This window comes from Actinomadura macra NBRC 14102 (genome assembly GCF_001552215.1).
GTDB lineage: Bacteria > Actinomycetota > Actinomycetes > Streptosporangiales > Streptosporangiaceae > Spirillospora > Spirillospora macra.
Genome location: NZ_BCQT01000021.1, coordinates 1 through 56,751 on the forward strand (window position 1 = coordinate 1; position 56,751 = coordinate 56,751).

The 56,751-nt window shown below is 70.5% G+C and carries 55 protein-coding genes (1 of these 55 only partly in view); 27 read left to right on the forward strand and 28 right to left on the reverse strand.

Annotated elements, in window-relative coordinates; all coding sequences use genetic code 11:
- A partial coding sequence (locus tag AMA02S_RS32715) for a hypothetical protein (protein WP_157430977.1) occupies nt 1-234 on the reverse strand: 234 nt, incomplete at its 3' end.
- Nucleotides 235-377: 143 nt separating this feature from the next.
- On the opposite strand from AMA02S_RS32715, the gene AMA02S_RS32720 reads away from it, so the two are divergent.
- Together AMA02S_RS32720 and AMA02S_RS32725 are read left to right on the forward strand one after the other, a co-directional pair.
- Nucleotides 378-602 carry a hypothetical protein gene (locus tag AMA02S_RS32720; protein WP_157430978.1) on the forward strand — a complete coding sequence of 75 codons (225 nt, stop codon included), beginning with the start codon at nt 378-380 and terminating at the stop codon, nt 600-602.
- On the forward strand, nt 599-943 hold the full coding sequence (locus tag AMA02S_RS32725; protein ID WP_067466377.1) for a hypothetical protein: 345 nt from the start codon (nt 599-601) through the stop codon (nt 941-943). The genes AMA02S_RS32720 and AMA02S_RS32725 overlap by 4 nt, the downstream gene beginning before the upstream one ends.
- Nucleotides 944-951: 8 nt before the next feature.
- Here AMA02S_RS32725 and AMA02S_RS32730 read toward each other — a convergent pair whose 3' ends face one another.
- From AMA02S_RS32730 to AMA02S_RS32775, 10 genes are all read right to left on the reverse strand, one after another.
- Nucleotides 952-2,577, reverse strand: coding sequence for an ABC1 kinase family protein (locus AMA02S_RS32730; protein WP_067466381.1), 1,626 nt, complete (start codon nt 2,575-2,577; stop codon nt 952-954).
- Nucleotides 2,578-2,805: 228 nt separating this feature from the next.
- Complete coding sequence (locus tag AMA02S_RS32735) at nt 2,806-3,672, reverse strand: Sco1979 family transcriptional regulator (protein WP_245667930.1); 867 nt, start codon at nt 3,670-3,672, stop codon at nt 2,806-2,808.
- Between the two features lie 138 nt (nt 3,673-3,810).
- Nucleotides 3,811-4,869, reverse strand: coding sequence for an ImmA/IrrE family metallo-endopeptidase (locus AMA02S_RS32740; RefSeq protein WP_067466528.1), 1,059 nt, complete (start codon nt 4,867-4,869; stop codon nt 3,811-3,813).
- A gap of 14 nt (nt 4,870-4,883) precedes the next feature.
- A complete protein-coding gene (locus AMA02S_RS32745) occupies nt 4,884-5,525 on the reverse strand; it encodes a hypothetical protein (protein ID WP_245667931.1) in 642 nt (213 codons plus the stop codon).
- Nucleotides 5,526-5,581: 56 nt separating this feature from the next.
- Nucleotides 5,582-6,385: a glutamate ABC transporter substrate-binding protein gene (locus AMA02S_RS32750; RefSeq protein ID WP_067466387.1), complete on the reverse strand. Its 804-nt coding sequence runs from the start codon at nt 6,383-6,385 to the stop codon at nt 5,582-5,584.
- Between the two features lie 93 nt (nt 6,386-6,478).
- A complete protein-coding gene (locus AMA02S_RS32755) occupies nt 6,479-6,778 on the reverse strand; it encodes a hypothetical protein (protein WP_157430980.1) in 300 nt (99 codons plus the stop codon).
- 140 nt (nt 6,779-6,918) lie between these two features.
- Nucleotides 6,919-7,323, reverse strand: coding sequence for a hypothetical protein (locus tag AMA02S_RS32760; RefSeq protein WP_067466393.1), 405 nt, complete (start codon nt 7,321-7,323; stop codon nt 6,919-6,921).
- A gap of 86 nt (nt 7,324-7,409) precedes the next feature.
- Nucleotides 7,410-8,006 carry a helix-turn-helix transcriptional regulator gene (locus tag AMA02S_RS32765; protein WP_067466395.1) on the reverse strand — a complete coding sequence of 199 codons (597 nt, stop codon included), beginning with the start codon at nt 8,004-8,006 and terminating at the stop codon, nt 7,410-7,412.
- A 57-nt stretch (nt 8,007-8,063) separates the two neighbouring features.
- Entirely contained in the window at nt 8,064-8,981 is a 918-nt protein-coding gene (locus tag AMA02S_RS42365; RefSeq protein ID WP_067466398.1) for a hypothetical protein, read from the reverse strand.
- Nucleotides 8,978-9,559, reverse strand: coding sequence for an RNA polymerase sigma factor (locus AMA02S_RS32775; protein ID WP_067466401.1), 582 nt, complete (start codon nt 9,557-9,559; stop codon nt 8,978-8,980). Before AMA02S_RS32775 ends, AMA02S_RS42365 begins: the two co-directional genes overlap by 4 nt.
- 585 nt (nt 9,560-10,144) lie before the next feature.
- On the opposite strand from AMA02S_RS32775, the gene AMA02S_RS43295 reads away from it, so the two are divergent.
- The 12 genes from AMA02S_RS43295 (at nt 10,145) to AMA02S_RS32835 (ending at nt 22,724) form a co-directional block, all read left to right on the forward strand.
- Nucleotides 10,145-10,336 carry a gallidermin family lantibiotic gene (locus tag AMA02S_RS43295; RefSeq protein ID WP_067466404.1) on the forward strand — a complete coding sequence of 64 codons (192 nt, stop codon included), beginning with the start codon at nt 10,145-10,147 and terminating at the stop codon, nt 10,334-10,336.
- Nucleotides 10,337-10,435: 99 nt separating this feature from the next.
- Nucleotides 10,436-13,780, forward strand: coding sequence for a lantibiotic dehydratase (locus AMA02S_RS32785; RefSeq protein ID WP_157430981.1), 3,345 nt, complete (start codon nt 10,436-10,438; stop codon nt 13,778-13,780).
- A 68-nt stretch (nt 13,781-13,848) separates the two neighbouring features.
- Nucleotides 13,849-15,252, forward strand: a complete 1,404-nt coding sequence (locus AMA02S_RS32790; protein WP_067466410.1) for a lanthionine synthetase C family protein — start codon at nt 13,849-13,851, stop codon at nt 15,250-15,252.
- Nucleotides 15,249-15,848, forward strand: coding sequence for a flavoprotein (locus AMA02S_RS32795; protein WP_067466413.1), 600 nt, complete (start codon nt 15,249-15,251; stop codon nt 15,846-15,848). The genes AMA02S_RS32790 and AMA02S_RS32795 overlap by 4 nt, the downstream gene beginning before the upstream one ends.
- Complete coding sequence (locus AMA02S_RS32800) at nt 15,845-16,771, forward strand: ABC transporter ATP-binding protein (RefSeq protein WP_067466416.1); 927 nt, start codon at nt 15,845-15,847, stop codon at nt 16,769-16,771. The genes AMA02S_RS32795 and AMA02S_RS32800 overlap by 4 nt, the downstream gene beginning before the upstream one ends.
- Nucleotides 16,768-17,559 (forward strand): ABC transporter permease, encoded by a 792-nt coding sequence (locus AMA02S_RS32805; protein WP_157430982.1) that lies wholly within the window; start codon nt 16,768-16,770, stop codon nt 17,557-17,559. The genes AMA02S_RS32800 and AMA02S_RS32805 overlap by 4 nt, the downstream gene beginning before the upstream one ends.
- The gene (locus AMA02S_RS32810; RefSeq protein ID WP_157430983.1) at nt 17,556-18,251 is read left to right on the forward strand and encodes a hypothetical protein; all 696 of its coding nucleotides are present in this window, start codon (nt 17,556-17,558) and stop codon (nt 18,249-18,251) included. Before AMA02S_RS32805 ends, AMA02S_RS32810 begins: the two co-directional genes overlap by 4 nt.
- Nucleotides 18,248-19,078, forward strand: a complete 831-nt coding sequence (locus AMA02S_RS32815; protein WP_067466425.1) for a hypothetical protein — start codon at nt 18,248-18,250, stop codon at nt 19,076-19,078. Before AMA02S_RS32810 ends, AMA02S_RS32815 begins: the two co-directional genes overlap by 4 nt.
- A 2-nt stretch (nt 19,079-19,080) precedes the next feature.
- Complete coding sequence (locus tag AMA02S_RS32820; protein ID WP_067466428.1) at nt 19,081-19,971, forward strand: ATP-binding cassette domain-containing protein; 891 nt, start codon at nt 19,081-19,083, stop codon at nt 19,969-19,971.
- The gene (locus tag AMA02S_RS32825; protein ID WP_067466431.1) at nt 19,968-20,990 is read left to right on the forward strand and encodes a DUF6895 family protein; all 1,023 of its coding nucleotides are present in this window, start codon (nt 19,968-19,970) and stop codon (nt 20,988-20,990) included. The genes AMA02S_RS32820 and AMA02S_RS32825 overlap by 4 nt, the downstream gene beginning before the upstream one ends.
- On the forward strand, nt 20,980-21,690 hold the full coding sequence (locus AMA02S_RS43080; protein ID WP_067466434.1) for a hypothetical protein: 711 nt from the start codon (nt 20,980-20,982) through the stop codon (nt 21,688-21,690). Before AMA02S_RS32825 ends, AMA02S_RS43080 begins: the two co-directional genes overlap by 11 nt.
- A 2-nt stretch (nt 21,691-21,692) precedes the next feature.
- Nucleotides 21,693-22,724, forward strand: coding sequence for a methyltransferase (locus tag AMA02S_RS32835; RefSeq protein ID WP_067466437.1), 1,032 nt, complete (start codon nt 21,693-21,695; stop codon nt 22,722-22,724).
- A 30-nt stretch (nt 22,725-22,754) separates the two neighbouring features.
- Here the strand turns inward: AMA02S_RS32835 and AMA02S_RS32840 are convergent, their stop codons facing one another.
- From AMA02S_RS32840 to AMA02S_RS42375, 5 genes are all read right to left on the reverse strand, one after another.
- Nucleotides 22,755-23,030: a peptidoglycan-binding domain-containing protein gene (locus AMA02S_RS32840; RefSeq protein ID WP_084265857.1), complete on the reverse strand. Its 276-nt coding sequence runs from the start codon at nt 23,028-23,030 to the stop codon at nt 22,755-22,757.
- A 159-nt stretch (nt 23,031-23,189) separates the two neighbouring features.
- Nucleotides 23,190-24,278 (reverse strand): hypothetical protein, encoded by a 1,089-nt coding sequence (locus AMA02S_RS32845; RefSeq protein WP_067466443.1) that lies wholly within the window; start codon nt 24,276-24,278, stop codon nt 23,190-23,192.
- Between the two features lie 314 nt (nt 24,279-24,592).
- Entirely contained in the window at nt 24,593-24,949 is a 357-nt protein-coding gene (locus AMA02S_RS32850) for a PRC-barrel domain-containing protein (protein WP_067466445.1), read from the reverse strand.
- A 65-nt stretch (nt 24,950-25,014) separates the two neighbouring features.
- Entirely contained in the window at nt 25,015-25,638 is a 624-nt protein-coding gene (locus tag AMA02S_RS32855; protein WP_157430984.1) for a hypothetical protein, read from the reverse strand.
- A 456-nt stretch (nt 25,639-26,094) separates the two neighbouring features.
- The gene (locus AMA02S_RS42375) at nt 26,095-26,424 is read right to left on the reverse strand and encodes a hypothetical protein (RefSeq protein WP_157430985.1); all 330 of its coding nucleotides are present in this window, start codon (nt 26,422-26,424) and stop codon (nt 26,095-26,097) included.
- Between the two features lie 255 nt (nt 26,425-26,679).
- Here AMA02S_RS42375 and AMA02S_RS32860 point away from each other — a divergent pair, with 255 nt between their 5' ends.
- Both AMA02S_RS32860 and AMA02S_RS32865 read left to right on the forward strand, forming a co-directional pair.
- On the forward strand, nt 26,680-28,398 hold the full coding sequence (locus tag AMA02S_RS32860; RefSeq protein WP_067466451.1) for a SpoIIE family protein phosphatase: 1,719 nt from the start codon (nt 26,680-26,682) through the stop codon (nt 28,396-28,398).
- A 195-nt stretch (nt 28,399-28,593) separates the two neighbouring features.
- On the forward strand, nt 28,594-29,691 hold the full coding sequence (locus AMA02S_RS32865; protein WP_084265859.1) for a fatty acid desaturase family protein: 1,098 nt from the start codon (nt 28,594-28,596) through the stop codon (nt 29,689-29,691).
- Between the two features lie 203 nt (nt 29,692-29,894).
- On the opposite strand, the gene AMA02S_RS45170 is transcribed toward AMA02S_RS32865, so the two are convergent.
- Complete coding sequence (locus AMA02S_RS45170; protein ID WP_218005200.1) at nt 29,895-30,221, reverse strand: UBP-type zinc finger domain-containing protein; 327 nt, start codon at nt 30,219-30,221, stop codon at nt 29,895-29,897.
- Between the two features lie 308 nt (nt 30,222-30,529).
- Between AMA02S_RS45170 and AMA02S_RS32870 the strand changes: the two genes are divergently transcribed.
- Nucleotides 30,530-31,474: a LysR substrate-binding domain-containing protein gene (locus tag AMA02S_RS32870; protein ID WP_067466457.1), complete on the forward strand. Its 945-nt coding sequence runs from the start codon at nt 30,530-30,532 to the stop codon at nt 31,472-31,474.
- Between the two features lie 14 nt (nt 31,475-31,488).
- Here the strand turns inward: AMA02S_RS32870 and AMA02S_RS32875 are convergent, their stop codons facing one another.
- The 3 genes from AMA02S_RS32875 to AMA02S_RS32885 form a co-directional block, all read right to left on the reverse strand.
- On the reverse strand, nt 31,489-32,727 hold the full coding sequence (locus AMA02S_RS32875; protein ID WP_067466459.1) for an MFS transporter: 1,239 nt from the start codon (nt 32,725-32,727) through the stop codon (nt 31,489-31,491).
- A 4-nt stretch (nt 32,728-32,731) separates the two neighbouring features.
- Complete coding sequence (locus AMA02S_RS32880) at nt 32,732-33,826, reverse strand: cysteine synthase family protein (RefSeq protein WP_067466462.1); 1,095 nt, start codon at nt 33,824-33,826, stop codon at nt 32,732-32,734.
- A gap of 103 nt (nt 33,827-33,929) precedes the next feature.
- Nucleotides 33,930-34,379, reverse strand: coding sequence for a hypothetical protein (locus AMA02S_RS32885; RefSeq protein WP_157430986.1), 450 nt, complete (start codon nt 34,377-34,379; stop codon nt 33,930-33,932).
- A gap of 337 nt (nt 34,380-34,716) precedes the next feature.
- Between AMA02S_RS32885 and AMA02S_RS32890 the strand changes: the two genes are divergently transcribed.
- From AMA02S_RS32890 to AMA02S_RS32900, 3 genes are all read left to right on the forward strand, one after another.
- Nucleotides 34,717-35,691 (forward strand): LysR family transcriptional regulator, encoded by a 975-nt coding sequence (locus tag AMA02S_RS32890; RefSeq protein WP_084265860.1) that lies wholly within the window; start codon nt 34,717-34,719, stop codon nt 35,689-35,691.
- Between the two features lie 215 nt (nt 35,692-35,906).
- Nucleotides 35,907-36,641: a hypothetical protein gene (locus AMA02S_RS32895; protein ID WP_067466471.1), complete on the forward strand. Its 735-nt coding sequence runs from the start codon at nt 35,907-35,909 to the stop codon at nt 36,639-36,641.
- Nucleotides 36,638-41,623, forward strand: a complete 4,986-nt coding sequence (locus tag AMA02S_RS32900; protein ID WP_157430987.1) for a type IV secretory system conjugative DNA transfer family protein — start codon at nt 36,638-36,640, stop codon at nt 41,621-41,623. Before AMA02S_RS32895 ends, AMA02S_RS32900 begins: the two co-directional genes overlap by 4 nt.
- On the opposite strand, the gene AMA02S_RS32905 is transcribed toward AMA02S_RS32900, so the two are convergent.
- A complete protein-coding gene (locus AMA02S_RS32905; protein ID WP_067466478.1) occupies nt 41,620-41,946 on the reverse strand; it encodes a trypco2 family protein in 327 nt (108 codons plus the stop codon). The two genes, AMA02S_RS32900 and AMA02S_RS32905, sit on opposite strands and share 4 nt — an antisense overlap.
- 613 nt (nt 41,947-42,559) lie before the next feature.
- Between AMA02S_RS32905 and AMA02S_RS32915 the strand changes: the two genes are divergently transcribed.
- Nucleotides 42,560-42,922 (forward strand): helix-turn-helix domain-containing protein, encoded by a 363-nt coding sequence (locus AMA02S_RS32915; RefSeq protein WP_067466484.1) that lies wholly within the window; start codon nt 42,560-42,562, stop codon nt 42,920-42,922.
- Nucleotides 42,923-42,930: 8 nt separating this feature from the next.
- Here the strand turns inward: AMA02S_RS32915 and AMA02S_RS32920 are convergent, their stop codons facing one another.
- The 6 genes from AMA02S_RS32920 to AMA02S_RS32945 form a co-directional block, all read right to left on the reverse strand.
- The gene (locus AMA02S_RS32920) at nt 42,931-43,533 is read right to left on the reverse strand and encodes a ClpP family protease (protein ID WP_067466487.1); all 603 of its coding nucleotides are present in this window, start codon (nt 43,531-43,533) and stop codon (nt 42,931-42,933) included.
- Entirely contained in the window at nt 43,530-44,159 is a 630-nt protein-coding gene (locus AMA02S_RS32925; RefSeq protein WP_067466490.1) for a ClpP family protease, read from the reverse strand. Before AMA02S_RS32925 ends, AMA02S_RS32920 begins: the two co-directional genes overlap by 4 nt.
- A gap of 141 nt (nt 44,160-44,300) precedes the next feature.
- Nucleotides 44,301-45,104, reverse strand: a complete 804-nt coding sequence (locus tag AMA02S_RS32930) for an SAM-dependent methyltransferase (protein ID WP_245667933.1) — start codon at nt 45,102-45,104, stop codon at nt 44,301-44,303.
- Nucleotides 45,105-45,203: 99 nt separating this feature from the next.
- On the reverse strand, nt 45,204-46,298 hold the full coding sequence (locus tag AMA02S_RS32935) for an ArsR/SmtB family transcription factor (protein ID WP_067466496.1): 1,095 nt from the start codon (nt 46,296-46,298) through the stop codon (nt 45,204-45,206).
- Between the two features lie 425 nt (nt 46,299-46,723).
- Nucleotides 46,724-47,722, reverse strand: a complete 999-nt coding sequence (locus tag AMA02S_RS32940) for an AraC-like ligand-binding domain-containing protein (protein ID WP_067466499.1) — start codon at nt 47,720-47,722, stop codon at nt 46,724-46,726.
- Between the two features lie 215 nt (nt 47,723-47,937).
- A complete protein-coding gene (locus AMA02S_RS32945) occupies nt 47,938-48,648 on the reverse strand; it encodes an AfsR/SARP family transcriptional regulator (protein ID WP_169806940.1) in 711 nt (236 codons plus the stop codon).
- 665 nt (nt 48,649-49,313) lie between these two features.
- Between AMA02S_RS32945 and AMA02S_RS32950 the strand changes: the two genes are divergently transcribed.
- The 5 genes from AMA02S_RS32950 (at nt 49,314) to AMA02S_RS32970 (ending at nt 55,735) form a co-directional block, all read left to right on the forward strand.
- Nucleotides 49,314-50,228, forward strand: a complete 915-nt coding sequence (locus tag AMA02S_RS32950; RefSeq protein ID WP_067466504.1) for an aKG-HExxH-type peptide beta-hydroxylase — start codon at nt 49,314-49,316, stop codon at nt 50,226-50,228.
- A 35-nt stretch (nt 50,229-50,263) separates the two neighbouring features.
- A complete protein-coding gene (locus AMA02S_RS32955; protein WP_169806941.1) occupies nt 50,264-51,439 on the forward strand; it encodes an MFS transporter in 1,176 nt (391 codons plus the stop codon).
- Nucleotides 51,440-51,740: 301 nt separating this feature from the next.
- Nucleotides 51,741-52,304 (forward strand): papain-like cysteine protease family protein, encoded by a 564-nt coding sequence (locus tag AMA02S_RS32960; protein WP_067466510.1) that lies wholly within the window; start codon nt 51,741-51,743, stop codon nt 52,302-52,304.
- A gap of 1 nt (nt 52,305) precedes the next feature.
- A complete protein-coding gene (locus AMA02S_RS32965; protein WP_067466513.1) occupies nt 52,306-53,100 on the forward strand; it encodes a hypothetical protein in 795 nt (264 codons plus the stop codon).
- Between the two features lie 352 nt (nt 53,101-53,452).
- Complete coding sequence (locus tag AMA02S_RS32970) at nt 53,453-55,735, forward strand: NACHT domain-containing protein (RefSeq protein WP_067466516.1); 2,283 nt, start codon at nt 53,453-53,455, stop codon at nt 55,733-55,735.
- A 158-nt stretch (nt 55,736-55,893) separates the two neighbouring features.
- Here the strand turns inward: AMA02S_RS32970 and AMA02S_RS32975 are convergent, their stop codons facing one another.
- Nucleotides 55,894-56,385: a VOC family protein gene (locus AMA02S_RS32975; RefSeq protein WP_067466519.1), complete on the reverse strand. Its 492-nt coding sequence runs from the start codon at nt 56,383-56,385 to the stop codon at nt 55,894-55,896.
- A 49-nt stretch (nt 56,386-56,434) separates the two neighbouring features.
- On the opposite strand from AMA02S_RS32975, the gene AMA02S_RS32980 reads away from it, so the two are divergent.
- On the forward strand, nt 56,435-56,751 hold the start of the coding sequence (locus tag AMA02S_RS32980; RefSeq protein WP_067466522.1) for a TetR/AcrR family transcriptional regulator. 328 nt of this gene lie beyond the right edge of the window; 317 of the gene's 645 nt are visible here — the first part of the coding sequence; it begins with the start codon at nt 56,435-56,437; its stop codon lies off the right edge, out of view.

A 56,751-nucleotide genomic window follows, 5' to 3' on the forward strand; every position in this document is an offset into this window, starting at 1 on the left:
TAGGTTCAACGCTTCCACGTTCGGTGTCCGGCCCTCCTTTGCCAGCCCGAAGAGTTCCGCTTCGCTAGTGCCGGTGAGGTGGGCGTAGAGAGGCCGGTAGATGGAGCCGGGGGAAGCGCGGCGCAGTTTGATGGCCCACTTCTCGCGGGACCAGCGTGCGCGGCCGTGCCGGTCGCGCGGCTCTCCGCGCAGGCTGCGCGGACGCGCGCCGATGATCTTTCGGGCGGCGGGCATGTCGCGACGCACCTCTCGCCGGGCTTCGGGGGAAGGGGACGCCGCCTTCCCTTGGCTTTCCAGTCTCCATCTGGGGAGTGGGCCCTGCCACCTGTTCACTGATAGTGACCGATTCGCCACTCTCGCCGTAGAAAGTGATCATCGTGACGACGTCCCACGACATCGAGCAGATCAAGGCCGAGCTTCGGGAAGAGTTCCCGGAGTGGAGCATCATCCACACGCGCGATACGGGTCGGTGGTGGGCTATGCGCGGGCCCTTGGTCCGTGAGGCGATGAACGAGGACGCGAGCGTGGACGCCGATACGCCGGACGGTCTGCGAGCCAAGATCCGTGAGTTCAGGGTGACCGGTAAGGGAGACATCCGATGATGTCGACGCCATATTTGGATCAGCTCGCGCGGGTGCTGGCGACGGCGGGGTGGTCGTCGCGTCCTCGGTATGAGCAGGTTCCGGCGCTGTTGCATGTCTTCTCGCCTTGCCTGCCGGCGCTGGGGGAGAGTGTTCGCGTCAAGGCGGGAGTGGGTGGGGTGCCGTGGTTCGTCGGCTCGTCGGGGGATCCGATCGGTCCATGCCATGACCTTGCCGGTGCGGTGGACGAGATCGGAGCGCGGCTGGGGCCGTACGTGGCGACGGCTGCGGTGGTGAGGGAGAAGGGGGACGGGGTGCCGCGTCGGCTTGTCGATCGTGTTCGCGCTGCCATGCGTGGCTGAGAGCGGGGTCAGCGGCGGAAGATGATGGCGAGGACGCGTAGCGCCAGGACTGAGCAGACCACGAGAAGGCAGTAGCCGAAGAACTGGAAGAGGGTCACCTCCCTGGTCATGGACGGGCCTTCCTTGAGGCCGAGCAGCATCACCGCCATGATCCCGGCCGTGGACGCGAGGATCGTGAGCAGCACCTGCTGGAGGAGGCCGGTGACCGTGCGCCGGTCGCGGTCGTCGCTGAACAGGCGGACGTTCAGGGTCAGGCGGCCGGCCTCGGCGGCGGCGGTGATGCGGTCCAGACGGCGGGGGAGGCGGCGCAGCGTCGGGAGGAGGGCGGTCAACTCGTTGGTCGCGGCGTCCTGGAGGGAGCCGGGGCGGAGCCGTTCCCGCAGGTACGTTTCGCCGAACGCCCGCGCTTCGGTGACGATGCCGAAGCCCGGCGCCAGGTCGGTGAGGCCGCCCTCCAGGGTCGCGAGCGCGCGGAAGACCGCGGCGATCTCGGCGGGAACGGCCAGGTCGTACCGGGCCACCAGGCGGAGAAGGTCGGTGAACATCGTCATGTCGGGGGTGGTCCCGGCGCCCAGATGGCGGGTCATGAACGCGCCGAGCGCGCGGACGAGGCCCTGTTCGTCCAGTTCGTCCGGCCGGGCGAGGACCTCCAGGAACGCGTCCGCGACCGCCATAGGGTCGGCGCGGTTCAGGGCGAGGAGCATCCGCTGGAGCGAGGCCCGCAGCTCGGTGTCGAGGCGTCCGACGGAGCCGAAGTCGATGAGGCCGAGACGGCCGTCGTCGAGCAGCAGGACGTTGCCGGGATGCGGGTCGGCGTGGAAGATCCCGTCCAAGACGATCTGCCGGAGGACGGTGTCGAGCAGGACGTGCGCCAGTCGCCCGCGGTCCAGGCCGCGGGCGTCGATCGACGGTCCCGCCTGGCTGAGCGCGGTGCCGGACAGGCGTTGCATCACCGGGACGCGGCCGGTGCACAGGTCCTCGTGCGGGTGCGGGATGCGGACGTCCGACCCGCGGGCCGTCGCGGCGGCCGCGACGGAGGCCATGTTCCGTGTCTCGACGCGGAAGTCGAGTTCCTCGCGCAGTGCGGCGGCGAAACCGTCCGCGAGATCGACCACGCCGAGGGAGCGCGCCCAGGCGGCGCGGGAGTGCAGGGTGCGCGCGAGCCGTCCGACGATGTCCAGGTCGCGTTCGACCAGGGCGCGGATGCCCGGCCGCTGGATCTTGACGACGACCTCCTCCCCGGAGGTGAGTCGGGCGGTGTGCACCTGCGCGACCGATGCGGCCGCGAGCGGGACGCGGTCGAACTCGGCGAAGACGTCCTCGGGTGAGGCGCCCAGTTCGTCGCGGATGATCTGTTCGATGTCCGGCCATGGGACGGGTGCGGCGCGGTCCTGGAGGCGTCCGAGTTCGGTGACGAACTCCGGCGGCAGGACGTCCCGCCGCGTCGACAGCACCTGGCCGAGTTTGACGAACGCGACGCCGCCCTCCTCCAGCGCCGAGGTCAGCGACCGCGCGAGCCGGGCCCGGCCCGCCGGGGTGCTCGGCCCGCGCCGGGCACGTCCGCGCAGGTAGGGGCCGAGGCCGCGGCGCAGGAACACGAACGTGATCTGCCAGTACCGGCGGGTTCGTGCCATCCGGGAGCGGACGCTGCCGAACCAGTACAGCGGCGACGGGGGCGTTGAGCAGCCGCCGCGCGCCGTACGCCATGATCAGCGTGCTGACGAGGGTGCCCACGGCGAAGGCGAGGAGGGCCGGGAGGGTCGTGACTGCACCCGGCGAGCATAAGAACGCAGGTCACGCCGTACCTCCCCCGGCCGAGGGAGCCCGCGACGGCCGCCGATCACCCGTGCGGTGACACGCGGTCAGAACTCGGTGAGCAGGTCTTTGAGGAACGCGGCGGTGCGAGACGGGCGGCACGCGCGGATGGACAGCAGGTCCATGACCTCCTGGTAGCGGGTCGCCTCGGGGCCGTAGGGGTAGCGCGCGCCGGTGAGCTGTTCGAGGTAGATGACGTCATCGAGGTCGTGCGCGGCGAAACGGACGATCGAGATCGGGCCGCCCAGCGCGAGGTGCCCGCCCGCCGCGAACGGCAGGACCTGCACGTTCACGTTGTTCATGCCTTCCGCGACCGCGATCAGATGCTCGATCTGGCCGCGCATCGTCTCGGGGCCGCCGATCGGGCGCCGCAGCGCCGCCTCGTCGATGATCGCCCACATCGTCGCGGGGGCGACCGGCCGGAACAGGATCTCCTGCCGGGTCATCCGGAGGGTGAGCCGCCGGTCGAGGCCGTCGTGCTGCGCGTCGTGGTACTCCAGGCCGATGACGGCCCGCGCGTAGTCGCGCGTCTGGAGCAGGCCGGGGATGTACTGCACCTCGTAACCGCGGATCGCGGTGGCCGACTGCTCCAGCCCGAGGTACTGCTCGAACCAGCTCGGCACGACGTCGCCGTACGCCTGCCACCAGCCCGGTTCTTTCGACTGCCGGACGAGCTCCAGTAGGCCCGCGCGTTCGTCGGCGTCGTTCACGCCGTACAGGTCGAGAAGATCGCGGACGTCACGGGCCTTGAAGCCGTGCCGTCCGAGTTCCAACCGGCTCATCTTGGACGCCGAGCCGCGGATCGCCGCCCCGGCCTGCATGCGCCCGATTCCCCTCTCCTCCCGCAGCCGTCGCAGTCGCGCGCCGATCTGCATGCGCAGTGCCGTGGGCCCGGCCTGCCGATTGTCCAGCACAAGATCTCCAGCGTCTCGTTCCTGACAACCCTCGGAGCTTCTCATAGCTAAAGGTGCGTGCGCAGGGATCCGTGAGACAGAGATATGTAACTTGCATTCTCCGGGTCCCGGTTCGGGGACCGTTCCGATTTCGGCGCCCTAACGCGGCGGGACGAGGAGGTCGAGATCGGCCCGGGTGACCCGGGCCCGCTCGGCCAGCCGGTCGCGGTCGGTGCCGGCCTCGCCCACGAGCTCCACCGCTCTGGTCAGCATCGTCGGCTGTTCCAGCGCCCTGACCTGCCCGGGTTCCTGCCGCCGCCACCCTCGGGAGCTCATCGCGCTCATCGCGTTGCGGTACGCGCCTTCTTTCATGATCCCCAGCGTGCGTGCCCGGTACAGCAGCGCGGCCATGCTGACATCCCACGTGTTCTTCAGCGCGGAGAGGCGGTCCCAATCGGGGATTCCGGGCAATTCCTGGGCGATGTCCTGCTCCGGCATCAGGAATTCCGCTGCGAACCGGTGTGCCTGATCTTCGACGATCCTGCCGCCGGGCTCCGCGTCGGCGTGCATCACCAGATGCCCCAGTTCGTGCGCTCCATCGAATCGGTTCCGCCAATAATCGCCTTTTGCCGGGTTGAAGAACACCATTGGACGCGGATGGACGCCCACGCTGAACGCGTCGACCCGCTCGGCCGCGTCCGGCAGGACGAGCACGATCACTCCCCGTGCCTCCAGCAGCCGCACCATGTGGGGCACCGGGCCCGGCTCGTCGAGCAGTGCCTTCCGCGTGACCCTCGCCGCCTCCACCGGGCCGCTCCCGGCGATCTCGTCCGGTGGCACGGAGTACTCCGGCAGGTCGACGGACGGGAAGTCGACGAGATCCTCCAGGGTCGCCACCACGTCGATGGCGATCCGCCCGTAGGCGAGGGCCTGGTCGCGCTCGATCTGCGTCGTCGACCTCAGTGACCGAAAATGGGCCCCGTCCATGGACACCGGACTACGCCCCGGCCGGAAGAACTCCACCGGCACGCCCAGCGCGATGGCCAGCCGCGACAGCGTCCCGTCCGACGGGCGGTGCACGCCGGCCTCGTACTGCCCGATCGCCTTCGGTGTCGTCCCGACGCTCTGCGCCAGCTGGTTCTTGCGCAGCCCCCTGAGCCGCCGGGCCAGCGTCAGCCGCTCGCAGTCGAACAGCAGCCCGGCGGCCCGCCGGGCCATCCGATCATCGTCCACTAAGCCGTTTCAGTGCTCGTCTCTGTTCGGAGCCGCATGGGCACATCGGCCTCATCGCTCCACAGCGGCAATGTCCGCTCGACGAGCTTACGACGTGGATCACGTCCGAGCGCCTCGTCACTCAGCTCCCGTACCCAGTGCCAGGCCGTCCCGCCGTCCGCGTTCCACCTGGGCCGCCCCAGGAAGAGCTCCATTTCCAGCGGCTCTTCGCTGGCGCTGTGGGCCAGCACCAGCGTCAACACCCCGGGCGTGTCGCGTGCGATCCCGAGGTCCAGCGCCAGCTGCGGGTCTTCGCTGTACCCCTGCCGCGCCACGGACTGCTTGGTCGGACTGTCGCGATCCCACCGGACGGCCCGGACGGCACCGAACTCGTGGCGCTTCGTCAGCATCCGGTACGGCCCGTACCGCCATCCCGGCGAGCCGTTCAGGTCGTCCCGGAAGACCCGGTCGTCGCCTTCGAAGATCCGGTCGATCTGCGACTCCAGCACGTCGAAGGCCCCGACCCCGAACGACCGCTCCTTGAACCCCGCCGCCCTGCTCAACCCCCCGAACACCGCCAGCGTGGCCTCGCGATGCGCCTCCTTCACGGCATGCAGGAAGCCGGCCGCATGTAGCTCGCCCCAAACCCTGCGTTCCTCCACGGCCCCCACGCTAGCGACCGCCACCGACAGAGTGTCCGCCGCGATCCCGGCCCGGCTCAGAAGCAGCCTTCGAACTCGGGCACCGAGGTGGTGAGCGCGAGGTTGGACGCGCCGAACCACCTGTGCAGCAGCCGCGCGGCCGTCCCGTCCTGGTACATCAGGGTCAGAGCCCGGTTGACCTTCTCGCACCCGTCCACGTCGCCGCTGCGCAACCCGACGCCGTACCGCTCGTCGGTGAAGGGCACATTCATGATCTTCACCCGGTTCCGGAACCGGGTCGCGAAGCCGGCGAGCACGAGATCACCGGTCGACACGGCATCGACGCCACCGTTGAGCAGCTTGCGGACGCAGTCGCTGTAGGACGGCGACGGGACGAGCCGTGGCTTGATCCCCAGACCGGTCACCACACGCTCTGTCGAGACCGACCCGCTGGCCTGGCACATGCGGCGTCCCGCCAGGTCCCGCACATTCTGTACGCCGTTCTCCTCTTGGCGCACCATGATGTCCTGATGGGCGACGTAATAGGGCCCACCGAAAGTGACGAGCTTGGCACGGTCAGGCGTAATCGAGTAGGAGGCCAGAACCAGGTCTACGGAGTGGTCATTCAGCAAATCTTCCCGATTGGCGGACGTCACCGTCCTGAACGTGACCCTGGTGGCCCCCACCTGCTTGGCGATGTAGGACCCCACATCGACTTCGAAGCCGCGGTACGTCCCCTTTTCCAGCAGTGCCAGCCCCGGCTGGTCGGCCTTGACCCCGATCACAAGCGTGTCCTTGCCGGAGACCGATGCCGTGGCCGCCGTGCATCCGGTGAGCCCCAGGCATGCCACCGCCACACCACGAGCGAATGCGCTGTTCACGCGCCACAGCTACCAACCGAAAACGACCCGAAGGTGAACATCTGGAAACGCCCGAACAGCTAGACTCGCCATAGTTTCCGGCAATCGGCGGGGTTACTTGGGGCTGACCGGCTTGAGGGGAGTGGCCTTGCCTTCGGCTACCAGACGTTCGTGTTGCTGCCACCCCTGGAGCCACTTCCAGCCGGAGCCGAGGGCGGCGGTCATGGCGGCGATCATGAAGGTGGTGAGCTGGGCCTCGTCGAGGTGGGCACCGGGGACGACCTGGGCGACCAGACCGGCGAACCAGCCGGCGGCGACGACGAAGACCGGGGTGAACAGCGCCACGAAGCGGCCCAGTTTCGACGCCTCGGACTCCGGGGCTTGGACTGTCGCGTTCTCCGCAGGTTCCGACACCGGGATCACCCGTCCTTTCTTCCGCACTCAAGAGTGACGCGGGACGCGACTGTCCGCACGCGTGCGACCACCATCGGTCAGGTTACGGTGGCGCGGAAGTGCCGGGAGGGAAAGGGATGGATTCCTGCTGCTGGCGTCGGTCACGGGGGACAGGCGCGGCCGGAGTACGGGGTGGCCGATACCGCCTTCCAGTGCTTGTGGGACGGGGCGCTGAAGTGGATCCGCAGGCAGTCGCCGCCTCGGGCGGCCCGGCGCAGCGACTTGATCAGTTTTTGGCCGAGGAGGGTTCCGGTCACCTCGCACACGATCTGCATGGGCAGCGCGTGGGTGAGGAGCTCGCAGGCCACGTGGCCCGTCGCGGTGACGATGGCACCTCCGGCGCCGCCGTCGCCTAATCGGTTGGCTTGGCGTCGCGTCGCCGCCCGGCCGATCGTGATGTCGCACGATTTCGCCGAACACTGGGTGGACGGGTGGACCGGTTCGCACTTGGCGGCAAGGCAGGTGCTCAGGCTCAGCGTGAGGACGGCCGCGGTGATGGGGCGCACCGCTTCAGGTCACCATGTTCGGACGGGAATGGACGGTTGCTTGCTGGTTCGGGATGGGTTGTCCGATCGGCATGGCGAGGTCCTCCCTAGGTGACGTCCTGACGGGAGCGGGCGACATGGGCGCGGAGTTGGTTCCGCCCGCGGACGCCCAGCCGCGAGTAGAGGGAGCGCAGCCTGCGGTACATCGAGCGCTCGGAGCAGTAGAAGTGCTTCGAGATCTCGGCGACGGTGGCCGTTCCGCAGAGCAGGCGGATCAGTTCTTCGTCTTCGTCTTCGCTGGTCGGCGCCGATGTGGGGCCGCGGGTCAGGTACGTGCCGGCGAGAGTCAAGAGGACATCCTTGTAGCACTGTGTCGGCAGGAGCATGTTGAGCACCCAGGTCGCGCCGTGGTGAATGGCACGGTGCGTCTGGTGCCCGGTCAGGTCGCGGACGACGCCGAGGACGGCGACGCCGGGATGTTCGTCGGTCAGTTCGTGCAGCCGCCGGGCGTTCACCTCGGTGAAGACGGGGAGCACCACCAGCGGCGGCCGGTCTCGGCGGACGGCGGACGGCACGTCGCCGGTGAAGGCGCAGCGGACGCCGAGCCCGTCCAACCAGGACGTATAGGGCTCGAACTGGTCGCCGAGGCTGTCACAGATCACCATGACGCCGGCCGTCCGGCTCATCAGGCGGAGTTCTCCCACCGCGCCTCCCTCGGGTCGCTCTTACGGGTAGTACGTAGCGACTAGGGGGGCTTGGGTTCACCGTTCGCGGCGGGAGGTCCGTGGATGGTCGGCGAGCAGGGTCGCGAGCGCGAAGAGCAGGACGGCGGCGGGGGCACTCCACGGGGTGGTGGCCCAGGTGCGGCCGAACAGCGCGCCGAGCCCGGTCTCGTGCGCGCCGCCGGTGCCGGGGAGGGTGACGAGCGTCCAGGTCAGCGCGCCGCCGAGCATGCCGAGAACCGAGGAGCGCCACACCGTGAGCGTCACCGCGACGGCGGAGGACAGCAGCGACGGGCCGAGCCATGCGGAGATCAGTTCGCTCGTCCGCAGCGCGTCGCCGGCGAACCCGGCGGTGGCCGAGGCGACGAGCGCGGCGGCGGCGTCGCAGCCGAGGACGAGCGTCAGCCGGGCGAGGAAGACGGCGCGCGGGCCGATCGGCAGCGTCCGCAGCAACTCGCCGCGCGGATCGCGGCGCGCCCCGCGGACACAGAGCGCCCCGGCCAGCACGATCAGGGTGACCGCGGCACCGAAGAGGCGGGTGGCCGCCGCGCCGGGCGTGGTCAGCGCCAGCAGGACGGCCCCGGTCAGGCCGATGACCGACAACGCGGGCAGGGCGCGTGGCAACAGCCTGACCTGCGCCGAGGTGAGCTCGGCGGCGGTGCGGACCGCCTCGGCCAGCGAGGGCCGGGCGGATGTGGCGCGCTGGACGGGGCGCGCGCGCCGGGCCGGTGACCCGTGCTGGGCCGGCCGGGCACGCTGGGGGGCGTGCGCCGGCGCGTGCCGCCGGCGGGATCGGGTGGACCACGGCGGCCGGGCGGTGCGGCGGGACGGGGCGTGGCGAGCGGGCAGCCGGCCGCCGAGGAGGGCCGTGTAGGACGGGACGTCGGGGTCACCGGTCAGGCGGCGGTCGGCGGCACGGGCCGCGCGCGCGATCTCTTCCTTGGACAAATGCGTCACAGCGACTCCTGCCTTTCCACCAACGATCGCATGAGCCTGGCCCGCACGTGCGACATCCTGCTCTTCACCGTACCGACGGGTATACCGAGCACGGCTGCCACGTCGCGGTATGGCAGCTCATCCACCAGCGCCAGGACGACGACTTCGCGGAGGTGTTCGGGGAGCTCGGTGATGGCGTCGGCGAGCGTTTCGCGGGCGGCGGCCGACAGGACGCTGGCCTCAACGTCGGCACCCGGGTCAGGGACGTGCGAAGCCTCCTCCAGCGGGGCCAGCGCGAACTCGCGACGGCGCAGCCGGTTGTGGGCCTGGCGGCGGGCGACGCCGAGCAGCCAGCCGCGGACGGACGACTCGCCGCGGAACCGGCACGCGGACTGCCAGACTGCCAGCCAGACTTCCTGGAGGATCTCCTCCGCCTGGGGACGGCTGGACGTGAGGCGCAGGAGGAGGCGGAACATGGCGGTGCTGTGCCGGTCGTACAGCACCCGCAGGGCGGGCTCGCGTCCACGGCACACTTCGGCCATGAGTTCCTCGTCGCCGATGTCACCGCCCGGCAGGTCATAGCTGTCGGTATCTGTCATGGTCCTGCTCCCCGATAGCCATCGCCGAGCCTCCCGGCAACCGCCGTCCTCGGACGAGCCGTAACTGGCAGTCCTGGCAGCCGGAAAAGTTCGGGCATCGCTCGTTACCGCGGTGAGACTAACGGCCATCACCATCCGTGGACACCCTTGGCCGAGTGCTCCTGTGTAGTTCGACCCCGAAACCATTTTCAAGGTCATCAAGTTGAATGACTGAATAAGGTCAAGGTCGCCAGCTCAGCGCATGTGGACCCGGTGTGCGAGGGCTTCGCGGGCACGCCTCATCGCCTTGCGAACACGGTCGCCGACGCAATGCGACTTGGACGAAAGTCGTCACGGTACGTGGCATGGTTCTAGCGCATCGTCAGCGCCGAGTGACATTACTGCCAGCTTCACAGCCACCTCTTGAACACCGCTGGCACGCAACACAGATCATGGCAGTCACCTTGTCCCGGTCGGTTTGAGGAGGCGGCTAATTCGTCGCCCGGGAGGCGGAGGTGCACGAGTCGTTTCGGCACCAGGTCAGGGCGGCTGGAACTCCATGAGGATTTCCAGTGAACCGTCAGCACGCCCAGGGAAGGGAAAGAAATGCCGGTCAACGCGACGGAGGGCACGACGACCCCCGGTTCGGACATGGACTTCGATGTCGACTTCGACCTCGACATCGACAGCTCCCTGGTCACGGTCACCACCGGGCCATCCGTGACGAGCCACTCGGTCTGCACTCCGGGCTGTACCAGCCCAGGCGGCGGCAGCTTCTGCAGCTGGTGCTGCTGCTAGTCCGATGAGGGCCGGCTCCGACCTTCGGGCGGGGTCGGAGCCGGCCGCTCAGAACTTTTCCGGTGGAGTGCGCGTCCAGCCGGGGAGAGGGAATTCCGGGTGTCCCAGTCACCAGTCGAGGTGAGGCCGCCGATCTTCGAGGCATGGCCTGCCGGGATGCTGCGTGCGCCGGTGCTGCCCGTGGGGTTCCGCCTCGACCCGCTGCCCGGCGCCCCCGGATTACCGGGCGTCCGGGACGCGCTGCGGCTGCTCCGCGCCGCGGCGTCCGACGCGTGGTTCATGGCGGCGCTGGAACTGGCCAGCCCCGACCTCGTCCGCGGCGTCCGGTCCGGGCTGGCCGGGACGGGGGAGGGCGGCGTCATGCGCACCGCGCTCGCCGTCCACCGGTACGCGCGGCGGGCCGCGACGAGGCCGACGCCGTTCGGCCTGTTCGCGGGTGTGACGGCCGTGGCGTTCGCCGGCAACACCAAGGTCGGCTGGTCGGAGCCGGCGGGTCACCGCGTCGTGGCCCGCGCCGACACCGCCGTCCTCGCCCGGCTGGCGCGTGTCCTGGAGCTGGACGCGACGGTGCTGCCGTGGCTGCGCGTCCAGACCCACCAGCTCGTGGAGACCCATGGCGACCGAGTGGTCATGCCGAATCCCACGAATCCGGACATCGATCCGGGCAGCGATGGCAGGGCGGTCACCTCGGTCCGGGCGACACCGGTCGTGCTCGCGGCCATCGAGCTGGCGCGGCGTCCCGTCGCGGTGCGCGAGCTCGCCGCCGCGCTGCTCGCCCGGTTCGCGCGGGCGACGGAGCAGGCCGTCCTGCGGCTGGTGCGCGGACTGGTCGCCGAACAGCTCCTCGTCACCGAGCTCCGGCCGCGGCTCGGCCCGGCCGACCAACTGGCCGAGATGCACGCCACCCTCCACCGCATCGACCGCGAAGCCGCGACCGCCGGCGGCACGGACGCCCGGGTCGGGGACGCGGAGGTCCGGGCCAGGGTGGACGTGCTCACCCGGGTCGTCGGCGCTCTTCCGGATGCCGCACCGCAGGAGGTCGTGCGGCTGTTGCGGGACGTCCGCGACGACGCCAACGCCTACACCAACTCCGCCGTCCACGTGGATCTCGGGCTTGGACATCGGGTGCAGTTGCCCGCAGACGTCGCCTCCGAGGGTGCGCGGGCCGCCGAGGTGCTGTGGCGGCTCGCCCCTCCCCTGCTGGGCACGCCCGCGCTGCGCGGGTACCACGCCGAGTTCGTCGAGCGGTACGGTCTCGGCCGGCTCGTGCCGATCAAAGAGCTGCTGGACGCCGATCGGGGGCTCGGCGCGCCCGCCGGGTACTCCTGGCCGCCCGGTCCGCGCGGCGGCCCCACCGAGGGCGAGGACACGCCGGGCGTGCGGCCGCACGGCATCGCGCGGCTCCTTGCCTCGCTGGTCTTCGAGGCGGTGCGTGACGGCCGCCGCGAGGTCGTGCTGGACGACGCGCTCGTGGACGCGCTGTGCGAGGGCGAACACGACCCCGCCTCCGCGCCGCCCGGGTTCGAGCTCTACCTGCACGTCGTCGCGGCGGACGAGGCGGCCGTCGATCGCGGCGACTTCCGTCTCGTGGTGTCGCCGAACCCCGGCTCCCACCTGGACGGCTCCACGTTCGGGCGGTTCGCCGACGTGCTCGCCGAACCGGCGCGCGACATGCTCGCCGGCTGCGCCCGCGACGCCGTTCGCGGGGAGCCGCTCCCGGTCGTCGTCCGCTACGAGCCGAGGCACGCGCGCAGCGGCAACATCGCCCGCGACCCCGGCTGGACGGGGACGCGGCTGTCGGTCGGGGTCACCGCGCTCCCGGACACCGGGGAGAGCCACCCGGAAGGCGACCCGAAAGGCGGCCCGGCAGGCGGCCCGGAGGAGCTCGACCTGGACGACATCGCCGTCGGCGCGTCGCTCGGTGGGCTCTACGCGGTGCACACCCCGAGCGCCAGGGCCGTCCGGCCGCTGTTCTACAACATGCTCAACGTGCTGACGCAGGCACCGAACGCGGTGCGGCTGCTGTGCGAGATCGCCTTCGAGCACCACCAGATGTGGTCGCCATGGGACTGGTCGGCGATGGGAGCGGCGCCCTACCAGCCGCGCGTCCGCTACGGCCGGACGGTGTTGTGGCCGGCGACCTGGTCCCTGGAGCCGCTGCGTCCGGATGCGCCGGACCCGGCGCGGTTCGCGGCGGCGCTGGCGGACTGGCGGGACCGCTGGGCCGTCCCGGCGCGGATCCTCGCCACCAGCAACGACCAGCGGATCCGCCTCGACCTGCGGGACGGCTGGGACGTGGAACTGCTCAGGAACGAGCTGAAGCGGGGCATGAGCCTGGTGGCGCAGGAGGTCCCGGGCGGTGAGGATTTCACCGACGGCTGGTTCTCCCCGGGCGACACGTCCCCTGACACACCGGGCGGCGCAGGCGCAGGCGCCTGCGCGGAGGGGGCCGAGGCCGGGTACGTCGCGGAGATCGTCCTGCCCGTCCGGCGGCGCGAGCCCGACCGGCGCTCGCGCCCGACCTGGTCGCCGCCCCGGGCGGGACGTCCGCGCGTGATGCAGCCTGGAGCGGACTGGCTGTTCGCCAAGCTGTACATGGCGCCGGAACGCAGCGACATGTTCGTCCGTGACCATCTGCCGGAATTCGTGGACAAGGCGCTCGCGCTCGGCGGCGTGGACCGCTGGTTCTTCATCCGCTACACCGACCCCGCGTTCCACATCCGGGCGCGCCTGCATGGGGACGCCGCCGCTTTGAACGGACCGGTGCTCTCCCTGCTGCACGACACCGCCTCGGCCTGGGAACACGCAGGGCTCGCCGGACGGATGGTCCTGGACGGCTACGACCCCGAATACGAACGCTACGGCGGCCCCGAGGCGATGGACGCGGCGGAGCGCTTCTTCCAAGCCGATTCGGAGGCGACGGTAGGGCTGCTGCGACTCGCCCGGGAACACGGGTTCGATCCGGTGGAGCTGGCCGCGATCGGGGTCGCCGCGATCGTCCACGCGTGGGGCGGACCGGTCGAGCCGGACCTGGGCGCCGTCGAGCCACGCTGGCGGGACGATCCCGTCGCGGCCTGGCTGTCGACCACCGGGTCCGCCCATGACGTCCCGCCGGGGTTCCGGCGGGACAGGCACCGCAGGGCCGCGCTCATCGACCCGGCCGGCGGGTGGCCGGGCCTGCGTGGGCTGCCAGGCGGCCCTGCGGTGCTGTACCTTCTCGACCGCCGGAACGCATCACTTCCGGCCTACCGGGACCTCACCCGGAACGTGGTCGAACCGTGGACGCCGGAGAGCCGTATCGTCGGCAGTCTCCTCCACATGCACTGCAACCGGATCATCGGTGTCGGCGGCCTTGAGCGGGAGGCCGCCGCGATGACACTGGCCCGCGCGTGCGCGCTCCACCACGCCGAGCGTCGCCGCCATACCCGGAAGGAAGATCCTTGACCCCCGCTCCCCCCGCGCCCCCCGCCTCTCCCACGCCCCCCGCCTCCCCTGTGGTTCCGCCCCCCGCCGTGACACACCCGACCGCCTCGCGCGAGGTGGCCGAGCACGTCCTGACGAAGATGCGCGACCCGGCGCACGTGGCCGAGATCGCCGGAAACCCGCGCAACAAGATCCCCTACTACGGGCTCTCCACATGGCACCCCGTCTCGCTGGCACACGGGCATCCGGGCGTCGCGCTGGCGGCGGCGCAGGCCGCCGTCCAGGACGACCGCTGGCTCCCGATGGCACACGCGCACATCACGGCCGCGCTCGACTCGGTGCGCACCCATCCGCCGACCGGGCTCTACTGCGGCCCCGCGGCGATCCTCGCCGCGGTCACCGCCGCCCGCCGCGCCGGCGCGTCGTACCGGCGGCTGCACGCCAGGCTCGTCCCCTGGGTGGCCGACGACCTGCTCAGACGCTGCGCCGAGGAGGCCCAGCTGCGCGCCCGGGGGCCGGGCGTCGGCTGGCACGGCTACGACGTCGTCGCCGGTATCGCCGGCCTCACCCGGCTGCTGATGATCGTCGCGGCCGAGCCGTCCGGCGACCGCGCCGTCCTCGACCATGCCCGGCGGGCGGTACAGGCCGGGCTGGAGCAGCTGGTCGCCGTCCTGCGGCCGGTGCGGGTGGACGGCCACGAGGTCCCCGGCTGGTGGGTGCCCTCCCGGCTGCAACCGACCGCGGAGGACGAGCGGGCCTACCCGCTCGGCGACTTCAACGCCGGGTTCGCGCACGGCCCGGCGGGGCCGATGAGCGTGCTGGCCGCCGCCGCGTCGTGCGGGATGGCGCCGGCGGGCGCCGAGGAGAGTGCGTCCCACGCCGCGCAATGGCTGGCCGAACGGGCGCTGCGGGACGAGGCCGGGCCCTACTGGCCGTGCCGCGTCACCTGGCAGGAGCAACTGGACGGTGCCCCGGACGGCGAGGTGATCTCGCGGAGCGCCTGGTGCTACGGCGCGCCCGGGCTCGGCCTCGCGCTGGACGCGGCGGGCCGCGCGTTCGCCCGTCCCGAGTGGTCGCGCCTCGCGCTGGAGGGGATGCACGCCGTTTTCGCCCGCCCCCGCGACGCCTGGCATCTGGACGGCCTCACCGTCTGCCACGGCACGTCGGGCCTGCTCGCCGCCTCTCACCGGCTGGCCGGGAGCGAGGGGGGAGGAAGCCTCGGCGGGCACGCGGCGCGGCTCGCCGGCGAGATCACCGCCGCCTACGATCCGCGGCTCCCGTTCGGCTACCGGCACGCCGTCCCGGCGACGGAGACCGGGACCCTGGACGAGCGGCGGTTCATGCTCGACGTGGCCGGCGTGCTGGACGGCGCGGCCGGCGTCGCCGCCGTCCTGCTGACTGTGGACGAGCACGGTGTGGACAAGCAGGGTACGGACGAGAGCGGCACGGCCGGGGGGCCGAGCCTGCTCGCCGAGCTGGCGTTCGGCGCATGAACGGCAAGCGTCCGGCTCGCGTGCTCGTCGGGGCGACGGGATCGATCGCGATCCTCCAGCTGCCGGCGTTCCTCGGCGCGCTGCGCTCGGTCCGCCTGGACCTCAAGGTCGTCCTCACCCCGACGGCCGACCGGTTCCTGCCGGCCGCGACCCTCGCCCACCTGATCGAGACGGTCACGGACGGCGACCCGGGCGACGGGCACGTTCGGCTGTCCCGCTGGGCGGACCTGCTGGTCGTCCTGCCCTGCACCGCGCACACGCTCTCCAACCTGGCCCACGGCGCCGCACCCAACCTGCTGACCAGCACCGCCCTCGCGCACCGCCGCCCGCTGCTGATCGTCCCGGCGATGAACGCCGACATGTGGGCCTCACCCGCGGTGCGGCGCAACGTCGCGACGCTGCGCGAGGACGGCCATCACCTGGTCGAGCCGGTGGCGGCGCAGGTCTACGAGGCGGCGAGCGGCGGCATCGTGCCCGGGATCGCGCCGCCGCCCATCGAGGAGCTCGTCGCGACGGTCAAGGCCGAGCTGCGCGGGCGCCTCGCCCCGATGCCGCGGGAGTGCGTCGGCCCGGCACTGCGGGAGGCGGGCGCGTGACCCGGCCGCCGGACGCGGTGCGGGCCGAGGGGCTCGGCTTCCGCTACGGCGAGGTGATCGCGCTGGACGGGCTGGACCTCGCGGTCGGGACCGCGGAGATCACCGCCGTGCTCGGCCCGAACGGTGCGGGCAAGACGACCTTCCTGCGGCAGGTCTGCGGCCTGGCGCCCGTCCAGGCCGGCACCCTGACCGTCCTCGGCGTGCGCATCGGCCGGGAGCCCGCCGCGCTGCGCCGCGCCCTCGGAGTCGTCTTCCAGGAGCCCACCCTGGACGCGGAGCTGACCGTGCTGGAGAACCTCGTCCTGCACGGACGGCTGTTCGGGATGTCCCGCTCGGCGGCCCGGTCGGACGCCCGGAGACTGCTCGGCGACTTCGGGTTGGACGGACGGTCGGGCGACCGGATCCGGCGGCTGTCGGGCGGGCTCGCACGGCGGGTGGAGCTGGTGCGCGCGCTGCTGCACCGGCCGCGCCTGCTCGTCCTGGACGAGCCGACGACCGGCCTCGACCCGGAGGCGCGCGCCGCCTTCTGGAACGACGTCCGCGCGCAGGTGACCGCCGCCGGGACCACCGTGCTGTTCTCCACGCACTACATGGACGAGGCGGAGGTATCGGACCGGGTGCACGTCGTCGCGGGCGGGCGCACCGTCGCCTCCGGCAGTCCCCTCGAATTGCGGACGTCCGCGGGCGCCGGGTCCGTGCACCTCGCCGTCGCCGCGCCGGGGCCGCTGCTGACCGTCCTCGGCGCCGCCGGCATCCTGGCGATGGAGGCGCCGGGCGGCGTGCTCGTCCCGCACCACGACCCGGCCTCCTCGGTGCACGGGCTCTGCGCGCTCGCCGCCCGGCACGGGCTGCACATCGACCGGGTGGAGCTGCGGCTGTCGTCCCTCGAAGAGGTCTTCCTGTCGTGCGTGGCGGCGCCATGACGCACCGCTCGCCCGGCGTCATGACAGGGCACCATCTCGTCTGCGTGTACCTGCTGTGCCAGCGCGACCTGTTGCGGCACGTCCGGAACCGGGGGCTGCTGCTGTCCAGCGCCGGCCAGGTCGCGGTGATGCTGCTGGTGTTCGGCGTGGCGTTCCAGGGCATGGTGGACGAGGTGGACGGCATCCCCATGCGCGTCTACGTCTTCCCCGGCATCGCCTGCATGAACGTCACGCTGACCGCGCTGACCAGCAGCGTCAGCCTGGCCTGGGACCGCACGTACGGGTTCGCTCGCGAGCTGCTGGTCGCCCCGATCCCGCGCTGGGTGCTGCCCGTCGCCAAGACGTGCAGTTCCGCGGTGCTCGCCCTGACCCACATGGCCGCCCTGCTGCCGCTCGCCGCCGTGCTCGGCGTGCGCGTCACCCCCGCGAGCCTGGCGGGGACGCTCGCGGCGGCCGTGCTGCTGAGCGTCTCCTTCGGCGCGCTCGGCGTGCTGCTGTCGGTGGCGGCCGGCCGGCCGGAGACCGTCGCGGCGCTGATGGGCGTCGCGATGACGCCGCTGTTCATGCTGTCCGGCGCCGTGTTCCGCGCCGACACCCTGCCCGCCTGGATGCGGGCACTCGTCGGCGTCAACCCGATGACCTACGCCGTCGACCTGCTGCGGGCCGGGCTGCTCGGCTCGGGCGCGCCCGCCGCCGCGCCCTGGCCCGCCGCCGTCGCGGTGCTCGCGGCGATCGGCGCGCTTTCACTGGCGGGCGCCGCCCGGCTCTCCGCGCGGCTCGTCCGATGAAACACGCGACGGTCGGGGTGAACCTCGCGGGGACACGGCGCTACGTACGGGCCATGGTGCCTCTGTCGCTGCTGCGGGCGGACGCCCGCCGGGTCGGGCTCGCCGGGTTCGCCGCGCCGCTGGCCACCGCGCTGCTGGTGGCCGTCGCCGGCGCGGCCGCCCGCGCGTCCGGCCAGACCGGCGCCGGCGCCGTCGGGCTGTCGACCGTGCGGGTCGCCGCGATGGCCTTCCCGATCGCGATCGGGTTCGCCGCCGCCACGGTCGTCACCAGGGAGCGGATCATCGAGCTACAACTGTCGCTGCCGTCGCCGTACTGGCATTCCGTGCTGCGCCGAGTGGGGATCCTGCTCGCCGCGTCGGTCGTCCTCGCCTGGCTGCTGATCGGCGGCCTCGATCTGGTCGGGGCCTGGAACCATCCGGCGCCGCTGCTGCTCGCCCCGCTGATCCCCGTCGGCCCCGGGGTCACGTTAGCCGGGGTCGGCGCCGTCGGCGGGCTGGTGCTGCGGTCGGGCGCGGCCGCCACGGTCTGCGTGCTGATCGTGTGGCTCGCGCAGTCCCCGGTGGCGCGGCTCGGCACGCACTGGCTGACCGGGCGCCTCGCCCTCGTCGCCGCCGGGACGGCCCTCACCGTCGCCGGAGTCCTGCTCGCCTGCCGGGACACCGAACGCCTCCTCGAACGGAGCCGGCAATGACCGCCCCGGCACCGGGGAAACAGGCGGTGTCCCGGGTCCGCGGCCGCCTCCCGCTGGCCGGGCTCATCCGCTACGAGGGCCTGATGCTCGTCCGGCGACGGTCGTCGCTGGTGGTCGTCGCGCTCATCGCGGTCGTGCTGCTGATGGGCCTCACCGACCCGCGACGGCACGGAGCGGCGGCGGTGGCCGCGTGGGCGAACCTGCTGATGTACATCGTCCCCATGGGCGTCGGGGTGCTGCTGTCCGACCGGCTCGTCCGGGAACGTGACGAGGGGCTCGGAGACCTCCTGAACTCCACCCCCGTCCCGCCGTGGCGGCGCGCCGTCGTCGTCCTCGCCGGCGCGTTCGCCGGGCCGTACGCGCTCGTCGCGGGGACGCTGCTGGCCGTCGGCGCCGTCCACAGCGTCCTGGACGGCGGCCCGGAGGCGATCGGCGCGGCGCTGCTGCTGTCGGTCGCGATGATCCTGCCCGGACTGCTCGTCGCCACCGCCGTCGCGTCGCTGCTGGCGCTGCTGATGCCGCTGCCCGCCGCCCGCGTCCTGCTGGTGGCGTACTGGCTGTGGGCGTGCATGCTCAACCCGAACGTGATCCCGATCCCGTCGACGACCGGGACCCTGCTCTCGCCGCTCGGCGAGTACGTCGCGATCTCCGTCGGCGGCGAGCGCTCGTACCAGGGGCTGGGACTCGCCGTCCTGTCCCCCGACGTCACGGCGGGGACCGCGGTGCTGTCGGCGGCCGCGCTCGTCCTGGCCGCGCTCGCGCTGATGGCGGCGGCCCTCGTCATGGTCAACCGGAACCGCCTCGCGGCGGGTTACCGTTGGGAGTAGCGGTGCGGATCGTCACCGAGAACCTGAGCAAGACCTACGGCGGCGGGGTCGTCGCGCTCGACCACGTGTCGCTGGACCTCGGTCCCGGCATGGTGGGCCTGCTCGGTTCCAACGGGGCCGGCAAGACGACCCTCATGCGCATCCTGGTCGGGGTCGTCCGCCCCACCGGCGGGCGCGCCTCGCTGGGCGGACGCGATATCACCGACCGGCGCCGGCGCCGCGACCTGCAACGCGTCCTCGGCTACCTGCCGCAGGAACTCGCGCTCTACCCGGAGCTGACCGCGCAGGAGTTCGTCGAGTACATCGGGCTGCTCAAGGGCCTGTCCGCCCGGCGCCGCCGGGAGGAGGCGCGGCGGCTGCTGGACCTGGTCGGCCTCGCCGCGTTCGCGGACCGCCGCGTCCGCGGGCTCTCCGGCGGCATGTGCCGCCGGGTCGGCATCGCGCAGGCGCTGCTCGGCGACCCGGAGCTGCTCATCGTGGACGAGCCGACCGCCGGGCTCGACCCCGAGGAGCGCATCCGATTCCGGTCGCTGCTGGCGGAACTGGGCGGCGACCGGACGGTCCTGCTGTCCACGCACATTCTGGAGGACGTCGCGCAGACCTGCCCGCAGCTCGTCGTGCTGGACCACGGGCGCGTGCTCTTCCAGGGGTTGACCGCCGACCTCCTGGAGACCGTGCGAGGCCGCGTCTTCCTCGTGCCCGCCGACGGGCTCGAACCGCCCGGCAGCCTCGTCCTCGGTACCGTCGCCGCGGCGTACGGGCAGGCCAAACGGGTCGTGACCAGCGCGCCGGGCGACTCCGCCGAACCCGTCCCGGTGTCCCTCGAAGACGCCTACGCCTACCTGCTGCACTCCTCGCGGACGGGACAGCGCGCCGGGAGCGGCATCAGATGACGGCCGTCCCCCGCCACCGTTTCGGCCGCCTGGACGAGGACGTGCGCCAGGCCCTGTCGGCACATCCGCCCGAGGGCACCGTCGGAGTCGGTCAGGTGGGGCCTGCGAAGGAACTGGACATCCGCGACGTCGGTGAGCGCGCCCTGCTGTGGTGCACCCAGCGGCTCCCGTTCTTCGACCCGCGGCGCCGCCGCCCGCCCGCCGACCCGGACGCGTTCCCCGAAGGGCCGCTGCTGGAACTGGTCATCCTGTGCCGGCTCTCGGCCGAGCGCGGCGGGTTCGGCGCCGTGACGAGGCTGGAGACCGACCGGTCGCTGGACCTGGCCGCCGCCGTCCTCGCCGGACCGGCCTGCCAGGAGCGGTTCGCCCGCGTCCACTCCCTGTTCCCGTACTACGCCGCGCTCGCGATCCTGCTGGAGCGGACGGGCCGGACCCCCGTCCCGCATCTGAACTCCTACCTGCGCGACCGGGTGGCCGCGGCCGGCGGCTCCACCCACGCGCTGGCCCGGACGGCGGCCGGGCTGCTGGAACTGCGGTACTACCTCGACCTCGGCGCGGTCGAGCACCTGCTGCCACCGGTGAGCGACCTGATCGGCCGCTCGCTGCTCGCGGAGCGGCTCAGCCTCTGCCACCTGTCCGACCTGGACGCCTACGCGATCACGCATGTCATCTTCGCCGTGACCGACATGGGTGCGCGCCCCTACCCGCGCGGCGAGACGATGGGGAACGCGCGCGCTCTCGTACGGCTCCTCCTCGCCGAGTACGTGGCGTGGCGCAACTGGGACCTGACCGCCGAGCTGTTGCTGTGCTGGCGCGCGCTCGGCCTCCCCCCGGACGGCCTCACCGACCTCGCCTGGCGCTGCCTCCAGGGCGACCAGCGCCCAGACGGCCTCGTCCCCGGCCCGCACCACGACCCCCGGGACGGCGGGGGACCCGGCCAGATCTTCGCCACCTGTTACCACACCACCCTCGTGACGGCCATGGCCGCGATCGTGTGGGAGGCGCCCGATGCGTCCTGAGACGTTCGAACGCTCGGCCGCCTGGCTGGCCGGCCTGTTCGCGGACGAACCGACTCAGGACCCGTGGGCCGCGATGTACGGCCTGGCCGGGCTGGGTCTCTGTTCGGCGCCGGCGACCGTCCTGAAGAACGCCGCCGCGCGCTGCGCCGATCTCCTCGCCCACGTGGACCTCACGTCGTACGACCCGACGCTCGTCCGGCTCACCCACTGCACGCTGGAAGCCCTCGGCTTCCCCGCCCTCAGCCCTCCGGTCGCGGTGCCACCACCCCCCGAATGGCCCGCCGACACCGACCCGTACGACCTGCTGACCAAGGGACCGGACGAGCTCCGGGACTGCTGCGACGCGATCAGCGCCGTCACCGGCTTCGGAGCGGATCCGCTCCAGGTTCCGACGGCCTTTCGCGAACCGGCCGCCGCGCTGGTGCTGCCCGCCCTGGCCATCCGGGCGCTGCGCTGCGCCGACCTGGAGCTGGGCGCGCTCCTCCTGCGGACCACGGGCTACCTCGATCACCCCATACCGGCCGAACCGGTGGGGTTTCTCGCCGCTCGCCAGTGGCCGGACGGCCGCTTTGGCGACTTCCACGGACTCGCCGAACGGACAGGAATCCCGGAGCTCCGGCTCTACCTGCCCGTCACGGTCGGATGCCTGTGGACGTTGGCGGAGGCATGTACACCCGGATACCGCCTCATGGAGGGTTGACGATGGATCCCGCGCAGCGCGTACTGTCCCTGGCACTTGGATACCGGGGGACGGCGCTGGTCGGCACGGCCGTCCGGCTGGGCGTCCCCGACCTGATCACGCCTCCGGGCGCGACACCGGACGGGCTCGCCCGCCGCACCGGCACCGACCCGATTCGGATGAGGCAGTTCCTGGACGCGTTGGCGGCCATCGGGATCGTCCATTCCGTCCCCGGCGGCCTGTACTCACTGACCGAGGAGGGGCGGCTGCTGACCACCTCGGCGGACAACCCCCTGCGGCACATCGCGCGGGTGGCGGCCGAGATGTCCGCGCCCGCCGCCACCGCCCTCGCCGAGGGCATGAGCGGCGCGAGCCCATTTGAGAAGCACTTCGGGACCCACTTGTACAACCGTCTCAACGAACGTCCGGATCTGGCGTCGGCGTACGGCCACGCCATTCCGGCACCGGGCCTGTTCGACGCGGTCGCCACCGCCTACGACTTCTCCGGAAAACGTGTCATCGATCTGGGTGGCGGTCTCGGTGACCTGTTGGACCGAATCCTTGTCAAGCACACCACGGCGCGTGGCACGCTGGTGGAACTGGAGGCGACGCTCAACGCGACTCCCAGCCCGCAGGGGATCGAGCGGGTCGGCGCGGACATTCGCACATGGGTGCCGCCGGGCGGGGACGTCTACATACTGTGCCGTGTCCTGGCGAACTGGGACGACGAGACGGCCGCGAAGATCCTTCGTAACTGCCAGGCGGCCCTGAACGAACACGGGCACCTGCTCATCATCGAAATGGTTCCGCTGCCGGGGGAGACGGAGCACGCCCTGGGCGACCTGGATCTGCTCCTGCATTTCGGCGGACGGCTCCGTCCGCTGGCCGAATGGCACGACCTCTTTGCCGCCGCCGGCCTTCCGGTGCCCGAGGCGACAAAACTCCCGGCCGGCTGGACGATCCTCCAGAGCCGATCAGCGGCACTTGCGTCGGGAGAAATCACAGGCGTGCCGGGACGGGGTTCCGGCACGCCTCTGGGTGAGCCTCACCCATAGAGCGGGTGACGGCTCACGGGAGCCTTGCGGCTACGTGATCGGACACTCCCAGGTGCACTTCCAGGTCTCCGGTCCGACGACCCCGTCCACCTTCAGCCTCTTCTCCTTCTGGAAGGCCACGCAGACGGCTTCGGACTTCGGGCCGTACCAGTTGTCGACCTTGATCTTCCAGCCGCGCTTGTGCATCTGGGTCTGCCAGGTGCGCACGTCGTTGTTCTTGCCCTCCATCGGCGGCGGCTGCTTGAGGTAGCGACCGGGCCAGGGCGGCGCCGTGGTTTTTGCTGAGGTGACTTCAGGCTCAGCCATATCAAATCCCTCCTCGACGGGAACGGGTGCTTCTCCCTCAGAATCCACAATGCCGCGTTAATGCCGCAACGCCCGTCAGGGAAGGTTCGAGCAAAGAGGTCGCCTCTGCATTTTACCGAGGCGGTGAGATGAAAATTCAATGGCATCCACGAACCGCTGTCAGGCTCGGCGTGCCGTGTCGGCGAGCCCGCCGGAGTTCGGTAGCGGAGCCGGTGGTTCCGTGGGTCCGCGCACCCCCTCCAGAACGGCCTGCCCCTGCCTGTCGACGAACTTCGTGAACAGCTCCTGCGAATATCCGAGGATCACGGCCCAGGCGATGATCTGGGCCGGCGAGTCGAGCGCGCTGAGTCCCGGGATGAACGCGCCGCGCATCAGCAGCAGCCCGAGGACCGCGGTCAGCGCGCCGGTGGGCAGCTTCAGCACGGCGAGGGCGACCGGGATGCCGAAGGGCGTGGAGGTCCCCCTGACCTTCCGCAACGCCGAGGCCGCGGCGATGCTCGCCGCGGTCATACCCACGATCTCGACGATGATGTAGTCGCTCCGTTCGGCGATCCTGCCGGTCTCGGCCCCGACCTGGTCCGCCGGCATGGGCGGCGCCGACCTGGTGGGACACACGATGCCGACCCCGTCCTGCATCGTGGTGCCGCCGGACGGCGTGAAGCACAGGGGAACGGACGCCTTCCAGATCGCCGACAGGGCGGCGATGGAGACCGCCAGGCAGAACAGGGCGGCGGCCATCCACCGGACGATGCGGGCGAAGCTCTCGGCGCGCAGCTTCTCCAGCAGGGCGCTCTCCCGGGCCGCGTCCACGCCCTTGATGATGACCTGCAGCTGTGGGGCGGACAGGTCGAACCGGCCCTGCGCCGCCGCGGTGTCCAGGTCGCCCCCGACCTTCTCGGCGGCGACCCGCCGCGGGTCGGTGGCCGCCAGATGCTTCGTGACCAGCTCGAACATGCTCGGCAGGTGCGCCCGGAGTTCGTCGGGGGTCAGGGTCTTCATCCAGAGGGACCGGGCCGAGTTCAGATGCAGCTGCGCGGTCGTCACATGGGACGCCGTCGGGCCCCGGCGGTGCGTGTCGAAATCGATGACGCTCAGCGCGCTCTGGAGCGCGCCCCGCGCGCCTTCCAGCAGGCGTTCGTCTTCTCCGGCCTTGCGCAGCCGGGCCGCTTTGGAGTCCAGTTGGCAGGTCAGCTCGCGCGCATTGGCGCGGATCTCCTCACAGAGCACCCAGGAGTTCCGCTCACGCATCCATTCATCGATCCTGGAGAGGATCGGAATTCCATATGCCCATCGTCTCATGCGGCCAGAGCCCTTCAGGCGCGCCACCTGACGCTCCTCTAGACTATTGGCGATCCGAACCCAGAAGAATCATGGGGCGGCATAATTTGCCCCACGATCCCGAAGGAAAACTCAAAGGAAACATGGGCGGGCGAGAAAGCCCCGCTCAGCTCGTCCGCGGCCGGTCGCGTACTCGCGCGGGCGGGACACTGCGCGGGCTGGATACCGACGGGCCCTCGGCTCTCACAGCCGGCCCGGGCACTCACCGTGGGAGGTGAGGGGGCTCAGCGGCGGGCGAGCTGCCGTTCGCCCGCGGCGCCGGGCCGGTAGGCCAGGCCGTAGTGCCGGAAGATCGCTTCCTCGTCCTCGGCGGGCAGGACGTCGTCGGTGCCGATCGGCGGGCTCTGCTTGACCAGCGACTTGTCGTAGGCGATCCGCACATACCCCGGCCCGGCGACCGCGCCGTCCAGGGGAACGAAGACCAGCCGGTGCCGCGTGGGCAGGCCGATCTGGACGGTGGCCATGGCGGGTTCATCGGTGCTGGTGGCCACGTAGATCGCCTCCAGCATGCCGATCTTGTGCCCGCCGGAGTCGACCACGGGCTGGGCGCGCCACTCACGGATGTCGGCAATCTCGATCACGGGTATCCCCTTCCCTCCACGCCGCCGCCGGAACCTCTGCCCAGCGTCCGGCGCGGGACGGTCCTTCAGCGCCAGGTCCTGGCTTCCGGGACAGACCGGCCTTCGCCGGCCTGCTCGTCCCATTCGTCCCACACCTGGGTGCGAGCCGAGCCGTCCCAGTTCGGAGCATGCCCCCTGGTGGGGCCACGGTGCGGGGCCGCACCCGGGAACGGCGCGGCGACATGGGCGACCGGCTCGTCCAGCCGGGGCTTGAGGGATCTGAAGCGTTCCTCGGCCTCCGCGACGCCCATGTCCAGCACGGCGGCGATCTGCTCCCAGCCCATGGCCGCCGCCTGCGCGGTGTCCAGCAGGCGCGCCTCGGTCTGGTCCATCTCCAGGCGAACCGCTCCCAGCAGCACCAGCGCCGCCGCCACCTGGAGCGGCTCCGGTTGGACGCCGGTGCCGGACCGGGCAGCCTCGGAGGCGGCGATGACGGCGCTGATGGCGGCTCTGTCGGGCATGGGATGCCTCCTGGCCTCCCACATCACCGCATCCACTCCGGTGGCGTGAAGAGGCGTCAGGTGGGCGCGGGCGGCGCGCACCTGCGCGGGCAGCGGAGCCGGCAGGCCCATCAGCCGGCCGGCCGGCGGGCACCGGCCGGAGGGCGCTCTGACGCGGGGGCCGGTGCCGGTGGACTGTTGGGTGCTCATCGGATGGGTGCTCATCGGATCCTCTACAGGCGGTGAACGGGCTACTGGTGGCTCGGGATCCGCCTGGTCGGCGGGGCGCGCGGACGGGCGCCGGGGTATCGGCACGGCCCTGCGGTAATGAGCCGGCAACTACCACCTAAGCCCACTTCCGGGTAGGCGGGAAACCGTTGATCGTGACAAAGCTCATCACCAGGGCCGATCACGAGAACGCCGGATGGTGGGACCATGCAGAGATTCGGCTGAATTTCCCGCCGATGACGGGTCAACAGCCGGCGCCCCATTCTTCCCAGACTGGGTTATCCGTGCCTCTGGGACGTATCCCCTCAAAGGCGAAAAGGTGCGCGGCCGAGCGTGGGCGCGGCCATAGTGATGGCCCACATGGAGGCAGGCCCTTCGCCCCGGGCCGCGGGGCGGGCGGTCCGGAGTGAAGGGCCTTGGTCGGGGTGGGACTTCAGATCAGTGCCGTCGCCGCGGCTCCGCGGCGCTACCGCGGAGCTGGTCGATCCAGGCGGTTCCGGTGACCAGCGTGAGCAGGATTCCGCCGGCCAGCATGGTCGCCACCGCCATGACCAGCGCCATCAGTAGCGTGCTCTGGATCAGGAACACGACGAACACGATCGTCGTGAACATCACGAGGGTGGCGGGCCAGCCCCACTTCGTCAGGGGAGGAGTGGGCAGCCGCCGCGCTCGGGCCGGCGGTGAGGCGGCACGTCGCGTCCGCCGGACCGGCGGGGGATCCGCGGCGCCGGAGCCGTCACTCTGGTGTGTGCGATGCAGGATCGGCATGACGCCCCCTTTGGGGGTTCGAGCCGGTGTGGCGGGCCAACCTCAGGATGGGGATGTCGTCATTGCCGGATATCTCAAATACTACGCGTATTTGCGTTAGATATCCATGAATATTGCAAACAATTTCGCGGAGTGAGCCCTGAATAGGTGCGCTTGCCCGCGGGCCGAGGACTTCCCATGAGACGGTTCGATCAGCCGGGGAGTGATCCCGGTCAGCAGGGAAATGTACCGAGGTGCTCGACCCGGGGGGACCAGATGAGCGGTGAGACGGACGACCGGCCGGACACGAACCGTGATCCTCTGGTCGAGGCGATGAACTCGGGGGTCCTCGCCATCGACGAGTCCGGCCGGATCACGGCGTGGAACCCACGGGCCCGACAGCTTCTCGGCTACACGCGGGACGACGTGCTGGGAAGGTCGCTGCACCGGCTCCTCCTCCGGGACGACCAGGGGCGCGTCCCGCGGGAACGCGACAGCCGCCTCATGCGCGCGCTGCGCACGGGCATCCCCGACCGTGGGGACGGCGAGAGGTTCGCCCACCGCGACGGTCGGCTGGTGATGTGCTCCTGGTCGTCGGCGCCGATCTACACCGGCGAGCCGGCCGGCGGTGGACGCAAGGCGGGGGCGGTGGCCGGGGCCGTCATCGTCCTACAGGACGCCGCCGAGCGGTTCAGGGCCGAGCGTGAGCAGCGGGAACGGATGGGCGAGGCACGGCGGGCCCAGTCCCGCCTGGCGCTGGTGGCCGAGATCACCACGGTGCTGTCGTCCACGCTGAACGAGGAGGAGGTGCTGCGGCGGCTGGTCCGGCTCGTGGTGCCCGCGCTCGGGGACTGGGCGGAGGTCGACCTGCTGGTCTCCGACGGCCGCGTCGAGCGGGTCACCGCGACGCACCGCGACCTCTCCGCCGCCGATCTCGCCGATCTCGCCCGGCTGGAGGGTCCGCTTCCGCCGCTTCCCCGGATCCCGCGCGGGCCGCTGGCCCAGGTGCTGCGCGGGGGCGCGACGGTCGTCGTCAGCGGCGACACCGGTGCCTACGCCGACGAACCGCTGGCAGCGGCCCAGTACGAGCTCTTCCGGGTCATGGACGCCCAGAGCGCGATCATCACGCCGCTGGCGGCCCGGGGCGAGACCTACGGCGCGCTGACCCTGGGGTACTCGCGCCCCGGGCAGGGCTACGGGCCGGAAGACAGGCTCGTCGTCGAGGACGTCGCGCGCCGCACCGGTCTCGTCCTGGCCAATGCCCGCCTTTTCGCGGCGCAGCGCAACACGGCCGAGGCCATGCAGCGCAGCCTGCTCACCCCGCTGCCCCAGCCAGGGGACCTGCAGTTGCAGGCCCGGTACGTGCCCGCGACCAAGGCCAGCTGGGTCGGCGGCGACTGGTACGACGCCTTCCTGCTGCCCGATGGGGCGACCGGCCTGGTCCTGGGGGACATCGTGGGCCATGACCTGCACGCCGCGGCCCGGATGGCCCAGGTCCGCAACATGCTCAGGGCGCTGGCCTGGGATCTGGCCACGCCGCCCAGCATCGTGCTGGAACGCCTGGACGGCGTGATGGCCGCGGTCAGCGACACCGAGATGGCCACCGCCGTGTACGCCCTCGTCGACGGGGACGCCGGCGAGGGATGGAGACTGCGCTGGTGCAACGCGGGCCATCCACCGCCACTGCTGATCACCCGTGACGGCGCCACGCTCTTCCTGGAGGAGCACGGAATGCTGCTCGGCAGCCCCGAGCTCACCGGCACGCGCCCCGACGGCACACACGTCCTCCCGCCGCTGTCCACCCTCCTGCTCTACAGCGACGGACTCATCGAGACCCGCGGTGCCGACCTGACCGACCGCCTCACCGGTCTCCGCCGCCATGGCGCTCATCTGGCCCAGCTCCCGCTGCCCGACCTGTGCGACCAACTCCTCCTGCGCATGGATCCCAGCGGCGAGGACGACGTCGCGCTCCTCGCCGTCCGCGTCCCCGGCTGAAGGCGCAGGCGGGGCGCACGGCGCCCGACGGTTATCGGTCTCGCTGATGAACCATGCTCAGATCGGCCGTTTCGACGACCCGAACGTCGAGCTTGACTGGCGGGGGACGGATTCGCGCCTGGGCACCGGGCGTGGTCGCCCCGGGCCGGCCACGTACTGGCCTGGATGGCCATCCCCCATCGGAGCGGAGTACCCATGACGACAAGCGTGCGCATCGACGATGCGTGCCGGCTCTCCCCAGGCCAGGACGATGCCCGGGGAGCCCGGCGAGGCAGCGACTACGCGATGCTGTCCCGCGAGGTCAGACAGGCCGGGCTGCTGGCCCGGCGCCCCGGCTACTACTGGGCGAAGATCGTGGGCAACCTTGTCCTGCTGGCCGCCGGCTGGGTCGCGTTCGTCCTGATCGGACAGTCATGGTGGCAACTCCTGGTGGCGGCGTTCCTGGCGGTCACGTTCACCCAGACGGCGTTCCTCGGGCACGATGCCGGCCATCAGCAGATAGCGCGTTCCAGGCGTGTCAATGAACTGCTCGGCCGCCTGCACGGCGACCTTCTGGTGGGGTTCAGCTACGAGTGGTGGACCTCCAAGCACAACCGGCACCACGCCCACCCCAACCAGGCCGGCCGTGACCCCGACATCGCCCCGGGAGCGATCGCCTTCACCCGCCCCGACGTCCGGGCCCGGCGCGGAGCCGGCGCGTGGCTGGCTCGCCACCAAGCCTGGCTCTTCTTCCCGATGCTGCTCCTGGAAGGGTTCCATCTGCATATTGCGGGGGCCCGTGCCCTTTTCAAGCGTGGCGCGAGCTCGCGCGAGAGCGTCTCCGGGTGGACTCGTCTGGCTGAGGGCGGTCTTCTCCTCGTTCATATCGCCGGATACCTCACCGTCCTGCTCTGGGTGCTCCCACCTCTCCAGGCCGCGGGTTTCCTGCTCCTTCAGCAGGGCCTGTTCGGGCTCTACCTGGGCTGTTCGTTCGCGCCCAACCACAAGGGCATGCCGATCTTCAGCAAGGACCAGAAGACCGACTTCCTGCGCCGGCAGGTGCTGACCGCGCGCAACATCCGCGGTGGTCCGGTCACCGACTTCGCGCTCGGCGGACTGAACTACCAGATCGAACACCATCTCTTCCCGTCCATGCCACGCCCCAACCTGCGACGCGCGAAGGCCCTCGTGCACGCCTTCTGCATTCGCCATGAGATCGCCTACTACGAGACGAGTCTCCCCGCCTCCTACGCACAGGTGCTGCGTCACCTGCACGCGGTCGGCGGCCCCCTGCGTCCGGAGCTGGAGTACTGATCCACGCTTGGTTCGGACGACTCGCACCAGGCGATCAATTGCGTCGCGGCACGCTTCCTCCGCCCTCCTGCGCCCCCCGCCGATTCCCCGGCCGTCCCGGGCGAACCCAGTGCGTTCAGACGATCATTACAGGGGCGATCGTGGTGAGCGCCTGGAGCAGTCCTGGCGGCCGGGGGCCGGGGGACGTGGCTCTCGCCGCCCGGTCAGACCTGGCGCTGATGGACATAGCACCATCGCCATGTCGATTCCGGCTCAAGGGCGCCGACGAGCGGGTGATCGGTTTCCTGGTAGTGCGCCCGGCCGTGCTGCTGGGGCGAGTCGTCGGAACACGCCACCCAGCCGCAGTTCAGGCAGACCCGTAGCCTCGTCCAGGTATCGCCGGCGGCCTGGCATGCCGGGCATCCGCCCGATCGCGGGGTCACCGGCCCCAACTCGTCGAGATGCCCGCAACGGGGCGCCGATCCGTTCAGGCTGATCGGGGTTGCGCTTGAGGACATGAGGTGATGGGCCCCGTCCCGGCTGGTGTCCATGGCAGGCCCTCCCTCTCTGTGATCGCCGTTCCTGCTCGGTGGTTGTCGGCCCTCATGATCGAGTGAATCGCGCCGGCGTTCCGTTGGAAACAGGCAAGCGGAGCGAAGCTCATCACCCGGACCCAACAACCGCGGGCTGGGCTGCGGGGCCCTCCTGCCCCGGCCGCGGACGAACGTATGCTCTGGGTTGAGAGCCCTTCAAGCTCAGGGACGGCTCCGGCCCCCTAACGCCCGGAACAGGCCGTCCCGGACGAGGCAGAAGCGGATTTTGCCGTTGGAGGGCGGCGACGTATACCGGGGGTGCCGGTTTGGAGCTGCGCCAGCTTCGCTATTTCGTGACCGTCGCCGAGGAACTGCACTTCGGGCGGGCGGCCGCCCGGGAGCACATCGTCCAGTCGGCGCTGAGCCAGCAGGTGCAGCGGCTGGAACGCGAGCTGGGCATCCGTTTGCTCGAACGCAGCACGCACCATGTCGCGCTGACCGCGGCCGGCGCGGCGTTCCTGGTCGAGGCACGGCAGATCCTGGCACACGTGGACCGGGCCGCCGATGTCGCCCGCGGCACCGCCGGCGCGGCCCCCGCCCTCCGGGTGGGGATCATCGACGCGAGCTACGACTCGATGCCCCAGATCCTGCACGAGGCGCAGGCGCGCCACCCCGGCCTGGTCATCCACCAGATCGAGGCAGGTGTGCCCGAGCAGTTCCAGCTGCTCACCGACGGCCGGCTCGATGTCGGAATCGGCCGCGCCGCCCTCGCCCCTCGCCAGATCGCCTCGCAGGTGTTCCGCCACGACCCCCTCGGCGTCCTGATCCCGTACGGGCATCGTTTCGCCGACATGGAGGCCGTGCCGGTCGCCGTCCTGGCGCGGGAGCCGCTGCTGCTCGCCGCGGAGGCCCAGGCCCCGGAGTTCAACCAGTTCACTGTCGAGCTGTGCCGCGCCGCCGGCTTCACCCCCACGGTCCATGAGGGGACGGTCGAGAGCATCCGGGCGGCCGCTGACCTCGTCGCGCAGGGGCGCTGCCTGTACTGCGTGCCGTCTTCCTGCATCAGCGCGCTTCCGGGCACCCTCTGGCGTCCGCTCGCCGACCCGGCCGCGCACTACCCGTGGTCGGTCCTCTGGCGCGCGGACAACGACTCCGACTATGTCGCCGCCATCGTCAACTGCGCGCGCACCATGGCGACGCGACTCGGCTGGCTCACCGGCCCGGACCGGCTCGTCCCGGATCACACCTCCACCGAGCGCGCGGCGGACTGACCGCCGAACGGGCGCTAGGTGCTGACGTGGACCGGACGCGGGCGCTCCTCTTCCTCGTTGCGGGGGTCGCTGAAGCGGGCCATGCCGGGGACCAGCAGGGTGGCCAGCGCGCTGGCGATGACCAGGAGGCCGGCGGTGTCGAGCACGGTGCGGGCGCCGAGGGCGTCCACCGCGACGGGGATGACCGCGAAGCCGACCGGGCTCATCCCGTAGGAAACCAGGAAGTCCAGCGACGAGATACGAGCCTGGAGCCGGGTGGGGACCTCGCGCTGGATCGCGGTGAACCAGGGGATGTTGAAGACCTCGATGCCGACCCCGCCGAGGGCGCAGGCGGCGATGATCGTCCAACTGTGGGAGGCGTGGGCGAGGGAGAGCGGGACGAGGCCGTAGCAGCCCAGCATGATCATGGCGGGCACGCCCACCCGCCGGGGCCGCCAGCGGCTCATCAGCAGGGCGCCCGCGATCGCGCCGGCCGAGTAGGCGCCGAGCGCGGCGCCGATCAGCGCGTTCGAGCCGAACCGCTGCTGGCTCACCACGGGCAACATCACGTACTTGGCCGCCTCGCCGAGGGCGAGCCAGAACACCAGGGCGGTGATGCCGGCGAGGAACCAGCGGTGGCGGCGCGCCTCCGCCAGCCCCTCCCGGAACTCCACCAGCATGGACGACCGGACGGCCGCGGCCGGCGACGACGGGCGCCCGGTGGCGACGGTCGCGGCCAGCAGGGCCGAGCCCAGCCAGAGGGCGGCGGCGATCGTCAGGGTGGCCCCCCGGCCGAACTGGGCGTAGAGCGCCACCGCCGCGGTCGGGCCGCCCACGAGCCAGATCCGCAGGCTGAGCGTGGTGGCGGCGTTGGCCTGGTGCAGCCGGTCCTCGTCGACGAGATCCGCGGTGAGGGCCTGGTAGGCGCTGCGGAAGGTGCCCTCGCCCGCGCCCGCGCAGCAGATCGCGGCGCAGACGGCGACGAGGGGCAGGCCGGCGGCGAGGCCGACCACCGCCGTGGCGCCGCCGCGGACCGCGCTGGAGACGGTCAGCACGACGGCGCGGGGATAACGGTCGGCGATGATCCCGCCGGGCAGGGACCCGAGGACGAACCCCAGCGTCCGCGCGCCCAGCACCAGGCCGAGCGCGGAGAGCCCGGCGGTGTCCAGGACGGCCAGCGTCAGGGCCGTCGGCATCATGCCGGTCGCCGCCGCCGAGGCGGAGTAGCTCAGCCACAGGCGGCGGAACGACCGCTCGCGGAGAACGGTGAGCATCCCGTCACCTCCACTCGGAGCGCGCCAGCACGATGCTGGGGCAGCCGAGTTCGGCGGCCAGCCCCGGGCGGTGGTTGGCGCATTCGGCGGCCGGCCTGGTGGAGTAGGGCGTGAGCTCCCGCGCGCGTCCGCGGAGCTCGTCGGGGGCGGTGGCGGTCGTGAGCCCGTGGGCTTCCAGCCAGCCGTCGTTGAAGGCGGTGGCCAGGTACCGCTCGCCGCGGTCGGCGGCCAGGAAGGCGACCTGCTGCCCCGGCCGGCCGCGCATCGCCTTCGCCAGCGCGACGGTGAGGGCCGCGCCGGTCGAGACACCGGCGAACAGCCCCTCGCTGCGCACCAGGGTGCGGCAGGCGCGGAAGGCGTCCTCGTCGGTGACCTTGTAGACCTGGTCCACCAGCGACAGGTCCGAGAGGTTCGAGGGCGTCCAGCTCAGCCCGACGCCGGGGACCAGGTACGGGTGCGGCTCGCCCCCGAAGACGGTGGAACCCCACACATCGACGCCGATCACCGCGACGTGCGGCGCGCGCTCCTTGACGGCCCTGGCGATGCCGCCCAGCTGCCCGCCGGTGGAGACCGTGCACACCACCGCCGTCAGGCGGCGCGCCTGGTCGAGCAGTTCGCGTGCGGTCGTCCGGTAATGCGCCTGGCTGTTGAGCGGATTGAAGCATTGGTCAGGACGGAACGAGTTGCGGATTTCTCGATGCAGCTTGTTGGCGTAGGCGATTCGGGTCTTGTGATAGGAGCCCGAGTCGTCGGGCTCGTCGACGATGACGATCTCCGAGCCGAATGCTTCCAGCAGGCCGCGGTTGGTGGGGGTGAGTTTGGGATCGACGACGGCGATCACGCGATAGCCGCGGGACGCGCCGATCATCGCCAGTGCGATGGAGAAGTTCCCCGAGGACGATTCGATGATCGTCCCGCCGGGACGGAGCAGCCCGGTCCGCTCGGCGTGCTCGACGATGTACCAGGCGGGGCGGTCCTTGAGACTGCCCGCGGGATTGGTGTTCTCCAGCTTGGCGATCAGCTGCGCCTCACCGTCGGTCGTGAGATTGCGCAGGCGTACCGCCGGAGTCTGCCCGATGACGTCCAGGAGCTCGGGCATGCGTGTACTGCTTATCGACTTCATTGCGAATGGTCCTCTTCGGCCGCGAAACGTGACAGGTCATGTTTCTGTGCTCGACGTGGTGCCTGAGTCGAGCGGCCGATCAGGTCCGGAAAACGCACAGCGCGGCCAGGGCGGCGGCACCCGTACGGTGCTCCGCCAGGCCGAAGCCGGCTAACCGCGCCCCCGGCAGGGAAGGTGGGCACGGCGCGCCGTCCAGGCCGGCCCACAGGACGGTGACCGGCGCGGAGAGGACGGGCAGGAGCGGGTGATCCGGCGCTTCCACCGCCTCACCGCGCGGCATCGCCCCGTCGGGTGGGGCCTCATGGCATTTCTCGTGGTGGAGCACCAGCGCCGGCACCGAGGTGCCGGTGGCGCAGGCGCTCGGCAGTGGTATGGCCTCCGCCGCCGTCGAGGCGATGTGTTCGCCGTGACAATCCCCCAGGGGCGTGCACGGCACCCCGTATGCGAGGAAAACCGCGACGGACAGCAGAATATAAAACCGCAGGCCACGATGCCTGCGATGGCTTATTCTGCTTATGGCGAAGCGCATGACCTTGAAAGGGTAACCGAGGGTAGTGTCTCTTTCCATAGAGTGAATATGGGAGATTTTCAATGTTGATTCGAGGGGCGTAGAAGGGCGCGAATGACCCGGTACGCATGCGTGAACGGCACCGTTCAGACCCGGGACGGGGCGGCAGTCCTGGATGGCAGTGGGTGGGCGGCCGCCTTCTGATGGGTGCTTTGTGATCACCGTGCCGGAGCGTGTTCTCCGGAACCCGGCTAAATGAATAGGAAAGTTTCTTATTTGAGGCGAATGGATCACGAAAAAGTCAGATTGACAGCGCTGAACACTTGCGGGACCTACCATTAGTGCATAACTTCACGCCATGCAAGTTGAAATACGCCATCTGCGCGTGCTCAGCCAGCTCGCCGAGACGGGGAGCATTACGCGCGCCGCGGCGAACCTGGGCGTCTCCCAGCCCACGCTCAGCAAGCAGCTCTGCCGGATGGAGAAGGCGTTCGGCGGTCCGCTGTTCGTCCGCAGCCGGCGCGGCATCACCCTGACCGCGCTGGGCCGGCACGTCGTGGCCCGCGCCCGCGGGGTGCTGACCGACATGGACGACCTGCTCGCCAGCCTGCCCGGCAGCGGCACCCGCATGCGCCTCCGGCTCGGCACGCATTCGCACCTCCTGCTCGGGCGGTGGCTGCGCCGCCTCGGGACCGAACTGCCGCACCGTGCCGTCACCACCAGCCTGGACCACTCCGGTGCCGTCCTCACCCACCTGCTCGCCAAGGACCAGGTCGACGTGGTCTTCATGGGACGGGTCGCCGACCATCACGCGCCGCCATGCCCGCCCGGCACCGCCGAGCGCCTGATCACCGTCGAGCCCTGCGGCATCGCGCTGCCGTCCGCCCACCCGCTCGCCGCCCGCGGCCGCGTCCGCCTGGCCGATCTCGCCGCCGAGACCTGGATCCCGCCGCAGGGAGGCGACGACGGCGGCACCGCCATGCTGCGCGCCGCGTGCGAGGCCGCGGGCTTCACCCCCCGGTTCCGCTACGCCGACATGGAGACGAGCGGCATCATCGGCTTCATCGCGGCCGGGTTGGCCATCGCGCTCGTCGCGCCCACCTGGGAGCCCGTGGAGGGGATCACCGTCGTCGCCCTCGACGGGCACGTCACCGACGCCTACCGCGTCCTTCGCTGGCGCCTGACCACCGTCGGCGTCGGCGAGATCGACATCCTGCATCGCACCCATCACGAGCTGTACAACGCGGTCGTTCAGCGCCACATCGCCACCCTGCCCTGGCTCGCCGATCACCCCGACGCCCGTCCCCGGACCTTCGATCCCCCCGCCTCCTGAGCCCGCCGACTGCCGTTCCCGGCGAGACGCTCGCCCACGGCCGGGCGCATGACCAATGGACATTGTCCGGAAGCGGCCTGGTCTCCATATCCCGTCGGCAACGGACGACCGTGACATGGCACGGTGGATGGCCGGGCAGATCTCTTGTGCAATGTCCGATCTGAATCGTGTGATGAAGGTCCGGGGCGACTTGGTGCGTGTCACCAGGGGGAGAATTGAACGACCAGCTCAACATTGTGATCATTGAATTGCTGCTCGTTCTGCTGGGGACCGGCGTGTACGCCGGCTTTCAGCTCAAGTCCGTCAACCGGCACCTCGCCGAGCTCCGGAAACCGCTCATCGACTACCTGTCGATCGCGACCGCCCGGGCCGAGCGCGAGCAGAGGATCAGCGACGCGGTGCTGGGGGGAACCGAGGGCATCGCCAAGACGGTGGTCTTCTCCCGTATCGAGGTCTATCCCGCCAACCCCGCCTACGGCGAGAAGGGGGTCGGCGTGTTCGGGATCCGCAATGTCGGCGGCGAGGCGGTCTTCGTCATGGGCGTGACCCGTGACCCCGATCTGGCGCCGGCACGGATGGCCGGCGGGACCGTGCTCGCTCCCGCGGACGTGGTCGACCAGTACCTCAGCCTCGAACCCGGCGACCCCGAGCTCGACGTCGGCCAGGTCGCCCTCTGGTACCGGGACCTGTCGGGACGGATCTGGCGGCGGTGCGGCACGGACCCCCATGCCGTGCAGATGACGATCACCTCACCCGATCCCGATCCCGATCCCGATCCCGCGCCCGACCCGGAGTCCGCGCCCGAATCTCAGTCCGCGTCCGACCCGGAGGCCGTGCCCGAACGGGAAGCCGAACCAGAAGCCGAACGTGAACCCGTGAGTCAGCCCGATCCGGCAAGTCAACCCGCACCCGCACCCGCACCCGCGACCGACGAGAGCGGAGCATCATGAGCCCGGCGCCAGGACGGCCTGACCTCACCCGCGTCGTGGAGATCGAGCACCGGCTGCTCGGCGCGAAGGTCGGTCGTGGTACCGGGCACGTCATCGCGCCGGGACTGATCATCACCGCGCAGCACGTGGTGGTCGACGCCGCCGGCGAGCCGGCCGCGATCCGGGTCCGGCAAGCCTCCGCCACCGGCGAGGACGACTGGGCCAAGGTCCGCGAAGTGGTCCTGCCCTCGGGCCCCAGGCTCGACGTGGCACTGCTTCTCGTCGACGCCCCGTGGACCATGGTGTCCGCCGAGCGACCGGGGCTGGTGGACGTCGCGGGGCGGGCCCCCTGCCAGGTGTGCGGCTTCCCCTCGGTGCACCGCAACCGGGCCGAGCGCGACACCGAGACCGTTCTCGGCGTGCTCCGTCCGGACACGCGGACCAGGTCCAAGGACACGATCCTCGTGCTCGATGTCGGCTCGGCGGCGCCCGCCACCCCCGAGCTGACGGCCGCGCGGAGCGGCGGACCGCCGAGGTCGGGCTGGGCGGGGCTGTCCGGCGCCGCGGTGTTCGGACCGGGCCGGCTGCTGGTCGGTGTCATCACCGAGGCGCCCAGCGGCTTCCCGGCGATCCGGCTGCACGCCGCGCCGATCGCGAGCGTGCTCGCCGACCCGGGCCTCGCCGCTCACCTGCCCGAGGCGTGGCGGCGGCAGGACCTCCCGCGGCTGAGCAACGAGGTCACCATCGAGGTGGGCCAGCGCCAGCGCCTCCGGCTCCAGGGGCAGCGAGCCGCCTCGGACACGGGCCAGGCGGAGCGTCCCCGCCCCGTGGAGTTGCTGGCGGCCAGGGCCGAGGTCGTGCCGTTCATCCCGCGGGCCGAGCCGGAGCGGTGGCTGCGGGACTGGTGCGAGAGCGACGCGCAGGTGAGCCACGCCGTCCTGGCGGGCGAGGGCGGCGCGGGCAAGAGCAGGCTGGCCGGTGAGCTCTGCCTGCGACTCGGCCGGGCGGGCTGGATCTGCGGGACCGTGATCGCCGAGGGCGCGGCCACCGCCGACCTGGGCATCGGGGAACTGGGCCGGCCCACGCTGCTGGTGGTGGACTACGCCGACCATCTCCAGGCGTACGTGGCCGATCTGCTCGACGGGGCCGCGGCCTACGGGACCGACCGGGTGCGGGTGCTGGCCGTGGTCCGGGACGGAGCGGCCTTCCAGCGCCGGCTCGCGATGGAGACCGACGTGGACGCGACCGGTCAGGGCACCGAACGGGAGCTGACCCTCGGCCGGGCACCCCTGCCGGCCGAGGAACGCGCCGCCCATTTCGCCGCGGCCACCGAGGCGTTCGCGGCGGCGCTGGGCCTGGAAGGAGAGGAGTCGCCGAGCGTCCCGGACGAGGACGTGGCCGATCTGCCGACCCCGCTGCTCGTGCACGCCAACGCGCTGCTCCGCCTGCTGGAGCGGGAGGACGGCACGGCCGCGGCGGCCGCGCCCGGCGGCGCCGCGGGGGTGTTGCGCGGGCTGCTGGACCGGGAGGAGAGGCGGTACTGGCGCGACCTGTTCCAGGGCATGGACGTCTCCGAGTCGACGCGGCGTGAGCTGTTCGCGGTCGCGACGCTGTTCGGCACGGACTCGGAGGCGGAGTCACGTGCCGCGCTCACCGCTCTGGCCGCCCCCGAGGTCCGGTCCGAGCAGGCCCAGGACGCCGTCCTCGCGCGGATCGCCTCCCACTACGGGACGGGCCGGCTGCTGCCGCAGATCCAACCGGACCTGCTCGGCGAGCAGCTCATCGCCGACACCCTGCTCGACGGCGCCCGGCCGAGCGCCCTGTTCGACGTGATCACCTCGCCGGGGCAGCGCTCACGCGCCCTGGAGGTCCTGCTGCGCATGTGCGACTCGCCGGTGGGCACGGTCGCGGCGACCACCCGGGCCGAGCTCGTCGCGCTGCTCGACTCCCATCTGGACGTCCTGGTCCGGCAGGCGATCGACGTGACCACACCCGGGCTGCCCGCGCCCGGTCACGACGCCCGGCTGCTGCCCGCCCGGCTCGCGTCGGGTGTCCAGCTCTGCCCGCCGTCGGCGGCCGCGGCGCGGGCGGCGGAGTCGGAGTTCCCGCTGCGGACCGAGCTTCAGACGCTCGCGGCGGCGATCTACCGGAGCGCGGCGGGGTGGGCCGCCGCGAGCGACGACACCGCCAAGGCGGCGGCGTTGTCCGCGCGGGCCGCGAGCGCGCTCACCACCGCGGGTCTGTACGACGCCGCCCAGACCCCCTTCGAACAGGCGATGAGCTACCTCGGCTCGACGCCGACGTATGTGTCCAGCCCGGAGATGGCCCGGGTGCTGAGCGCGGGGAGCGTCGTCCACCTGTCCGCGAGCCGGCCCGTGATCGCCGCGCAGGACGCCGAGCACGCGGTGCAGGTCGTCGAGGAACTGGAACGCCGCGAGCCCGGCGTCCACACCGCGCAGCTCTTCGAGACACGGCTGCTGCTGATCGGCGCCTACCTGACCAACGGGCGGGACGCGGAGGCCGAGCAGATCGCGACGCGGACCGCCGAAGATCTGCCACTGCTGGACGTCGCCGCCAGGACACGGCTCTGGTCGATCACGTCCTTCCTGCTCCAGACCAAGGGCGACTTCGCCCAGGCGGAGGCGTTGATCCGGCGGGGCATCACCGAGATCGAGGCGGAGGCCGGCGAGCAGTACGCCACCGAGCTGAGCAGCCTGTGGAGCGCGCTTGCGCTGCTGCATGCCACGCTGAGCCGCCAGGACGAGGCCGTCGTCGCGGCCCGCAAGGCCGAGGCGTACGCGGCCGACATGGCCGCGTCGGGCCTGCGGGACGCGCGGTTCCGGCTCGCGTTGGTCCGGTTCGCCTCGGCCGCGATCGTGATCGGTGAGGATCAGGACGAGGGCCTGCACTTCGCAGAACAGGCCCGGGACGAGATCTTCGCGCTCTACCGGGAGTCCGCCGACCTCTACGGCGCGTACTACGTGGAGTCCGAGGCGCAGCTGTCGCGGATGTACTGCGAGACCGGTCACCTTGAGGACGCGCGGGAGGCCGCACGAGCCGCGGCGGGCGCGGCACGGCTCGGATTCGCGAAGCGGCCCGTCCTGTATCTGTGGGCAATGGTGAGTTCGGCCGTCGCCCAGGCCGACGTGTGCGCCACGTCCGACGACTTCGCGGCCGCCAGCGAGATCCTTGAGCAGACGCTGGACCGGGTGAACCGGCTCGACGCCGCGCTCGCGCCCCGGGCGGCCGAGGCCGCCGCGTTGATCACGCGTACGCTGGCGGACGTCGAGGTCGCCCGGGGCCGTCCGGTGGAGAGTGTCGAGGCCGCGACCCGCGCCGTGGCGGCGTACGCCGAGCTGGCCGCCCAGCCGGCGAACGTGAGCGGTCTGATCCTGCTCGTCGGCGCGCGTCTGCTGCTGGTCGGCGCCTTGGACGATGCCGGCCGCACCGACGAGGCGGTCGCCGAGGCGCAGCGGGCCCTCGGCGAGGCGGAGCGGCTGGTCGTGGAGCGGCCCAACGACTTCAACCGCAGGATTCTGGCGCTCGCCCGCTACGTCGTGGCCTCCGGCTACGAGGCCGCGGACGACCCGGCCGCCGGGGCGCTGCTTCTCCGCCGGACGCTGGAGGAGTTCCTGCTGGACGACGAGACGCCGGGCGACGCCGAGGACCGGGAACTGATCCGGCAGAAGATCGCCAGCCTGGAGTCGCCCGAGACGGTGCCGGTCGGCGAGACGCCGCCGAAGGACTTCGCCGACCTGGAACCCGGCCGGCACCGGGTGATCCTCGGGAAGTTCCGGGGCGGTCCGGTGGCGGCGCGCGAGTACCGGCCGGTCCTGGTGCTGGGGCCGCAGCGCAGCAGGAAGACCACGTCTTTGATCATCCCGACCCTGCTGGAGTGGGACGGGCCGGTCCTCGTCACGTCGGTCCGCTCGGACGTCGTCACGGGCAGCATCCAGCACCGGGCCAGGATGGGGCGAACGTCGGTGTTCGAGCCGACGCGCTCGCTGTTCGCCGGGGGCACGGCGCTGGCCAGCTGGAACCCGCTCGACGGCTGCGAGATCTGGGAGCAGGCCATCGCGATGGCCCACGCGCTGACGGAGTCGGCACGGCAGGGCGCGGAGAATCTGGACAACGGCCGCTTCTGGTACTCCCAGGCGAGCCTGCTGCTCCAACCTCTCCTGCACGCCGCGGCGCGCACCGGGCAGACGATGGACGCGGTGAGCCGGTGGATCAGGACGGGGACGCGGGCCGAGGTGTTCGCGCGGCTGGAGACCTCGGGTGCGGCGCATGAGGCGGGGGACATCTTCCGCACGTTCTCGGTGATGGTGGACGCCACCCGGGACGGGGTGTACGCGACGGCCCGGGACGTCCTGCGCGCGTACGAGTCGACCGCCGTCCGGTCCTCCTCACGGACCGGTTTCTCGGTGAAGGAGTTCCTGGCGAGCAAGGGGGACGTCCTCTATCTGTGCGCGCCGCCCGAGGAACAGGAACAGCTCGCCCCGCTCTTCACCGCGCTGGTCCGCTCCGTGATCACCCAGGCGTACAAGTGGCAGGGCGAACAGCTCAACCTCCTGCTCCTGCTGGACGAGGCCGGGAACATCGCGCGGATCGACGACCTGGACACCATCGCGACCACCGCCGCCGGGACCAAGATCCAGCTGGTCACGGTGTTCCACGACGTCTCACAGATCACGGCGCTGTACGGGCAGGCGCGCGCGGACAGCATCCTCAACAACCATTCGGCGCTCATGGTCCTGCCCGGCAACCGGGACCGGGCCACCATGGATCTCGTCGACCGCATCTTCGCCGACGAGCGGGGCCGCGGCCTGCGCCGCAGGTCGGTACGCCAGCTCGAACCCGGCACCGCTCTGTGCGTCTACGAGCACCTCCCCATCGAGGAGGTCACGCTCCGCTCCTCCACTCACGACACGGAGCTCATCCGTGTCGCCCGGAGCGACGACAGCGACCTTTCGGCAATGGTGGTGCTGTCGACCCGCCTTTAGTCCTCGTCCTCGTCCGAGAGCGGCACCGCTCCCGGCCGCGCGTGCTGGACTCCCAGATGGGGTTCGAGTGTGAGCCGGACCCGGTGGGTGTTGCTCCGCGCCCGCTCCGCACCGGCGCGTGCGGTGAGGACGGTCCACAGCTTCACCGTCGCCGACCCCTGCACCTTGGTGGTCAATTCGACCTGGAACTCGACTTCGATCTGCTTGAGGTCGAACAACAGACCGCCCTGCTGCGGACGTGACGCCGCTGCCTGCACCTGCTGCCGCAGGCTCTCCATCGCCTCGGAGATCGACACGCCGTCCGTCGCATCGGGACTGCCCATATGCCCACCTTCCGGGGAACCCTGCCCAGCTCTGCCCAGGAACTCACACCCTACCGAATCCCGAACAATTGCCTGCGGAGTCGCCGTCCCTGATGCGGTGTTCTCCCACAGCCGGGTGCTATGACCGATTGGAAGTACCGATCCTGCGGTCGCGTATTGGACCATGACTTCGCGGGACGGGCGCCCGGCAGCTCCGGCGCCCATCCCGCGCGCTGTGAGAGCTCGGTACCCGGCCCCGAAGCGGCTTACAGCGGACAGCGGCGCAGCAGCTCCCAGTACCCCGCCAAGTGGTGTGCCGAAAAGGCCGCCACAACAAGGAGAACCCCGATGAACCCACGCGCGTGCTGATGTTGCTGATGCCCGAGGTCGCCTGGCCTGGGTCGCAGCAGCGAGAACCGTCGCGTATCCAGTCCGTAAAGCTCCTCTTCCCGCCACCCCAGGACGCCCGGGGAGAGGAACTCGCGTGCCCGCCAGTGCCGAAAGTCCACCTCGACACTGGCGGGCGCCGGGCAACTCGCCCGGCCGCACGACGATCTTTCCCCCTCTGCTCGCCGCCGTTCTGCGGTCGGCGGAACCGGTAGGACCGTGAGCGCGGCCGTCCTACTATGTGCGCATGGAGAGCACCCGACCGCGTACGACCGTCGACGAGGGGGCGCGCGAGCCGGCCGCGACGCGCCGGCCGACCGAGCCGTTGTGGCGCGACGCGCTCGGGCGATGCCTGAGGCGCCTGCGCTTCGACCGTGGCGAGACACTGGTCGAGACCGCCCGTCGTGCGGGGGTCTCGCCGCAGTACCTCTCCGAGATGGAACGGGGTGTCAAGGAGCCGTCGAGCGAGATGATCGCCGCGGTCGCCGGCGCTCTGGACGTCTCGCTCGGTGACCTGACGCTCGCGGTCGCGACGAGCCTGCTGGCCGCGCCTGCCGTGACCGCTCCGGCGGGCGCGACCTGCAAGGCGGCCTACGCTCTGGCCGCGTAAGCGCGGCCCTACACGGGCAGGGGTTGCTGTTCCTCGATCACGTGGTCGACGAGGCCGTAGTCCAGCGCCGCGTTCGCGGAGAACACGCGGTCACGATCCGTGTCCGCCCGCAGTGTCGCGGTGTCCTGCCCGGTGTGCCGGGAGAGGATGCGTTCGAGGTCCGCACGCACGCGGACGACCTCGTCCGCCTGGAGGATGAGGTCGGGGATCGCTCCGCGACTCTGCCCCGTCGGCTGGTGCAGGACAACGCGAGCGTGGGGCAGCGCGGCGCGTTTGCCGGGGGTGCCCGCGGCCAGGAGCACGGCGCCGACGGCGACCGCCTGCCCCACGCAGATGGTCGCGGTCTGCGGGCGGATGTAGCGCAGCGTGTCGTACACCGCCAGCATCGCGCTCGGATCCCCGCCCTCGCAGTTGATGTACAGCTGGATATCGCGTTCGGGGTTGTCGGACTCCAGATGCAGCAACTGTGCGACCAGGGCGTTCGCGACTCCCGCGTCGATGGCGGTGCCGAGATAGATGATCCGCTCCGTCAGCAGGTGCGAGTAGACGTCCATGATCCGTTCACCGCGAGGGTGTTGCGCGATGACGTTCGGGATCGTGTAGGTGCTCATCGGACCGCCCCTTCCGAGGGGACACCGAGCCCGATGGGGCGACGACCGGCCGGCACGACCTCGTCGAGGGCGCTGACGATCGCGTCGACGAACCCGTACTCGAGTGCTTCCCGCGCCGTGTACCAGCGGTCGTGCAGCGAGTCCTCGAAGACCTGCTCCAGGGGCTGGCCGGTGTCCTCGGCGATGAGTCCGAGCACCGTGTCGCGGGTGTGGCGCAGGTCGTTGGCCTGGAGTTCGATGTCGACCGCGGCGCCGGCGATACCGGCGGAGCCCTGGTGCATCAGTACCCGCGCGTGCGGCATGGCGCGGCGCTTGCCGCGGGTCCCCGAGGAAAGCAGGAACTGGCCGGCGCTGTAGGCGATGCCCAGCACCACCGTGGCCACGTCGCACGGGATGAGCCGCATGACATCGCGGATCGCGAGCATCGACGGGACCGACCCGCCAGGGGAGTGGATCCACAGCGCGATGTCCGCGGACGAGTCCTCGCCCGCCAGGGTGATCAGCTGTGTCGCCAGCAGCGTGCCGTTGTCATCATCGAGCACGCCGTCGAGTACGAGAACGCGTTGCTGGTAGAGCTCACGCCGGACTCGTTCGTTGAACAACGGGGTTCTCTGTTCCTCGCTCATGCCCTCACTCTGCGCCGAGGCGAGCGCCGACCACAGCCTGATCTGCCTGCGGCGGATCCGCTCAGAGCAGCAGAACCGTGTCCCGCGCCCGGCTGCGCCTGGAAGGACGAGGTGGCCGGGGCGTCGTCCGGCGGGCGTCGCTCAGTGCTTGAGGGCGATGCCCCCGTGAATGGTGATCTGGCTGTCGTCGAGCTTGGACGACTCCTGATCGGGGTGCCATCGGTGGACGGCCACGACGCCCGGGTCGAGGATCTCCAGTCCGTCGAAGAAGGTCTCCACCACCGTCCTGGTGCGGGCCACCGTCGGTATGCCGTGAGCGTTGTAGGCGGCCACGCCTGCGGCCACCACCTCGGGGTTGTTGTCGAACGTGGTCGTGGACAGCGCCAGGATGCTGCCGGGAGCCAGCGGTTCCATGAGGCGGTCGATGATCCGCCGTACCTCGGCGTCGTCGACGATGAAATGCAGGATCGCGATCAGACTCAGCGCGACGGGCCGGTCCAGGTCCAGGTCGCCGCGCAGCTGCTCGGACTCCAGGATCGCCTCGGGGTCCCGGAAATCGGCGTCCAGATAGCCCGTCCTGCCCTCGGCGGTGCTGGTCAGCAGGGCCCGTGCGTGGACAAGCACGATCGGGTCGTTGTCGACATATACGATCCGCGCCTCGGGCGCGACGGCCTGGACCACCTCGTGCAGGTTCGGGGAGGTGGGCAGTCCGGTTCCGATGTCGAGGAACTGCCTGATGCCGTGCTCGGCGGCGAGTCGATGGGCCATCCGGGCCATGAACCTTCGATTGGCGCGCATGCCCGTCGGAAGGCTGGGCCAATCCTTGACGATGTTCGTGGCTGCCGCTCGATCGGCGGGGAAGTTGTCTTTGCCGCCGAGAAGGTAGTCGTAAATTCGGGCAGAATGGGGGATTTCGGTCTTCAGATCCAGCTCGCGGTCGGTCACGGGGATCCCCTGATCGTCTAGCTGTCGGTAGACGACCCACCTTAAGTCTTTTCTCCCTTTGGCGAAGAACGCCGGAGTGTTTGGGGGATACGCCGGGTTCTATTCGACCTCCGCCCGCGAGCCTCTCGCGTGCTCGATGGTCGCCGTCCGTGGTCGTTCTCCGGACGGATTTCTCGGCTGCGCCGGTATCGAGAAGACACCGGACGCCTGCTCCGGTCCTCCGGCAGGCACGGCCGGCCCGTTTTCGAGGGGGCCGGCGTGGATGAGCTGCGCGCCCAGCGGAGTCAGGCTGTGCATCACAGCCGGGCCGACGCGTTGGGTGGTGATCAGTCCGGCGCGGCGGAGCACCGCGGTGTGCTGGCTGATCGAGGGGAGAGAGACGAAGACCCTGTCGGCGAGCTGGGTCGTGCTGGACGGGCGATGGAGTTCCTGAAGGACGGCGGCCCGGGTGGCGCCGAGCAGCGCCGCCAGCGCGGCGCCGTCCGATGGCCGCTCGGTCACGCGGACGGGGTAGAACAGGCAGAGCGGCTTGCCGGGGATGACGGCGCAGGCGGGCCGCGGGGCGAGCGCCGAGGGGATCAGCAGCAGCCCGCGTCCGCGGAGGTTGATCCTGCGCCCGGGCACCGTGGAGACGCACTCCAGGATCGGCGACCGCCAGCGCAGGGTGGGATGCAGTGTCGCGAGCAGGGCATCGACACCGCCGTCCAGGAGGACCTGGCCGCGGGCCACCCGGTCGGTCAGGACGCGAGCGGTGATCGTTTCCCAGTACGGCTCAAGGGCGACGCGATACAACTGGCGCAACGCGGTCCGCAACTCGTTGCGGGCGCGAGGCTGACCCGCGGCCAGCTCACGGGTCCATGGGGGGAGACGCTGTACTTTCTTGAGCATGGTGAGCTGCGATTCCAGCTCCGTGACCGGTGTTTCGAAGACGGTATCGATACCGGTGGCCGGATCGGTGACTCCCAAGGGGCTGAGGAAGTCCGGAAAGTACTTGAACTGCTGGGTGAGGTCGAAGATCGGCATGGCGTCCGCCTGCAGCCGCGCCGTCACCGCGCGCTTCCAGTCCTGGCCGAGGCCCCGGGTCTCGGGCGTCTGCAGGACCATCGCGCTGAAGGCGAGTTCGGCCATCGGCTCCGCCCTGGGGGCGATGGTGATGCGACGGAGATCATCAGCAGTGAAGTGGAGCGCCACCATGAAATGTCCTCCCGTCCTTCAGCTTTCGCTGATAGGGCCGGCATCACCCAGCGGACGATGCCGCGGCGGCAGTGAACCGCCAAGGCAGTGAGACGGCGTTGGTCGTGGCGTTGAAATTATCGAACACCCGTACGTACGGACGGGGACATTTTCAGTAATCCCCGAGCTTCACGCGCGCAGGCGGACGGCGGCGCGGCGCGACCCCGCGACGCCGGCGGCCGGGGCGCCGGCAGTGACCACGGCGAACTCCGGCGCTCCACCGATTGCAATTTTGGCCTTATGCGCGGAACTTCATTCAAATTGGACCCTGACGTTCAGCGACGGACGTTGGCGTTCAGCGACGGACGTTGGCGATAGCCCCGACAGGCCGCTTTGCCCTATCTCTGCATAAACGCTAAAGATCTTCCTTGTCCAGGTGTTACCGGTCAGCGCCGACCCGTTTGACGATGCGCGCCGTCCGTCATGGGGTTGGTCTCGCGGTAGTCGTTGGGGGTGAGCCCGTAGGCGTTGTGGAAGGCGCGGGTGAAGTGCGCGGCGTAGGTGAATCCCCAGCGTGCGGCGATGGTACCGATGGTCTGGCCGGCGAGCAGCGGATCGCGCAGGTCGCGTTTGCAACGTTGGAGTCTGCGAGTGCGGATGTGGCCGGCGACCGTGGCGTCCTGGCCTTGGAAAAGGCGGTGCAGGGTCCGCAGCGAGATGTGGTGGGCGTCCGCGATGGTCTGTGGCGACAGCTCGGGGTCGGCCAGGTGCTGGTCGATGAAGGCGTGGACGCTGGCCAGCAACGCATGCCGCTGGGTGTGTTCGGGCAGAGTCCGGCCCTCGCCGAGGTGGTGGGCGAGCATCGCCGCGATCAGGTCCACGGTGACGGCCGCCAGGCGGCCGGCGTCAGCGGGACGGTAGTGATCGGAATGCTTGATCAGATGCTGCACATGGCTGGTGACCAGCGCGCCGACTCCTGTACTGCCGGGCAACGCGGTCATCACCAGCTTGCTGGTCGTGTTGTCCGGCAGCGGCAGCAGCTTGCGGGGGAACAGGACGATCGCGCCGACGGCGCCCGTGCGACTGTCGCCGACGATGTTGTGGAACGGGTGTGAGCTGTCGAGCAGCACCATGTCCGACGGCTCCGCAACGGCGGTGAGGCCATGCTGGCTGAACTGTCCTGTGCTTTGCCCCTGAAGCAGGAGTTCGAACAGCTCGGGGTCGCTGCGCCGGATCAACTTGGGGGTGCGCTGGGCTTCCATCGCGGGTAAGGCCAGGGACGACACCCGAACTTCCCCCAACTGCACCATCCGAACCCTCGCCCGGGTGAGGCCCGCGCCATCACTGCGAACCCTCACGGGAAGCACCGTTTGCGAGATGTCTTCCAGCCAGGAGGAGAACCGCTCACCTGCCGGCCGCGGCCATGTGATGTCCACTGTCTCCATTTACCTGTCCCGTCTTCAGACCCTCGCCGGACATGAGTTCCAACTCGGCGTCCGCTCGCGAAAGTCCATCAAGGTGGCGGGATGAGGAACCCGGGCACGCCGGCGCCGTGCCGATGTGAAAGGGACTCGCTGGCATTAACCCCATCCCGCCCGCAGAAATCAACGTGACGGTGGGGCTAGTGGGGCGGTGTGGGCCCAGGTGATCGGCGTTCGTGTCACCGGACCAGCAGGTCTGCGTGGATCTGCTGTAGTACGGGGTCGGGGTCTGTGCCCAGTTCAGTGGCGATACGGGAGCGGATGGCCTCGTAGCGCGCCAGTGCGTCGGCACGGCGGCCCGATTTCTCCAGGGTGATGAGGAGGCGTGCCCACAGCGACTCCCGCAAGGGATGGCGCGCGGTCAGCCGGCTCAGCTCGACGACCAGCCCATCGTGGCGGCCGACAGAGATGTCCAGGTCGATCCGGCGTTCTAATGCGGTCAGGTAGCTTTCGAGCAGCCAGGGAACCTCCGACGCCTTCAGTGAGGCGCACGGCACTCCTTCGAACGGCATGCCACGCCACAGGTCCAGTGCCTTCGCGAGCCGCGCCCGCTCCACCACGGCATTCGGTGCCGCAGATTCAGCGACGAGCCGGGCGAACTGCAGGATGTCGATGTCCTCCGGATCGGCGTGAAGGACGTACCCGGTCGGCTCAGTACCGATGGCCCATGCGCCGAGCGCGTTTCGCAGACGCGCGACATACGTCTGCACGCTGCGCCGGATGTTGCCGGGCGGGTCCTCGTCCGCCCACAGTGCCGTGGCCAGGTGATCGACAGTAACGGTGCGTCCCGGCGACATGGCCAGAACGGCCAGCAGGGCGCACAGCCTGCCCGCCGTCACCGGAACCCGGTTCTCGTTCACCGAGACCTGGAGTGGCCCCAGCAAGTTCACCGAGATCACCCCTCGCGACCGGTTCCCCGGTTCATCATCGGATGGGACCCCCGTCTCCCCGTCATGCATGTCTCGTTCCCCTGCGACTCGCTTCTTGAATTTTCAACTGTTCGACATTCAGATACACGGAACACCCCGCCGTGACGCTGGAATGGCGATCGAAATCACCCGATGGAAACGCGGTCAGAAAAACTTGGCCATTCACTCCCGAGATCTGGACGGCAGTTCGTGCGCGAGGTCTGCGGATGGTGGCGTCGGGACTGCCGCCTCCGCTCGAACGACCTCGCGGTCCGCTCTCCGTCCTGCCCTCGTCGATCCCGGTCACCCGATTTCGGATGCACTTGATGAATCAAGAGTGCGTGAGCCAAACTGGATCACGCTAGACCTTTTGGCCACAACTAAAACGGTGCGTGGCGTCCTGTACGCGCGGTCCACCAGCCGTCGGTGTCCGCTGTCGCTCCGCCGGCACGGTGGTGAGCTCGCATGACGCAGATGTGAAGCCGATATGAAACTGCGCCCTGATACTTCTTTTGTGACGGCAACGGCGACCGGCCATTGCCCAGTAGATAGGGGAAGCAGATGGACAAGCTCACCGTGGTCACCCTTCCGGAGATCCCGCTCTCGCAGCAGCGGGACGGCACGGTGTTCGGCGCCTAAGGAATCTGATGGAGCTGCATTGGCAGCCCGATTCGGTGAGGGCGCGGCTCGAACGTGCCGCGCTCTCCCGTTTCCTTGGCTCGCAACTAGCGGAACTCTACGGCGGTGAGCCGGTCGAACACGATCTCGATGGGGACTTCGTTCATCCTGTGACGTGTTCGATCGCCTACGCCGGAAAGAGCGGCGCCTCTCCCGCCCTGTCCGAGCAGGCCATGGTCCGCGCCGTCACCGAGAGCCGCGGCCGAGCGGTGCAGGCCGCGGCGGACGGATCCTTCGCTATCGATCTCGTCCCGCTGGATCCGAAGGTGATGGCGGGCACCGTGCGCCGGCACGTCGACGACGCGCGGCGGGTCGGTGACATCGAGACGATCGTCTTTCATCACCCGGAGGACCTGGACTGCGACGATCCCCTCCGCGCGGCGCACCGGCTGATCAGCGAGCACTGGCCGGCGATGCTCGAGGAGATGGCGGCCACCGTGTCCTGCCTGACGTTCTTCACCGCGGGGAGGGCGATCGGGTTCGCCGACATCTACACGCACGGGCTGATCGCCCTCCAGGCGGCCGACCTGTCCTGGCCGATCAAACTGGCGGAGGAGATCATTCATGAATCCTCCCATGTGCGCCTGAACGGCATTCTCGCCAGCACGACCTGCCTGGACGACGACGGTGGTCGCCTGTACCCCACCCCGCTACGGGAGGATCCACGCCCCGCGGCGGGCCTGCTCCATCAGCTCTTCGTCCTGGCACGGTTGTGCGAGTGGCATGCCCGCCTGGGTGAGCATGCCGTTCCCGAAAGGGCCGCCCAGGCGCGTGAGGACCTGGCCGCCGCGCACGCCATCGTCAGTGCCGAGCTTCCGCTGACGGAGGCCGGCCGCGTCCTGGTGGCGAGCATCCAGCCCGATCCGGCACCAGCACGGTCGTGACTCTCACCCGGTCCGCGACGGCTGTCAAAGAGCCATTGCCCCGCGATTACAAGAAATGGTTCTGCGGCACTCTGATCGCCACAGCGGGAAACGTCGCCTTCACCGTCGCCCTCCAGTGGACGGCGACCGCACATGGCGGTGTCGCCGCGGGATTGGTACTGGCCTGCGGCGTACTCCCACAGATGATCCTCCTGCTCATCGGTGGAGCCGTCGCGGACCGGGTGGGTCCACGCCGTGTCATGATCATTACGTTGGCGGCGATGGTGTCGGTGGCGCTGAGCCTTTCCGCCATCGCCGCTCTTGTGGGCACCTCTGTACCGTTGCTGGTCCTCTACAGCACCATCGCCGGAACCATCAACGGCTTTCATCTCCCGGCTTCAAGCTCGATGGTGCGCAGGCTCGTGAATCAGGACCAGCTACCGCGCGCGCATGCGACCCAGAAGGCGGGCCAACAGATCGCCGCATTCGCGGGAGCGCCGCTGGGCGGTGTGCTGGCCGCCGCCGGAGGACTCGCGTCGGCGGCGCTCATCGACGCCGCGGCCTTCGCCGTGGTCGTCATCGCGCTCCTGTCCGTCCGGCCGGACTTCACGCCCGCACCTGCTGAGCGGCCAACGAGCCTGAGGCAGGACGTCCGCAGCGGGATCCGGCTCGCGGCGCGGGACCCGCTGCTGCGGCCGTCGTTGCTCGTCATGGCCGCGACGGCGGCCTTCTTCGCGCCCGTGGGACCCCTCCTGATCCCGCTGCTCGTGCGCATGCACGAATGGGAGGCGACCGCCGTCGGCTGGATCCTGGCCGCCCAGAGCGTGGCCTTCTTCATCGTCGCGGCGCTGGTCTCGCGTCGCGGGGCGCTGAATCGTCTCGGCCCCACCTCGGCGGCGGGAATCGTCATCATGGGCGTGGGCGTCGTGGGCATCGCCCTGACGCCGAACCTGGCCCTCGCGATCGTCGCGGCGTCCGCGGGCGGATTGGGCTACGGGGTCGCCGCCACCCACCTCACCCCGCTTGTGATCAATGCGTCGCCGCCATCGCACCTGTCCCGGACCACCGCCACCATGGCCATCGCCCAGAACCTCAGCGTCATCACGACGTTCGTCGGATCCGGCGGGCTGGCCGAGACGGTCGGACCCGCCACGATCGCCTTGGTGGACGGGCTTCTCCTCACCGCCATCGGCATCGCGGCGCTCGGCGCCCGACCCTTCCGGCAAGCCTGAGGCGCCCTTCTCGGGGGCCTGTACGTCATCGCCCCCTGCTTGACCTGCGGCAACAGGGACATAGGCCCCAGTTATCGCCTGCTGGCATTACCTGTGCTTTGTCGCAAATGAGACTGTAGTGGCGATCCTTCGGCCTCTCGCCCGGGGCTCCCCGCCCAGAAAGCTCCCCGGCATTCGAAGCGACCCACGAGGTGTGCGACTCGTCCCCCGACGGCCAGTGCTCCCATCCGACCGGAGGACGTCCGCGCCCCGTGCCCAGGCGAGAGGCCCGCAGGGCCAGCCAAGAGAAGGGCGGAAGCGAATGAGAACGCGTACCCGTCCCGCGCGTCGGCGGTTCGCAGCCGGTGTCGCGGCAGTGGCCGCCACCTTCGCGGTGTCGTCCGGGGTCGCCTCGGCAGGCGTACTCCAGATCGATCAAGAGGTTCAGGAGCAGGATCAGTGGTGCTGGGCCGCCAGCGGGCTGACCATCGCCAAGTTCCACGGCAAGGGTGACGTCAGCCAGAACGACTTCTGCAACCTCGCGCGGAACCTCCCGCAGGGCAGCGACTGCCCGAACGAGCCCGGCGAACTGGAGTGGGACCAGACGGCGTTCCGGCAGCTCGGACTCTCGGCCGGTCAGGTGACCGGACCGCTGTCGTTCCAGGCAGTGTCCGCCGAGATCGACGGGCAGCGCCCGATCGAGACCGGCATCTACTGGACGGCGGGCGGCGGCCACGCCCAGGTGATCTACGGCTACCAGGGCCAGGTCCTCTCCTACGGCGACCCGTGGCCCTACAGCCCCAGGTACGGCGAGATGAACCACCGCAGCTACATGAGCAATGGCGAGTTCCGCTGGGGCGAGGCCCTGTCGAAGGTAGGGGCGTGACATGCGAACCATGGCGAAGGTCACCGCGGCGACCCTGATCAACGGAACGGTCCTCATGGGCGGCGGCGCGGCACTGGCCGCGGGACCGCCCTCGGACGAGGCCGCCGCGCAGAAGGTCGCCTCGTCCGCAGCGGCTCAGCAGTGGCTCGGACGGTTCTTCGTTCACCTCGACCAGCACCAGCGTGGTCAGCTCACCAACCAGCCCGTCACCCCGGCGGCGATAGCGGCGAAGGCGCCGAAGCTGGAGGGTGACGTCCACCGCGTGTACTCCCTCAACCCCGAGTTCGTGAAGGGGACGCCGAACGCCCCGGCCGCGAGGTTCGCCTACATGGCCGTCGGCGCGAAGTCGGCGACCGGGCAGCACGCGACGATGTGGCTGACCGGGTCCGGCGCGAGCTGGTCGGTCATGAATGTGATCTCCGGCTCCGACGAGGCCGTGTACCCGGCGAAGGCGGACGGCGGCATGGTGTTCACCGAGCCGCAGATCCACGCCTGGTACCGGCTCAAGGACGGCCGCGTGACGGCTCTGAACGACACCGCCAAGACGTCCGTCGCCAAGGGCGTGACGGTCGGGTCGTACCAGAAGCTCGTGCACGGCCGCTACGCCGACAAGCTCCCTGGCTCCGCGTACCAGCGCTCCGGGAAGCTCGGCGGCTATTCGCCCACGACCGGCGTCAGTGATCGGACGTCGGACCGGGGCCCGGCGCCCATGCTGCTCGCGCTCGGCGCGGGCGCCATGGTGACCGCCGCGGGCGTCGTCATGGCACGGCGACGCCGCACCTCGGGTAGCAACTAGCCGCCTCCCAGCGGGTTCCGGGAACCGCGCCGTCCCGGAACCCGCCCCCCGGGGTACGCACGTGGTCCGCAAAGGCCCCGTAAAGAGCCTTGGGCGATGTTCGCGCAGCTCAGGGGCCATTGAGTGCGCTACGGTCGATCGCCGGAAACCCGGCGTAAGACGCGCAATGGCGCCATGAGAATCATCGAGTACGTCAAGATCGTTCATCTCAGCCGTCACGAATGGATTCCCTATGTACAAGTCGTAGGGGTCGTTCTGACCATCGCGCGACTCATCGCCGGAATCTAGGCTCAACCCCTGTTCGAGGGCCCCTTCCTGACACCATGGTCGTAGCAGTCAGGAAGGGGCGGCCGTGAGTGACGACGACGGTGCGGCGCAGCTTTTCGCGGACGCTTTGTCCGAACTCTACGAACGGGCGGGTTCTCCCAGCTCCGGGCAGCTCAAGGCCAGGGTGGCGGCCAGGCAGCCTGGACTGGTGTTGTCGCCCACTTCGCTGGGGGAATGGCTGTCAGGCAAGAGTGTGCCGTCCCGCACCAAGGTCTTCGACGCTCTCATCAACGCTCTCCAGGAGTTGGCGGGAGAGCCCACCCGTCCGCTGGAGTGGTGGGAGAGCCGTCGTAGAGCCGCCGAGCGGGAACGTGGCAAGAACCGCGGCGGGCGGCCGCGCGGCACCGCCGCGCCGTCGGGTCGGCCGGTCCCCGACCGGGCCGTCCCCCAGCCGAGGGACGAGCCGCGTCCCCTGCCGTTGACCCGGGTCGAGGAGGACACCGCGGCCGTGTTGGCCCGGTCCGTGCTCCAGAGCGAGCAGCTGGCCCGGCGCCGCCTCCTAGGCGAGGACGATCTCGCCATCGACCTCGACTTCCGCTTCCGGCCGGCACGTTCACACGATGCGGAGGGGGCCGGTCCCCGCAGCAGCCTGCGGCAGGTGGTCGAGTACTACCGCGCCCTGCGGCCCCGCCGGATGGTCATCACGGGCGAGGGCGGCTCCGGCAAGACCGTCCTCGCGCTCCAGATCGTCCTGGACCTGCTCGGCGAGTACGCGCCCGGGGATGCCGTCCCGGTCCGGATGGCCGCCGAATCCTTGGAGGGCTGGTCGATGGAGGACTACCTCGTCCGGCACCTCCGCACGGTGTTCAATGTCCCGGCGCACCGGGCGAGGGCGCTCGTCGGCGCCCGGCGGATCCTCCCGGTGATCGACGGTTTGGACGAGATGGACCGGGAGGAGGGCTTCCCGTCCCGCGCCGGCAGGGTCATGCAGTCGATCAACGACTACCAGCACGCGGCCGGCAAGGGCGCGGTCATCCTGACCTGCCGCACCAAGGAGTACACCGCACTGGAGGCGACCCGTTTCTGGGTCAAGTACGCCGCCCAGGTGGAACTGGTGCCCGTCACCCAGACCAAGCGAACCGAGTTCCTGCGCCGCCGGGTGGTCGATCTGAGCCGATGGGACGCCGTCCTCGAAGCCACCAAGCGAAAAGGGCGTCTGACCAGGGAGCTGTCAACCCCGTGGCGGCTCAACCTCGCCGTATCGGTCTACGAGGAGCCGGCTCCGGACGGTGAGGGCTACCTGCGCCATCCGGACGAGTTGACCGCACCCGATCTGGACGTCCGCGACCATCTTCTCAGCCTCTACATCCCGGCGATCGTCGCCGCCAACCCTCCTCCACACGGAGCGTCTGAGAAGAAGGTCGAGCGCTGGCTCACCTCCCTCGCGGAATTCCTCCGGGACAACGCACGGCCAGGTTACGAGGTCGACGGAAAGCGATTGTCCAGCACCGAATTCGTCATGCACGAACTCTGGCCACTCGCCTGGTGGGACGCCCGCAAGAAGGCGGCGGCCATTCTCCTGCTGATCCTCGCCGCAGGCTTCCTGGCCGGATTCCTCCAGTGGAGCGGTCAGGACATCAAAAAGGATCTCTACTACCCCGCTGGTGTGGGGGCGATCTGCGCTCTCTACCCCTTCGGACGGAAATGGCCCGAGCCTAAACGCTTCCACTTGCGCTGGTTCGGTGGTGACCCCAGAAAGTCACTCCCCACCTTGTCCTCCCTCAGTTGGACGATCAGCTCGGGCATAGGCGGCTTCGTGACCTGGCTGATCGTGGGTGGAAAGGAGATCCTGGCGGCGACGGCCATCCTGATGACGGCGAACTTTCTGCACACCATCAGCTCCGGCCCCATCCGGGAGAGGTCACGCGCGACCGCCCAGGCCGACCTGGCGGTGGGAATCGCCATCGGCGCGGCCTTCGGCTGCGTGCTCGAATTCCTTGGGAACGACAACGTCGGCTACGGCCTCGGCATGTCCGAAGGGCTGCTGTTCGGGCTCAGCATCTTCGGTGTCGCGGGAACCCGCTACTTGGGCCTGCTCCTGGCCACCCGTCGATGGCACGAGCGGCCCCTCCCCTGGGCACTGGGAGGCTTCCTGGAATGGGCCTACGCGGCCGGCCTCCTACGGGTGGCCGGCGTCGCCTACCAATTCCGCCACAGCGAACTCCAGGAGTACCTGGCCCCACTCCCCAAGGCCCCTTCCCCCAGACGCCGGGCCCGCGTCAAGGCCCGTCCGCCGGCCACCGGGGACGCTCCTTCCGCGGCACTCAGGAAACGCGGCGACAGAGATTCCGCGAGTCCCGCAACCTGAGCCCCGGAGTGGCCTGGAGGCTGGCCAGTGTCGTATCCAGAATCGTTCTTCGGACCGGTGGACGGAGGCGAGGGATCGCGCGTCCCGAGAATCCTCAGGGCCAGCTGCCAAGCTCGAAACGTGCCGGTCCGTGTGGCGCCTACCGGATCCGGGCGGCATCAAGCGTCGCTTTCGGCCCGCTCCCGGCGCAGGGCGGTCTCGCGAGGGTCCTCGACGCGCATCCCGGACGGGCCGGGGTCGGTGTGGTGGACAGTGGTGTAGAAGCGGACCTCGTGGCCGTCGGGGTCATGCAGCTCGGGCAGGATCCAGCCGATGGTGGCGAAGTGAACCCCCGCGTGCGACTCGCCGAGGGCGGTCAGCCGGGCGGCGAGGTCGCGGAGGGCGGCCTCGCCTGGGACGCCGATGGCGAAGTAGTCGAAACCGGCCGCGGCCGCCGCGCGCTGCGGGTCCAGACGCAGGGCCAGCATCGGCCCGCCCACCGGATGGCGTAGCGCGTACCCCATGAGCACGCCCTTCTCGACGAACTCGATCTCGACCTCATAGCCCAGCCGGGAACGGTACCACTCCAGTGAGCGAGCCAGGTCCGACACCGGAAGCTTGAGGTGGTGAACACCGTCCAGGTGGGGGGCGGTGGCGGTGGTGTCGTCCATCGTGATCTCCTTGCAGTGTCACTGCATTCTTGCAGTTATACTGCAATATATGTCCGACCCCGTCAACAACCTTCCCGCCAACCTGCGCGCCGCCCGTGTCGCCGAGACGGAGGGCAAGATCCTGCGTGCGGCCACCGAACTGTTCGTCCGCGACGGCTATACCGGCACCACCCTGACCGCGGTCGCCGCTCACGCCGCAGTGGGCACGCGCACCGTGTACGTGCGATTCGGCACCAAGGCCGCATTGCTCAAACGCGCCGTCGACGTCGCTTTCGCCGGGGACACCGCGCGGGTGGCCGTGCACGAGCGCGACTGGTTCGTCCGTGCCGGTACCGCGCCCACCGCCGCCGAACGCATTGCCGCCCT

What these genes read in the sequence shown, in the direction of transcription:
- AMA02S_RS32725 (WP_067466377.1), top strand. Translation starts at nt 599, where the DNA reads ATGATGTCGACGCCATATTTGGATCAGCTCGCGCGGGTGCTGGCGACG.
- AMA02S_RS32730 (WP_067466381.1), bottom strand. Translation starts at nt 2,577, where the DNA reads ATGGCACGAACCCGCCGGTACTGGCAGATCACGTTCGTGTTCCTGCGC.
- AMA02S_RS32740 (WP_067466528.1), bottom strand. Translation starts at nt 4,869, where the DNA reads ATGGCCCGGCGGGCCGCCGGGCTGCTGTTCGACTGCGAGCGGCTGACG.
- AMA02S_RS32775 (WP_067466401.1), bottom strand. Translation starts at nt 9,559, where the DNA reads ATGACAGATACCGACAGCTATGACCTGCCGGGCGGTGACATCGGCGAC.
- AMA02S_RS43295 (WP_067466404.1), top strand. Translation starts at nt 10,145, where the DNA reads ATGCCGGTCAACGCGACGGAGGGCACGACGACCCCCGGTTCGGACATG.
- AMA02S_RS32795 (WP_067466413.1), top strand. Translation starts at nt 15,249, where the DNA reads ATGAACGGCAAGCGTCCGGCTCGCGTGCTCGTCGGGGCGACGGGATCG.
- AMA02S_RS32805 (WP_157430982.1), top strand. Translation starts at nt 16,768, where the DNA reads ATGACGCACCGCTCGCCCGGCGTCATGACAGGGCACCATCTCGTCTGC.
- AMA02S_RS32810 (WP_157430983.1), top strand. Translation starts at nt 17,556, where the DNA reads ATGAAACACGCGACGGTCGGGGTGAACCTCGCGGGGACACGGCGCTAC.
- AMA02S_RS32815 (WP_067466425.1), top strand. Translation starts at nt 18,248, where the DNA reads ATGACCGCCCCGGCACCGGGGAAACAGGCGGTGTCCCGGGTCCGCGGC.
- AMA02S_RS32825 (WP_067466431.1), top strand. Translation starts at nt 19,968, where the DNA reads ATGACGGCCGTCCCCCGCCACCGTTTCGGCCGCCTGGACGAGGACGTG.
- AMA02S_RS43080 (WP_067466434.1), top strand. Translation starts at nt 20,980, where the DNA reads ATGCGTCCTGAGACGTTCGAACGCTCGGCCGCCTGGCTGGCCGGCCTG.
- AMA02S_RS32835 (WP_067466437.1), top strand. Translation starts at nt 21,693, where the DNA reads ATGGATCCCGCGCAGCGCGTACTGTCCCTGGCACTTGGATACCGGGGG.
- AMA02S_RS32840 (WP_084265857.1), bottom strand. Translation starts at nt 23,030, where the DNA reads ATGGCTGAGCCTGAAGTCACCTCAGCAAAAACCACGGCGCCGCCCTGG.
- AMA02S_RS32845 (WP_067466443.1), bottom strand. Translation starts at nt 24,278, where the DNA reads ATGCGTGAGCGGAACTCCTGGGTGCTCTGTGAGGAGATCCGCGCCAAT.
- AMA02S_RS32855 (WP_157430984.1), bottom strand. Translation starts at nt 25,638, where the DNA reads ATGAGCACCCAACAGTCCACCGGCACCGGCCCCCGCGTCAGAGCGCCC.
- AMA02S_RS42375 (WP_157430985.1), bottom strand. Translation starts at nt 26,424, where the DNA reads ATGCCGATCCTGCATCGCACACACCAGAGTGACGGCTCCGGCGCCGCG.
- AMA02S_RS32860 (WP_067466451.1), top strand. Translation starts at nt 26,680, where the DNA reads ATGAGCGGTGAGACGGACGACCGGCCGGACACGAACCGTGATCCTCTG.
- AMA02S_RS32865 (WP_084265859.1), top strand. Translation starts at nt 28,594, where the DNA reads ATGACGACAAGCGTGCGCATCGACGATGCGTGCCGGCTCTCCCCAGGC.
- AMA02S_RS45170 (WP_218005200.1), bottom strand. Translation starts at nt 30,221, where the DNA reads ATGGACACCAGCCGGGACGGGGCCCATCACCTCATGTCCTCAAGCGCA.
- AMA02S_RS32875 (WP_067466459.1), bottom strand. Translation starts at nt 32,727, where the DNA reads ATGCTCACCGTTCTCCGCGAGCGGTCGTTCCGCCGCCTGTGGCTGAGC.
- AMA02S_RS32880 (WP_067466462.1), bottom strand. Translation starts at nt 33,826, where the DNA reads ATGCCCGAGCTCCTGGACGTCATCGGGCAGACTCCGGCGGTACGCCTG.
- AMA02S_RS32885 (WP_157430986.1), bottom strand. Translation starts at nt 34,379, where the DNA reads ATGCGCTTCGCCATAAGCAGAATAAGCCATCGCAGGCATCGTGGCCTG.
- AMA02S_RS32890 (WP_084265860.1), top strand. Translation starts at nt 34,717, where the DNA reads ATGCAAGTTGAAATACGCCATCTGCGCGTGCTCAGCCAGCTCGCCGAG.
- AMA02S_RS32900 (WP_157430987.1), top strand. Translation starts at nt 36,638, where the DNA reads ATGAGCCCGGCGCCAGGACGGCCTGACCTCACCCGCGTCGTGGAGATC.
- AMA02S_RS32905 (WP_067466478.1), bottom strand. Translation starts at nt 41,946, where the DNA reads ATGGGCAGTCCCGATGCGACGGACGGCGTGTCGATCTCCGAGGCGATG.
- AMA02S_RS32915 (WP_067466484.1), top strand. Translation starts at nt 42,560, where the DNA reads ATGGAGAGCACCCGACCGCGTACGACCGTCGACGAGGGGGCGCGCGAG.
- AMA02S_RS32920 (WP_067466487.1), bottom strand. Translation starts at nt 43,533, where the DNA reads ATGAGCACCTACACGATCCCGAACGTCATCGCGCAACACCCTCGCGGT.
- AMA02S_RS32925 (WP_067466490.1), bottom strand. Translation starts at nt 44,159, where the DNA reads ATGAGCGAGGAACAGAGAACCCCGTTGTTCAACGAACGAGTCCGGCGT.
- AMA02S_RS32935 (WP_067466496.1), bottom strand. Translation starts at nt 46,298, where the DNA reads ATGGTGGCGCTCCACTTCACTGCTGATGATCTCCGTCGCATCACCATC.
- AMA02S_RS32940 (WP_067466499.1), bottom strand. Translation starts at nt 47,722, where the DNA reads ATGGAGACAGTGGACATCACATGGCCGCGGCCGGCAGGTGAGCGGTTC.
- AMA02S_RS32950 (WP_067466504.1), top strand. Translation starts at nt 49,314, where the DNA reads ATGGAGCTGCATTGGCAGCCCGATTCGGTGAGGGCGCGGCTCGAACGT.
- AMA02S_RS32960 (WP_067466510.1), top strand. Translation starts at nt 51,741, where the DNA reads ATGAGAACGCGTACCCGTCCCGCGCGTCGGCGGTTCGCAGCCGGTGTC.
- AMA02S_RS32965 (WP_067466513.1), top strand. Translation starts at nt 52,306, where the DNA reads ATGCGAACCATGGCGAAGGTCACCGCGGCGACCCTGATCAACGGAACG.
- AMA02S_RS32975 (WP_067466519.1), bottom strand. Translation starts at nt 56,385, where the DNA reads ATGGACGACACCACCGCCACCGCCCCCCACCTGGACGGTGTTCACCAC.